This is a genomic window from Arenibacter certesii DSM 19833 (assembly GCF_000429545.1).
In the GTDB taxonomy this organism is placed as follows: Bacteria; Bacteroidota; Bacteroidia; order Flavobacteriales; family Flavobacteriaceae; genus Arenibacter; species Arenibacter certesii.
This window is the reverse complement of the sequence record NZ_AUCB01000016.1, coordinates 57,672-108,321: the sequence shown is the minus strand read 5'-3', so window position 1 is coordinate 108,321 and position 50,650 is coordinate 57,672. Positions and strand designations below refer to the sequence as shown.

Here is a 50,650-nt window from a genome sequence, read left to right as displayed (position 1 = left end):
CCGTCGGTACGGTCTTCTGCTAAGATCCATCCACCTAGGCCTGCATTTACAGTAGCATCCCATTTTAAAATTTGACCGTCGGCAGCTCCCATGTCGCTTAGGTGCTTTGTCTCAATCACTTCATCAGCAATTGTAAGAACTCCTGTGTTGTCTAGAGTAGCGTCTCCAGATATATCTATTTCTATAGGGTTGTTGTCATTGTCTCCAATTAGTATTTTTCCATTGTTTAAGTTTTGTATTCCGGAACCGTCGGTACGGTCTTCTGCTAAAATCCATCCACCTGTACCTGCATTTACAGTAGCATCCCATTTTAAGATCTGACCATCCGTAGCTCCCATATCACTCAGATGTTGTGTTTCTATTGCATTAGGAGCAATTTTTGCTGTAGTTACTGCCTCGTTTTCAATTGTAAGAACTCCTGTGTTGTTTAGAGTAGCGTCTCCAGATATATCAATTTCTATAGGGTTGTTGCCATTGTCTCCAATTAGAATTTTTCCATTGTTTAAGTTTTGTATTCCGGAACCGTCGGTACGGTCTTCTGCTAAAATCCATCCACCTATACCTGCATTTGCAGTAGCGTCCCATTTTAAGATTTGACCGTCGGTAGCTCCCATATTGTTGAAATGTTGCGCTAAGATGCTTTCATTAGCAATCTTATCTCCGGTTATGGAAGTTGGGGCTATATCCAAGTCTATATTATTGTTTACAGGATCTTCTGTTACGGTAACAATTCCGGTTCCCGAGTTGATGTTCCTGAATTGTAGTACCGAGCCAAGGTTGTCAACATAGGTGCCTATGCCTGCACTTCCAATATTAATTCCCGTATTGACTTCGCCGCCTCCACTTGCGTTAACAGGTGTCCATTCGACCTCGCCTGTTGCACTATTGGTTATTAACATTTGATTAGATGAAAGTGGCCCGTTCAATGGTTTTATTTTGGCCAATTCGATAGTCTTGTCCGAAATATCCTCACTTAAGATAGTCCCATCCAAGATTTGTAAAGTGGTGATTCCGCCAGTAGGTACGCTAAGGTCAATGTCCACACCATTTCCGTTTATTGTTTCTCCGTCAGTAATAACCGTATTCCCTGTTCCAGCAGGGAGATCGTCCCAAATAACATCACCATTAAGATCCGTTTTTAGTATTTGTCCTGGCGTAGAAGAGGGTGCAATTTTCAACGGATTTCCTTCAATTCCCTCTCCTGTAAGTATGCTTCCATCAACAATTAGAGAATTACTTCCTCCAAGCAATCCGCTAAGGTCAATCTCTTTACCTGCTGTAGCAGGGTTGGTTAACGTTAGAATATGATTTTCATTATCATAAGACAAATCAGTTAATTGTGTAGTGCTACTATCCACATAGTCCTTAGTAGCTGCGTCTTGGGCCTCTGATGGATTTAGTAAGTTTTTAATTTGCTTTTCACCAGCATCTGTTCCACCAGCTAAAACACTCGCCAAATCTTGATCAGCACCCCCTCCAGGAAGCGCTGATAAATCGATGGAACCTGTAAATCCGTTTCCACTTCCAGTAAAGTTTAAACTAGAATCGTTAAGTTCTACTAAAGTAATGGCGCCATCTGAACCTCCCTCTCCATTTAGAGACGATAGATCTACTGAACCTCCACGTTCAAGGGTTAATATGTTGCCCGCCTCCAAAGTTAATTGTTGATTGTCAGTACCACCACCTAGTCCACTTAAATCAATCTTATTACCCGCTGTTGCAGGATTAGTCAAGGTTAAAATACCACTAGTATTATCAAAAGCTAAATTGGTTAGCTGGCTTGTGCTACTATCCACATAGTCTTTTGTAGCAGCATCTTGTGGCTCTGTAGGATTAAGTAAATCTTTTATTTGTTTGCTGCCAGCACTTTGTCCAGTTGTTAAGATGCTTTCCAAATTTGGCGTATCGCCGCCGCCGCCAGACAGCGAGGTAAGGTCTGCTGTACCCGTGCTTCCTCCCGAGAGGCTTAGGGTTAGCTCATTAGTAGTCTCATTAAATGTAAAAGCGGAAATCGTCTGATTTTCGGTACCGCCTCCTTCACCTCCGTTCGGAGCGCTAATTACATAAGGCTTGGCTAGAGTTCCGTTTCCTTCAACTGTAACGTTTTCTCCTCCCTGTAAAACAAAATCTACCCAGTTTACAGCAGAACCATCAGCGTTCGTCCTTAATATTTGATTTGGATTTCCTGGTTTTACTCTTAACCGATTATCTACACTTCCATCCCCCATAATAGTAATTCCATCTGGATCTACCGTATTATTACCTCCACCACCGCCTCCTGTGCCTGGGGGTAAATCGGCCCATACTACCTCCCCACTAATGGGGTCTGTTGTTAAGAATCGGCCTGGGATATTGGGATTAATTCTAAATTCATTGCCTTCGGCACCTGTTCCAGTTATAGTTTTTCCATCCGCTTTTACAGTGCCACTACCGCCACCGGTAGCTTCAGGTATGGGCTCCCAACGTACTACTTGATTTTCATCGGTTATTAAATATTGCAAGGTCCCTGCGGCAGGTTTAATTCTTAAGGGGTCAGATTCGGTCCCTGCTCCAGAGAGCTCTCCTTCATCCAAATATAGCCCAGAACCACCTCCGCTGGGTAGTGGAATGGTGCCATTAAAGGCTTTGCCATTACCCGTGAATACTAAATTGTTCCCGTTTAATTCTACCTTAGAAATAGCCCCATAACCTGGCATATTAGCTAAATTTATTGCGCCAGAGAAACCACCATTAATTCCAGTAAATTGCAAGTTGGCGTTATTGAGCTCTACCTTGGTAATGGCTCCATCTACTCCGCCTTCACCGCCGCCACCGCCACCGCCGCCAAGATCACTTAGGTCAATGTTTCCTCCACCATTGGACAAAGAAATGGTATTGCCAGATCTAGTTAAGCTTTGTTGATATAGGCTTAAATCTACACTGTTACCTCGCTCAATCGCTAAAATGTTAGATTCATTTAAGGATAATTCCTGATTGTCATCTACGGCTCCGCCAATTTCATCAAACTTATTGTCTACATAAAGTTTTACCGCCCTTTGAGTAGGGTACTTTATGTCCGAAGTTCCTAAATTAGTATTATCAGATTTATTTATAAGGTTTTCCTTAAGGTTCAGGTCTTTTTCGTTTTTAGCGATGCGCTGCATTACCGTGTCTGCAACCTTTAAAGGATCTGCAGCAATACCTTTCCCTTTTATTGTTTGTTGGTCCGCAATGGTAGCTCCTATTTGTTCTCTACTTACCCACAACACCTGTCCCTTATCATTGGTAAAGAGCAATTGATTAAATCCCCCAGGTTGCATGTGCTTAGGTTGCACGGTGCCGTCTATAATATTTACGCCAGCTACAGAGAGTTCCGCTAGTTGGGTGTTGCCTACAGAATTTTCCCGTAATTGTGCCGGTCCAACGGAATTAAGTCCCAATTTAGCTTGCGTTATGGACCCGTTGGCTAAATCCTGACCAAAAATAGTGGCGTCTACAATCTGATCCCCCCTAATTTCGCCCACGGTTATTTCGTAAGCATTATTGTTGGGCGTGATTACGATAGTGGAGTCTCCGGCACTAATAGAGAGTGGTTCTGCCACGCTATCACATACATTTACCCATTCGGCATCTTTATAATAATGTAGACATCCTAAATCGGTATTATACACCAAAGCGCCAGAAGGTGGGGTAATGGCGTTCATTTGATCAGTGGTGACCCTGGTAATTACCAATACCTTAGAAGTGCTTTCCAATTCCAAGACAGCACTAGGATCTATATTCTGCGGATTATCCCCGATTTTTACTTGCGCCTGGACTCCTATCCCCAATAACAGGCAAACTATTAGCAATATATTTTTCATGTTCTCAATAATTCTCTAGATTGTGTTTTATCCTTTCACTAATCTTGTAACACCACAAGGTGATGCAAGACATTATAAACCACGGCATAGTGAGGTTACCTTAGCCACTATTTCCCATTATAGCTTATATAAGCTGTAATGGGTAAGTACAGAAAGCCACAATACTCCTTGCAGAAAAACAGGGAATACCGTTAGCTTAGGTCAAAAATAATAAAGGTTTGTTCTCGAGTTTAGGGAATAACAAAAGTAAAATTATATGCGCACAAAACGAGAATAATCGGACAAAATACGTTACTACTTGTTGAACAGGGGAGTCCTTTTAAAAGTTAGGAATTTGGCTACTTTCATACGGGGATTTTCCTGCTTCAAAGATGCGTGCAGTTCCCGTTCCCTTCAATGTAGACTGGTTTCCATTCACCAGGATATAGTTTCCCTCCCGAAGACCGATAACCGGAGTAGTATTGAGCTGATGGAACTCCCGTATCCGGGTTTCCCTAGTTTCTCCTTTATGGGTGCTATTAGGATCCGGATCCAAATAGTGAGGGTTTAGATTAAAGTTCACCACTCCCAGCGTCATAAAAGTAGGGGGATGTACAATGGGCATATCATTAGTAGTTTTCATGCTGGGACCAGCAATATTACTTCCGGCACTAGTGCCCAAATAAGGGGTTCCATGGTTGATCTTATCCCGTAAAGGTTGCATTAGTTCTAAATTGTGCAATTGCTGCACCAAAAGAAAGGTGTTTCCTCCTCCGGTAAAAAGCGCTTCGGCATGGGCAATCCCCTCCAAGGGGTCTTCAAAATCATGGAGTCCTACCACCTTTTTATCGATTTTAGAAAAAGCAGTAGCTACTAGCTCGGTATACGCATCATGGGAAATCCCCCCCGGCCGGGCATAGGGAATAAAAGTAATGGTAGTGGCATGGGAGAAGAAATCGTTTAATTGGGGAAGTAAATACTCCAAATAGGATTGTCCATAAAGAGTGGAAGTGCTGGCAAGCAATAGTTTTTTCATAAGGTTTCTAAAATTCGCCTTAAAAATACAATGAATCTCCGGAATTTATAGATAATCTTGTTTTAGCAATTTCAACATCCCCTCTAAGGGCTCTTATCAAAATAGGAGGGTATCTTTGCTAATGTCCCTACTAAGGATATTATCTTAACAAAAGTTTAGTGAAGAATTGTATTTGTATGCGGTAAACTTAGTATTTCTTTATATCTTAATTAAAATATTAAAGGACTGCCCCAATTAGTGGTGGGCAATCTAGCTAAAAAAATAATACACCTAATATCAATTAAAAATATGCGAATTAAACTCCTATTCTTACTTGCTTTATTTACAGTTTCATTGGGGTATTCCCAGGACGATGATCGGCAATATCTAAGAGGGCAAGTCCTCTATAGAAGTGTAAACGTGCCCAATCAGAATGTAATTAACGTTAATACTGAAATGGCTACTATTACCAATGAAAAGGGGGAATATGGCATTAGGGTGAAGGTTGGGGACCAATTGGTGTTTACTGCGGTCAACTATCAGTTAAAAGTGGTTGAGATTACTCCAGAAATACTCGCCAATAACCGTTTGGTAGTAGAAGTGACCGAAAAGGTTACAGAGTTAGATGAGGTGGTGGTAACGCCCGAAAATCAGGAAAAATTACTTCAGGTGAAGAGTAAAGAATTGCTCATAAATGAATATGAGTATGAAACGGACCGCTTAACAGAAGTAGAGAATATTTCTCTTTCCCAAACGGAAAGGGGTATGAAAGACGGAATTAATTTCGTCAATATTTTTAAAGCCTTGTTAATGGCTACTAAGGACGATAGTGATACCGTAGAACGGAAGCCCCTTAAAGTTAGTGAAGTACTAAGACAGGTGTACGACGATAGATTCTTTGTGGTAGATCTAAAGCTGCCACAGGATAAGATAGATGATTTTCTATTGTATTGTGATACGCAACTTCCTGGTAGGGAATTATTGCAGAAGCGAAACGAGTTTCAGTTGATAGATTTCTTGGTCACCCAGAGCAAAGACTATTTAAAAAATCTTGAAGAAAAATAAAAATCGACTTCGCATACTTAGGCGTCTTGGTTATTGTTTAAGAGTACGTCCATGAGGTATCTAACGATGAATACCGTTAACAAAAGGAAGCCCGCCTGAAAAAGTCGGGCAAGCCCGCGATGGAGTTTCTAATTTCACGTAATGAGTAAAACAGGACAATTGAGCTTATGGAAGTAGTGCCCATGGGAAGAGATCTAAACCACTCCAACCTTTTTATACACCTGTGTTTGCTCTGTTTTTTGATGTTGAACGGAGCTATTTTTGGTCAGACGTTTGGCGAAAAAAATCTAGAAGGAAGGGTATATAGTTCTGATGGGGACGTAGCTGCCACCCATGTCTTAAATACGACTACCAAAAGGGCAGCTATTACCAATATGGATGGTTTTTTTACTATTGGGGTCCATTTAAACGATACCCTTGTATTTTCGGCCGTTCAATACCGTAAAAAAACCATGGTGGTCACTGCCGCTATTTTGGAGAGTAAATTTATTTCTGTGGCCTTGGAAGAAACCAATATTGTTTTGGATGAGGTGGTGGTAACCCCATATAATCTTACCGGGGATTTAAATAGGGATATGAAACGGTTAAACGTGCCACCGCCGGTAACAGCTAGCGGCCTTGGTCTGCCCAATTCCAATGTAAAACCCTTAACGCAAAGCGAAAGGTTGTTACGGGAAGCCTCTATGGGACCCCTTACATTGGGAACCTTTACCAGCATTCCCTTTAATCCCCTTATCAATGCTATTACAGGTCGCACCAAGATGCTTAAAAAAAGGGTGGCCAGAGATGAAGATTATGCCCGTACAGAGCGAGTTAAACAGTTTTATCCCGATTCTGTTTTTGTGCAGGTACTAAAAATTCCAGAAAGCAAAGTGGATGATTTTCTGTACTTCTGTGAGGTAGATCCCGCTTTCGATCCAGTTGTTGACACCAAGGATAAACTTAAAATCTGGGATTATTTTAAGAGTAGGAGTGTGGAGTATCGCAGGGAGAATGAGGTTGAGTAGTATTTTAGTATTTAGTATTTAGTATTGAGTATTGAGTAGTTAGTATTGAGATGCCTACTCGGTCGGAGTTAGAGAACGATATATGAGGTCACCTGACGGTGACTGGGTTTCCCTGTCGGAGGTAGGCGGAGCGGAAGTCGCAAAATTTATGAGGCGAGGCTGTTGAATTATGATCCTTAATTAAACAGCCTCCCTCTCTGGAAAAATAACAAATCTGGAAATTCACCCAATTGTTACATTTTCATATTAACAAAATGCTACATCAATGCATTGTTTCATTAAACCCTAATTTTCAAATTAACCAATTGGTCATTGTTACATTAAATTCTCATTTTCAAATTGACACCTCTACAAATTTCCAAATTATCCCATTGTTCCACAAAATAAATGCTACTTTTGTTTAACCTCGGCAGCGTAAAAAAGTTAACCATATTTTTTATGTAGCTGAAAAACTTCTCATTATATTTGTCCTATGTTTAGCACAATAATTCTATTTATTAGCGGCGCCGAAATTTTCTTTATCATGTTTATCGTGGTAATGGTTTTTGGTGCAGATAAGATTCCCGGAATAGCCAAAGGCTTGGGGAAGGGGATGAGGCAGTTAAAAGATGCCACAGAAGACATTAAACAAGAGATCCAGAAAAGTGCTGAAAAGCAAGGTATAGATACTAGTATCGCTGATGATATAAAAGGCGAAATCAACAAGGTTAAAGAAAATGTTGATGACGTAACCGGTGTTATCAGGAGAAAGTAATATGCTGGAGAAGGTATTGAACTGGGACCGGGACACCTTTATTTACTTAAATAGCCTGGGTCTGGAAGATTATGATATATTTTGGTCTATAGTGACCAATTTTTCTACTTGGATTCCCTTATTTCTGCTATTTATTTATCTTGTTATTAAAGAATACTCCAAAAAAGAAGCCCTTTGGGTAATTGGTACAGTAATCCTTACTTTGGCAGTTGTTGCCATGCTTACTGGTATTACCAAGGAGTTTGTGGCCCGATTAAGGCCTAATAATACAGAGGAAATAAATACGCTTATCCGAATTTTAAAAAGTCCCACTAGTTACAGTTTCTTTTCCGGACATGCCTCCAGCTCATTTAGTGTAACTACCTCGGTATTCCTTTTTCTAAGACACCGATTTAAGTGGAGTTGGCTATTCTATATTTGGCCCCTTACTTTTGTGCTGAGTAGAATCTATGTGGGGGTACACTATCCCTTAGACCTTATAGTAGGAGCCGTTGTAGGAATTTTTTTTGCTATCCTTTTTTATAAAACCTATCAAAGAAAGTTTTCAGTTTCGGTTTAATCATTATTTTGTGGTCAGTTAAATCAATAAACACTGAACAATAAACGATTAAGAGGGACGCAATTCTCATATCGCAATGTACTTCCCGGATTAGAGTTGACCGAAAAAAAATACAGCGAAAAGAGCGACCCGCCAGGGGAAAGACCAAAATAGCTTTAAAATTAAATCAATTATACAAGTAGATAAAAGTTAGAAGCACACTGATTATTGTCCACTATTTACTGAAAAATGCGTTAGCTATTGCAGCGGTATCTTTTTTGGTGGTTTTTTAACCGACAAAAAAATATAGCGGAAAGAGCGACCCGCTAGGGGAACGCCCAAAATAAAATTAATGCATAGGACAATACCATTAGATAAAGGATAGAAACACTAAGAATTCCTGATTACTGAGACCATCTCAATACTCAATTAACACATTAGCAAACTGTTACATTAGACTACCCTACTTAAGGTGAGTCCGTCCCTTACCGGTAGCAGCACGGTCTCTACCCTTATATCTTCCATTAATTTCCTATTATAGTCCACTAGGGTTTTAGTCGCCTTATCTTTGGGTTTCAGAGGTTCTATTACTTTTCCGGACCACAACACATTATCCGACAGAATAAGGCTTCCCGGTCTGCACTTTTTTATACAAGCTTCAAAATAAAGGTCGTAACTCACTTTCTCCGCGTCAATAAAAACCAAATCAAAAGTGACATCCAATGTGGGGATAATCTTTAAAGCATCTCCAGTATGCTGGGTAATTTGTTTGCCAAATCCACTTTCTTCGAAGTACCGCCGCTGCATTGCGTTTAACTCCTCATTTATATCTATGGTATGTAAGTGGCCATCACTTGTGAGACCTTCGGCCAAACAGATAGCGGAATACCCGGTATAGGTGCCAATTTCCAGGATGTTCTTGGGCGACTTAATTTTGGATATCATGCTTAGCACGCGCCCCTGAAAATGCCCTGTGATCATCCTAGGTTGTATCACTTTTAAGTGGGTTTCCCGGGTGAGTTTTTTAAGTATTTCCGGTTCCGGTTGGGAATGGTCGGTAATATAGTGTTCCAATTGGGCCGATAAAAAATGCATGGGCTTAACTTTGTATATTTAGAGCTCCAAATATAAGGATCATGGAACAATTTACGATAAGAATGGCCACAGTAGCCGATTTAAAAACCCTAAAAGATTTTGAACAACAAATTATTAAAGCAGAGAGGCCGTTTGACATTACCTTAGATACGGATCCTATTAGTTATTACGACCTAAAGGAGCTGATTTTGGCAGATAATGCTACCGTTTTGCTTGCAGAATCCGAAGGTGAAGTGGTGGGATCCGGTTTTGGAGTGATCAGAGATGCCAAACCGTTTTTAGACCATAGGAAATATACTTATTTAGGGTTTATGTATACTGCCGAGGCGTATCGTGGGAAAGGTGTAAATAAACGTATAGTAGATGCCTTGTTAGCCTGGTCTAAAACCAAGGGGATAAAGGAAGTGCGACTAACAGTTTATGAGGATAATAACCCTGCTATAAGGGCTTACGAAAAGGTGGGGTTTAAAAAACATCTGATTGAAATGAGATTAGGTCTAGATTGAAGAAATAGTAGGGAATACTTAGCATTAGTATAAAAGAAATGCCCTGGTAAATTGTATTTTTGAATAAAAAAATAGGATATGATATTTCAGAATTCACTGAAGTTTGCCCAACAACTGGATGCTGCGGATCCCTTAGGGAAATTCCGTAATGAGTTTTACTTTCCTAAGGTAAAGGGGAAGGAAGTCATCTATTTTACGGGAAATTCTTTGGGCCTACAACCAAAGAGGACGCAAGAATATGTGGATGAAATAATGACGGATTGGAGAGAATTGGCAGTGGAAGGCCATTTTCATGCAGATAAATCTTGGTGGGATTATCACGAACGCCTAGCAGCACCATTAGCAAAAGTGGTTGGGGCAAAGCCACAAGAAGTAACGGTGATGAATACGCTTACGGTAAACCTACACCTGTTGATGGTGTCTTTCTATAGGCCTACGCCAAAGCGATTTAAGATTATTTGTGAAGAGAAAGCGTTTCCTTCCGATCAATATATGTTTAATAGTCAGGTGAAATTCCATGGTCTGGATCCAAAAGAGGCTATCGTTACTTTAAATAAAAGGGAAGGGGAGCACTTTTGGCGAACAGAGGATATCCTAGAAAAAATTAAGGAGGTAGGTGATGAATTGGCCCTTGTGCTTATTGGTGGTGTAAATTACTATAATGGTCAGGTTTTTAACATGAAGGAAATCACCCAGGTGGCTAAAGAGCAAGGCGCTATGGTGGGATGGGACTTAGCTCATGGTGCAGGAAACATTGCGCTGCATCTCCATGATTGGGGGGTAGATTTTGCAGCTTGGTGTAGTTATAAGTATATGAATAGCGGCCCAGGAAATGCTTCAGGGGTATACATCCATGAACAGTATTTAGATAGGAGTGATATTCCTAGATTGGAAGGCTGGTGGGGAACAAAAAAAGAAACCCGATTCTTAATGGAACCGGAATTTCAACCCATGGCGAATGCAGATGCTTGGCAAATTAGCAATCCGCCCGTACTTGCCTTGGCACCTTATTTGGCTTCTTTGGAAATGTTTGAAGAAGTTGGAATGGAAGCACTGATACAAAAAAGAGAGACCATAGTACAGTATTTAGAGTTTATCCTTCAAGAGATAGGGAAGGAGGCAAATGCCAATTTTCAAATTATTACTCCAGAAGAAAGGGGTTGTCAGCTTTCCGTGCTGCTTCACGGTCAGGGAAAAGCGTTGTTCCAATATCTTATGGATAACGGGGTTATTGTAGATTGGAGGGAGCCCAATGTAATTCGTTTGGCACCCGCTCCGTTTTATTGTTCCTTTGAAGATATGTACCGCTTTGGTCAGGTATTGAAATCGGGTATTGGGGGATAAGAAGTGAGACGTGAGTATAGAGATAGGAGAGGCGAATAAGAAGTCCCTCTCTGGTTGAGGCCCGAGAAAAAGAACTTGAGCTAGTTCGCCTTATATATGGTGACTGCGCGTAGCCGAAGTCACAAAATTAATCTGATATAAATTCCGACGTTTTAAAAAATATCAAGGGAAAATGTAATTACGAGGAAGAAACCACAACTATTGGAAAACCAGCATATTGGGTGTTGATTTAGAGGATAGGCGTGAGATGTGAATACTCAGATAAGGGGACGATAGTCTTTTTGATAAACTTTAATTCTAGGCCTTTTATTGATCACTTGTAAAAAATGAATAACCAACAAAATATAGTATAATGAAGTCATTGCGCTTAATCCTCTCCAATCCAAGATATTTTGGTCCTTCTTGGGTATTTGCAAGTATTAATATTTTGTTTGGTACTTGGGCGATATATATTCCTACTGTCAAAGAAAAACTAGGGATTGACAAGGCAGATCTTGGAGTGGCCATTTTTTTTCTTGCTTTAGGGGTTTTTGTAATCTTTCCAATAGCCTCGCGAATTATAGATTGGTTGGGTGTGGGAAAGGCCACCTGGTACGGGGTTTTATTAAGCTGTGTTTCTGCACTCTTACCTTTGCTGGCGCCTAATTATTATTCTTTGATGGCTGCTCTTTTTTTGTTTGGGGCCAGTAATGGTTTAACAGATATAGCGATGAATACCTTGGTTACAGAGATAGAAAAAGAAGACCGTGAGAACTTTATGTCCGCCTCCCATGGTTTCTTTAGTCTAGGGGGTGTTCTGGCCGGGTTGGGTAGTTTCCTTATAATTGGGATCAATAATCCCGCATTGCACATGCTATATGCGGTATTGTTGGTGCTGGTAGTGAACATTATCTTTCAAAAACACTATAAACATATTGTTGCTGCCCCTATAGAAAGGGAAGCTTTTAGTTTTAAGCTATTTAGGCCCTTGCTCATTTTGGGGCTAGTATCTTTTATGGTGATGGGAGGGGAGGGTGCCGTGGTAGATTGGAGCGGTTTGTTTTTGCAGGAGATTACGATGGCACCAGAAGCACTTATAGGTTCTGGATTCTTGGCATTTTCAGTGATGATGACCTTGGGGAGGTTTCTAGGGGATGGTATTAGTGCAAAAATAGGTCCCATTAAAATTGTAGCTATAGGCGCCGCTATTTCTATAGTAGGTTACCTCTTGGTACTAACCGCTGAAGTTTATATGGCTATTGCCGGGTTTGCTCTGGTAGGCCTTGGTTTTTCCGTTATTATTCCAGAACTCTTTCGGATTGGGGGGACGGTGAAGGGGATAGATTCCGCCAAAGGGGTTTCTTTTATTGCAGGTACAGGCTATTCCGGATTTTTAATGGGGCCTGTGGCATTGGGTTTTGTGGCAGAGAAATATTCTCTAAACCTTACCTTCACTATCTTATTAATATGTTCTGTACTGGTATTGGCCGCTACTTATGCGCTTCACCGTAGAAGAAGGTAGTGACCCTTACTTATTCCCGGTCCCTGGAATTGACTTTCAAATCTGTGAAATAGAGTTTAAAAGATCCATCTTCATTTTTATGCATTTTCGCAATTTTTAGTCCGTTGGTATCTACATAATCTTCCCATGTGGTGATAGTGGAAGCTTCTTTTTGGTTCCCACGTCTAAATACCCATTCTTTGATTATAAAATCGGGACCAAAATAGAAGTCGTAGGCATCACCGGGAGTATATCCTCCTTCATTACCGTACACTATGGTTAAGCGCTGCATAGGTGCCTTACTAATTGGCGCTTGCATATTGTTTTGGTGGTCAAAGGAGAAATTATCCTTGTCCCATATTAAATTGAAAGGAGCCAATAACCAGTACTTGTCATTGATAAAACCGGCATCGACCTTTGCGGTAAGGCTGTCTACACTGTTGCGATGGTATGTAATTTTTTCTCCATTATTATCGGTCTCCACAGTGTTGGTTGCCGTATTCCAAAGCCAACTGCGCTGAAAATGAGTGGTGTCTCTATCTACATTAAAGGTGAAGGTTATTTCTTTTGCATTTTTAAAATTTTTAAAACCATGGGCATGGGCTACCTTCTCCAAAATGGATAGCTCTTTTTCCTGCTCCTTGGCTTCTTCTTTTTTTACTTCCTTACAACCTACAAAGGCAATTAGGCCAATTGCGAATATGATATGCTTTTTCATCTTTGATTTTTACCAAAGATAATAGGTTTTGGGCAGAATGTGGAAAATAGATTTTCTTTGGATTCTAGATCGAATTAACTCTTGGCAACACATTTTCAACTTTTTGAATGTTAATGGAAATGGAAAATTGGTAACGTTATTCTTTGCTAAGCCTACTTTTTACTTTTAATTGAAAATAAATATGGGATGATTGCAGGGAAAATTGAAGGTGAGGATTAATTTAGCGACTGTTTTTTATAATAAATTGATTATTTTTGAGACTTAACAAGAAATTTAAAAATGGGATCAAAAAAAGGTAAGATACAAGAAGCGATCGACGAGAAATTGCTTGAAGAGAGAAAGGTGTTTTTGTGGGGGATGGTAGATGATGATTCCGCCAAGCATGTAATTGATCGATTGTTATATTTAGATATGCAGAACAATAAGGAGATTCAGTTGTACATCAATAGTCCCGGAGGATATGTTACTTCCGGTTTTGCAATCTATGATACTATTAAAGGGTTAAAAAGTCCGGTTTCCACGATATGTTCTGGATTGGCGGCTTCAATGGGATCTATTCTGTTGTCTGTTGGTAAGAAGGGGAGACGATTTATTCAGCCACATGCGCAGGTAATGATTCATCAGCCTAGTGGAGGAGCAAGGGGACAGGCCTCAAATATTGAAATTCAGGCGAAGGAGATAATTAAGACTAGGGAGTTGAGTGCTAGAATTTTAGCAGAGAACTGCGGTCAGGATGCAGAAAAAGTGATGAAAGATTTTGATAGGGATTTTTGGATGAATGCCGAAGAGTCTATCGCCTACGGAATTGTAGATGGTATTTTGGAATAACTAGGAACCCTATATTGATATAAAAAGGAAAAGTCCTTCGCAAAATTAATGTGAAGGACTTTTTATATATATAGACGCCGAAGCGGAATGTAATGTATATACGTTACATTCCTTTGTTTTGGACGTCCTTACTCAGGATTTTATTAAAATAAGCTCTTAAATACCTATTTTTTAGTAAATACCGGCCTTTTAAGCCTCATTTGCCCAAGAGAGGACCTATATTATAGGTTTGTCTAATGTGGGTGCCTAGACGGATAACAGCGGGAATGGGACAGGCTATTCCGCTCTAATTGACATTAATTTATTATTTTTAATTTTTCAACCATTTCTATTCCCCTTATTTTAAAATATATGATACAAACTCCGAAAAATATTGCCATTGTCGGTTCAGGACTAGTAGGTTCTCTCCTGGCAATATATCTCAGGAAATTAGGACATCAGATAACAGTTTATGATAGACGCCCAGATATCAGAAAAGTAGCGTTCTCTGGTCGCTCGATCAATTTAGCGATGAGTGATCGTGGTTGGAACGCCTTGCGGGAAGTGGGGGTAGAAGAGGTTATTAAGGAATTGGGGATCCCTATGGACAAGCGTGCTATCCACTTAGTAGGGGAGCCAGAATATTACCAAAAGTACGGGAAAGAGAAGGAGGCCATATGGTCCATATCTAGAGGGGTGTTAAATAGAAGAATGATTGACCTAGCAGAGGAAGATGGTGCTATTTTTCGCTTTGAAGAAAAGGTATGGGATATCGATTTGGCAGAAGCTACAATATATACTGGTGAGAGTGACAAGGGGAAATGGGATGCGTATAAACACGATATAGTTTTTGGATGTGATGGTGCCTTTTCTAGGGTGCGCCATAAGATGCAACGAAGAAGTAGGTTTGATTATTCCCAAGATTTTATAGATGTAGGCTATAAGGAGCTAACTATACCTGCCAATGAGGATGGAACCCATAAATTGGATAAATACTCCTTTCATATTTGGCCAAGGGGAAAGTTTATGTTTATAGCTATGCCTAATTTGGATGGTAGTTTTACATGCACCTTGTTCCTCCCTTTTGAAGGTGAGATTTCTTTTGAGAACCTAACCACAAAAGATGAGGTCAAGGAATTTTTTAACACCTATTTTCCCAGTATTTCGCAAATAATAGAAGATGTAACCTTGGATTTCTTTAAAAATCCAACCAGTGCCATGGTAACCATGAAATGCTTTCCGTGGACGTATTGGAATAAGGTTGCTTTAGTGGGCGATTCTGCCCATGCAGTAGTGCCCTTTTACGGACAGGGAATGAATGCTGGTTTTGAGGACATCTATGAGCTTAACAAGATTATAGCCAAGCATGGGGATGATTGGGAGACTATTTTCCAAACCTATCAAACGGAACGTAAGCCCAATGCAGATGCTATTGCAGAGCTTAGCTACAGGAATTTTATGGAAATGAGCAGTAAAACTGCCGATGCCAATTTTATTCTACAAAAGAAGATAGAAAAGCATTTCTCTTTAAAGCATCCAGAAAAGTGGCTTCCAGTATACTCTAGGGTTACTTTTTCGGACCGGCCCTATGTAGAAGCTTTGGCCCTTGGTGATGCCCAGGAAGAAATAATGGCGCACATCATGAAAATGCCCAATATAGAGGAGATCTGGAACAGTGAAGTAGTGGAAAACAAAATACTGGACCTTATTTCTAAGTCAGAAAATCTATAAAATATTGCCGTACATTCTAGGCCTTATAAACAATATACAAAATGCAAAAAAGGCCATCTCGTTGGAGATGGCCTTCTTATATTAGTAAATAGTATCGCTATTACAATTTAGAGAAAAGTTTTCTCATTTTCTCTTGTTGCTCTTCAGCTAAGACAGGGTCTACTAAAATTCTCCCACTGTGCTCATCGCTAATAATCTTTTTACGAGATGCGATCTCTACCTGCACCTGTGGTGGGATGGTAAAGAAAGATCCTCCGGAAGCACCTCTTTCTATAGGAACGATCGCTAATCCGTTCTTAACATTGTTTCTGATTCTCTTGTAAGCCTTAACCAATCTTTCCTCGATCTGGGTTTGGTATTCTTCTGATTTGGCTAAAAGCGCTTTCTCTTCCTTTTCCGTTTCCGCTAAGATGGCATTCAATTCGCTCTTCTTATGCTTTAAGTGCGATTCCCTTTCGGCTAATCGTTCTTTGGTACTGGAAATAACTTCTTTCTTTTGCTCAATCTGAGCCTTAAACTCCTTAATATTCTTTTCGGCCAATTGTATTTCCAGCTCTTGGTACTCTACTTCCTTGGTAAGTGAGTTAAATTCCCTGCTGTTACGAACATTCTTTTGCTGCTCGGTATACTTTTTCATTAAAACCTTAGCTTCGTCAATAAGGTTCTTTTTGGCAGTAATTTCGTAGTTGATGGTCTCAACATCGGTCTTAAGCTTATCCATTCTTGTTTTAAGACCAAGAACCTCATCTTCTAAATCTTCTACTTCTAGAGGCAATTCGCCCCTTACATTTCTTATCTCATCAACTCTAGAATCTATTAATTGCAAATCGTATAATGCTCTTAACTTATCTTCTACTGTTGCTTCTTTCTTTTTTGCCATATTTAAAAATACTTGATGGGATTTGTTAAACTCTCCGATAAAGAGACTGCAAAATTAGGGATTTTTTTCGTAAGATAGTCAACTAAGAGATTTTTTGTAAACTGCTCTGTTTCATAGTGGCCAATATCGGCAAGAATAATTTTGTTTTCCGCTTCATAAAATTGATGGTATTTTAAATCGGCGGTAATGAAAACATCAGCATTTACAGCCTTTGCAGCCGATATAGCAAAAGATCCGCTGCCTCCTAAGACGGCTATTTTATGGACGTTTTTTCCTAAAAATTGGGAGTGTCGTATACAGGAAACATTCATTTTTTTCTTAACAATCTCGAAAAAGTCTTCCTCGGGCATCGGTTTTTCCAAATTCCCGTACATTCCCATGCCCATAAATTGGTTATTATTATCCAAGGTTTGGATCTCATATGCTACTTCCTCATAGGGGTGATTAGTAAAAAGTGCTGCTAATATTTTTGATTCCTTTTCCTTGGTGTAGGTAATATTTATCTGGGATTCCTGTTCGTAATGCGTCTCTCCAATTTCTCCTAAATGTGGATTGGAACCCTCATTGGGTTTGTAACTGCCCGTACCTTTTAGAGTAAAACTACAATTACTATAATTGCCAATGTGTCCTGCGCCAGCTTGGTAAAGTGCATGCCTAAGTTGCTCTGCATTGGCGTGGGGAATATAGGTGGTCAGTTTTTTAAGTGTGCCTTTTTTTGGGATTAGGATTCGGGGATCCTGAAGTCCCAATACGTCAATTATTTTTGCATTTACCCCTTGGATGCTATTGTCTAGGGCCGTATGCATGCTGTATATGGCAATGTGGTGTCTAATCGCCTTTAAAACTACACGTTCTACATAATTGGAGCCGGTAATTTTTTTTAGGCCACTAAATATTATGGGATGAAAACTTACAATAAGATTGCAATTTTTGCTTATGGCTTCGTCAACCACATTCTCCAACGTGTCTAGCGTTACCAAGATTCCCGTTACTGGGGTGTTGACGTCCCCCACCAATAGGCCCACATTGTCAAAATCTTCCGCTTGGCCCAAAGGAGCCAGCTCCTCTAAGTGCCCTATAACTTCTTTTATGATCATTTTATAATTTTATAGTCTTCCAAAGGTAAAAATATTATAATTTCGTTCCAATGCAACTATTACGAAGATTAGCTTTCCCCATTTCATTGATGTACGCTTTTATAGTGTATCTGCGTAACTTTTTATATGACCAAAACATATTTAAAGGCAAATCCTATGATACCAAAACCATTTGTGTAGGCAATCTAAGTGTAGGGGGAACAGGTAAGACTCCGATGATCGAATTTTTAATTAGGAGTTTAAAAGACGCTAAAAAGATAGCGGTCTTAAGTAGGGGTTATGGTAGAAAATCTAAAGGTTTTATGCTTGCCAATCCACAGGTAAAAGTGGAGGATTTGGGTGATGAACCCTATCAGATAGTCAAGAAATTTCCAGAAATTACGGTTGCTGTAGACGCGGATCGGCAAAATGGAATAACCACCTTGGAAGCCTCCTTGGCTCCAGATATTATTTTATTGGACGATGCCTTTCAACATAGAAAAGTAAAATGTGATTACTACGTTCTGCTTACCGCTTATGGTAAGTTATATGTGGATGATTGGTATTTGCCAACGGGGAACTTAAGGGATAGTAAAGGAGAGGCCAAACGTGCCAATATCATAGTGGTTACTAAATGCCCTAAAAATATATCGGAAAAAGAACAGATATCCATCCGTGAAAAGTTAAATCCAAAAAGCGGCCAAAAGGTGGTGTTTAGCTATCTGGAATACGATCCTAAGCTTAAAGGAGGTCCTGAGGAGATGTCCTTGGGCGAAATAAAAGGTAGAAAGGTAACCTTGGTAACCGGTATTGCAGATCCCGCTCCCTTAGTACGTTATTTAAGGGAAAATGGATTGGAGTTTGAGCATTTATCGTATTCGGACCATCACTTTTTTAGTGATAGGGAGATTGAAATGTTTTTAACAAAAGAACTTATCCTAACTACCGAGAAAGATTATGTAAGGTTGTCCGGAAAAATAGGGGAGTTGTATTATATAGGTATAAAACATGTGTTCCTAAGTAATGGAAAAACCGAGTTAATAAAGAGTCTAAATTTAGATTAAGAGCACCCTAAGCTTTTGCTTTAGGTCTATTTGTTCCTATTATGTGTTGACCAATTTTTCGGTAAAACACTTCTGGTTTAAAAGGCTTGGTTACTACATCATTGCAACCTGCGGCATAAAAACTTTCCATACTATCATCTAAAGAAATTGCAGTAAGTGCGATGATAGGAATAAATCGGTTGAATTTTCTAATTTCTATAGTAGCTTCTTCCCCACTTATTCCGGGCATATGGATATCCATAAGGATTCCGTCATATTCGGTTTTCCTTACCATTGCTACAGCTTCTAGACCATTGCTAGCAATATCACAGGTAATCTCCTTTTTGTCTAACATTTTCTTGGTGATTACCTGGTTGATTTTATTGTCTTCTACCACTAATAAATGCAGGCCAGATAAGTCATATTCTTCGTCAGTGACTTCAAATAAAAGGTCGTCCTCAATATCATCCTTGCTTTTTAATGCTAGATTAAAGAAGAAGGAACTGCCCTTGCCCAATTCACTTTTTAATTCAATGGTACTGCCAAACAGGCCCAATAGACTTTTTACAATGGTAAGTCCCAATCCGGTTCCGCCATATTCTCTGTTGATCTGAATAGATCCTTGTTCAAAGCTATCGAAGATGTCTCGCTGCTGATCCAAATCGATGCCTATTCCGGTATCTTTTACCTCAAAGTAGATATTGATATTTTCATTTACCATTTCGGTCATCTTAGCAATGACGGTTACCTCTCCGTTTTTGGTGAATTTTATAGCATTGCCGATAAGGTTGATAAATATTTGGGATAATTTTAGAGGATCACCCAGTAGATGTTGAGGAATAGATTCGTCATACTGCAGTATGACCCTTGTTTTGTTTTGCTTAGCGCTTTGTTGTAATGAGTTGATGACCTCCGACAGAATTTTTTTAAGGCTGAAACTAATTTGATGGATTTCTAATTTCTCTGCATCGATCTTATTAATCTGCAGAATATCATTGATGAAATTCAATAGATATTCTCCAGAGAACTTTAAAGAATTTAAATGTTCTTTTTGGTTTTCACTGGGATTTTCTTCCAGTAATAAATGGGTTAATCCAGTAACCGCATAGAGCGGTGTTCTAAGCTCATGGCTCACTGTAGAAAGAAAGTTGGTCTTTGCTTCCATGGCCAATACTGCTGCATCTCGTGCGGCTTTTAATTCTTCGTTTTTAACTTGTAAAAGATCGTTGGTCCGTAGTTTTATTTGATTGTTCCTATATAGGGCAACCGCAAGGATAGAAATAATGGTTAAAAATGCCGAAGTTAGGATAGCAGTAATCTCAGACCTGCTTTTAGATTCGCTTAATTCCGTTATTCTGGTATCTTGCCGTGCTATTTCATCCTTCATAAAATCGGTCTGGACCCTATCGGAGGTCTGGCTTTCAATAAGGATTTTCTCTATAGTAAAAATAGAATCTTTTATCTGAAGTATATTCTGGTTATAGGTAAGGGCAGGTTCATAAAGACCAAGTGCCGCATTGGAACTGGAAAGCAATTGATTGGCAATTAACTCTTCCTTAACAAAACCGTTGGCCTTGGCTATTCTCAATGCAATTTCTGCATCGGCAACAGCACTTTCCAAATCTGAAGTGATGATATGTAGTTCTGCTAATTTGAGATGTGCGTTGACTGCTAGGTAAGCCTGTTCAAAAATGTCCGTATTAACTATTAGGGAGTTGAAGTTTTTCTCTGCGCTTGCCAGTTTCTCCAGCTTTAAAAAAATTTCGCCCTCAACAAATAAAATGTTGTTCAGTAAATTTCGATCGTTGTTTAATTGTTTGGCTTCGTTTAACATAGAGATGGCCAAGAAATTTTTTTGGTCATGGAAAGCGATTATAGCCTCTATGTATTTTTGCATGGCTTTGCCATAGGGATAGGAGGTGCTTTTTAAGAGAGATTTGGCTCTGTCCCAATAGAATTCTGCAGTATCTTCCCTTTCCATTTTTAGATAAATAATGGAAAATTTATGGTAACAATCTATAAGGGCCTTATTGTTCTTTTCTTTTGCCGCTATGTCCATTGCGGCATTGAGATATTCTAACGACAGGTTTATTTTATTTTTATTGCGGGAATCCCTTGCTTTCTCAAAGAGAATATCCACATTGGATTCGGGTGGAGCGATTTCTTGAGAGTAGCCATAACTAAATAACATTAACATTGCTAAAACACAACCTATGCTAAATTTTGTTATTTCTTTATGTGATAAAATGACTCTCAAACGTATTTTTTAGCTGTTAAATAATTAATTAGATCTACAATCCTGGAGCTGTATCCAGTCTCATTATCGTACCATCCAATAATCTTGACCATTTTTCCAATTACCGAAGTCATCAAAGAATCAAACGTACAAGAATAACAACTATTGTTGATGTCAATAGAAACTATTGGATCATTTGTGTAATATAGGATATTTTTAAATTGTTTTTGTGAAACATCTTTAAATGCACTGTTAATTTCCTCAATACTTGTGTCTTTTCTTACATTGAAAGTGATATCTGTAAGGGATCCATTAGGAACCGGTACCCGTATACCACAACCTCCAATAACATCTGCAAGTTCTGGAAATATTCTGGTAAGCGCCTTGGCTGCACCGGTGGTAGTGGGTACAATGGACTGGGCGGCCGCTCTTGCCCGTCTCAAGTCTTTATGAGGTTGGTCATGCAGACTTTGGTCCGAGGTGTAAGAATGAATGGTGGTGATGTACGCTTGTTCTATACCACATAAATCTTGGATAACCTTTATCATTGGCGCCGCATTATTGGTAGTGCAAGAAGCATTCGAAATAATATGGTCCTCAGAGGTCAAGGTCTCGTGATTTATTCCAAAAACGATCATCTTTATATCATCATCAGCAGGTGGTACCGATAAAATCACCTTCTTTGCTCCGTTTTTTAAATGATAGTTTAAATTGAGGGCGTCTTTAAACTTGCCAGTAGCTTCCACGACAATATCTACCCCGTAGTCCGACCATGGAATGTTTTCTGGTGATCTGTGGTTTAAAAGTGCTACCTCATTGTCCTCCACTAAAATACTGTTCTTGGTATGGGAGATCTTTAATGGCGATACCCCGTGAATACTATCGTATTTTAATAAGTGGGCCAAGGTAGTTGCATCGGCTAAATCATTTATTGCAACCACCTTTAAATGAGGCTGTTGGCTAAGAAGCCTAAAAAGGGTTCGACCAATTCTTCCGAAGCCGTTTATGCCTATCGTTGTCTGTGTCATAAAATTGGTAAGCCATTATATCCGGTTCATATGCGGATAACGTCCATTAAATATATATAGGAGATTGGGGGCTATCTTTCTATAAAATGTGTTTGTGGGCTTTGTACGATGAACGTACCAACGCTCCACTTTCTACATGTCTAAATCCTAATTCTAAACCTATTTCCTCATATTTTTTGAATTGGTCCGGTAATATATATTCCTTTACAGGTAAATGCCTTTTGGACGGTTGTAGATACTGTCCTATAGTTACTACATCAACATCGGCGGCCCTAAGGTCTTTCATGGTGGTAATTACCTCCTCTTCCATTTCACCCAATCCTAACATAATCCCGGATTTGGTTCGGTGGGCACCATTTTTCTTTAGGTAGGAAAGCACTCCTAGGCTGCGTTCATATTTTGCTTGGATACGGACTTCCCTAGTTAACCTTTTAACGGTTTCCATGTTGTGGGAGATAACTTCGGGCCGTACCGCTAAGATACGATCTAAGTGGGTTTCAATCCCTTGAAAATCAGGAATAAGTGTTTCTAGGGTAGTGGTAGGATTCATCCTCCTAATCGCTTTAACCGTCTCGCCCCAGATAATGGATCCCATGTCCTTTATGTCGTCCCGGTCTACAGAGGTAATAACGGCATGCTTAATCCCCATAATTTTAATGGATCTAGCAACTTTTTCCGGTTCTTCCCAATCAATATCTTCCGGTCTACCAGTTTTAACACCACAAAATCCGCAGGATCGGGTGCAGATATTACCTAATATCATAAAAGTGGCGGTGCCTTCTCCCCAGCATTCTCCCATATTTGGGCAGCTACCGGAGGTGCAAATTGTGTTTAGGTTGTATTTGTCTACCAATCCTCTTAATTGGGTATATTTCTTTCCTGTGGGTAGTTTAACCCTTAACCATTTGGGTTTGCCTTTTGGAGGGATTACGCTATCTATAGTTTCTGTGCTCATTATATCCTAATATGCTAAGTTGTAAATATACGAAATGAAGGGGTTTAAAAGACAGTTTGTTGGTAAAGTACCTAATCGGATTTCTGGTTTTTTATGATTTCCGCCAAAAGCTTTTTAGCCCTTAAAAGCTTAACTTTTACATTGTTGATCGGTTCTCCCAATCTTTCCGCTATTTCGGCGTAGGCAAGTTCCTGAAAGTACCTAAGATTTATTACCTCTTGATAATGAGGTTTTAATTTTTTTATATACCCTAATAGTGCAGCTAAGTTTTGTTCTGTAATAAGACTGTCCTCAATAGAAGGAGCATCGTCCAAAACTTTTTTTATTGCTTCCGTGTTACCGCTTTCACTTCCTTGTAGAACGTTTCTCTTTCTCTTTCGGATTAGATCTACGTGTAAATTTTTGGAAATGGCGATGAGCCAAGTCTTAAACTTATAAGAGTTGTCAAAGGTATGGATCTTGTCAAATGCTTGGGAAAAGGTCTGAATAGTGATATCCTCAGCGTCATTTTCATTCTGGGTTCTAATGAGCTGAAAACCATATACATCGTTCCAAAAATGATTCAATAGTGCACTAAATGCAATCTGGTTTCCTAATTTGGCCTTTTCGATAAGATTAGTTAGGGATTCGTCTGTCTTTTCCAAAATATGGGGTAAAAAATTGGGGGTTAAAAGAAGTAAACTATGAAGCTATGTCTTCTTTTTTGCAATCCTGTTCCGTTGGTAGCTTTCCGCAATAGCCACAAGCTTCCCCTTCTTTGTTTAAAAATGGACTTTGACTTGCGCAGGTTCCTGCAAATTTACCGTCTTTTTTTGACCATATTTTTAATGCGATGCCGGCAAATGCAAGTGCCAGTAAGCCAATGGTTAAAAGTGCTAATTTCATATCCTTGCGTTAAATTTCTACAAAGATATGAAATTAATAAGCTACCCAAGAAAGATTGGGATTAGTTTAAAGATTGTTTTAGTAGCGGATATTGGCTACTATATTCTCTATAGTGGGAGAACTGTTGCCACCCTTGCTCTCTATGGTGATGTATCCCATTGCATTTTCACCATAAGGTAGCGCCATTAGCTTTTCGCTATCAGTGGCTTCTTTTATGATCCCCAAGTTTATCATTTCCCCATTTACTTCTGCCCACATTTGGTAACATTGATCCTCTGGTAGATTTGGCAGCTTGCTGACATTGATGTAGGACAGTTTTTTTACTGGATTGATATAGGCTACCGCTTTTAGTTCCTTGGCTTTGTTATTGCCCTTTACGGTGAGCTTTTTTGTTTTAGGATTGTGGAGTACAATAAACTGGTTGCGTACATCCTCTAATTGTATGCGCATATTTTCTTCCAGGGATTCTATTTTGTTATTTACCATAACATTCTCTTCCTGTAGGCTCTGGTTTTGATTCCAAAAAGTAAAGGAGGCTCCTGCGAAGATTAAAGCCGTAAAGCTTGCTGCAACCGCATACATATAAAACTTTCTGCGGCCTTTTTTCTCTTTTTTAACCTCATTTAATATTCGATCTTTTAGCCCATCTGGCGTTTTTATAGCATGTTGTTTGGCATACATCTCCAGGTTCTCTTGAAGTTCCATATACGTTTTTCTCACTTCGGGATAAATCGCAATATAACGCTCTACCTGTAGTGTTTCCTCCTGGGAGGTGGTTCCCACAAGATATTGTTCTAGTAGGTCCGTGTCTAAAAAGTTTTTTATTTTATCATTCATCGCTTTGTACTTTACAGTGCTTCTCAACTGAATAGGTTGTTGCAATTGTCAACCATAAGAATATGGCCTAATCTGATAAGATGCTTTGGTTTAAAAAATATATAACATACTGGTAAGCAGTAGAACTGATCCGTATATTTTCCTTAGTTCCCTTAATCCAATTTTTAATCTGGATTTAATGGTGCCTAAAGGTATATTCAATTCATCACTAGCTTCCTGTTGGGTCATCCCCTGAAAAAATAAGGCATCTAAAACTATTTGGTATTTATCATCAAGCTTATCCAAATTGTCCTGAACATCCATCAATTCTGGATTAACTCCTTCAGTTCCTAATTTATATACGTCCGAAACATCTATTTGGATCTCCTTATCGGATTTGGTATTTACACTTCGTAATTTATCAATGGACGTATTGCGCACGATCCGAAATAGCCATGTAAATAATTTAGCTTTGTTGGGGTCGTAACGATCTGAGTTTTTCCATATTTTCATGAAACTTTCTTGAAGTACATCTTGGGCTAATTCCTCATTTCTGACAACTTTAAAGGCAACACCAAGCAAGGTATCTCCGTAATGTTCATACAGCAATGACATGGCTTTGTCATTCCGTTCCAAAAGAAGCTCTACAATATGATTTTCTAATAAGATGCTCATATTATGCAAAGATTAAAAAAAATGAAGTATAAATCATCCAAGACGATATTTTCCCCGTATATAAAGAAACGCTAAAATATTTAATTGATTGTTAAAGATGGCGTTTATAAAATAGTTATAGGAAAAATGTACAGCTGGTAACTGTACATTTTAATTTGGTTAGTTTGGTTTGGTATGGCCCCTGTTTTTTTGCAGGGGCTATTTTATTATATTAACTTCTGGGTTGATAACGATTTTAAAGTTCTTGTAAACCGTGGCCATTATGTGCTCTGCCATAACCATGATCTCAGTGCCTGTAGCATTGCCATAGTTGACCAAGACTAAGGCTTGATTTTTGTGAATTCCAGCATCTCCATATCTTTTGCCCTTAAAGCCGCTTTTTTCTATTAACCAACCTGCAGGTACCTTAAATTCTGTTTCTGATACTTTGTAAAAGGGAGCCTCCGGATGGTTGCTGATGAATGATTGAAAATCTTTTGTGTTTAATACGGGATTTTTAAAGAAACTCCCGCTATTGCCAAGCTCTTCTGGGTTTGGAAGTTTGCTTTGCCTTATAGCGACCACAGCATTGGAGATGTCCTGGATGCTGGGATCTATAATTCCCTGTTTGTCTAATTCCGATGCAATGGCTCCGTAATCCATATGCTTCCGGTGATTTCTTTTTGTGAGTTTAAGCTGTATGGAAGTAATAATATACTTGCCTTTACCTTCATTTTTAAAAAAGGATTCCCTATATCCAAATTTACAATCGTCCTTACTAAACTGATGAAGTTTTTGAGTAGCTATTTCTATTGCTTTACAACTAACGAAGGTATCTTTTAGCTCCACGCCATAAGCGCCAATATTTTGTATAGGGGCGGTACCAGAATTACCAGGAATTAAGGAGAGGTTTTCCAAACCGCCATAGTTGTGCTTTAGGGTCCATAATACCAAACCGTGCCAATTCTCACCTGCATTTACCGCTATGCAGATATGGTCCTCATCTTCCCATACAGTAGTAATTCCCTTTATATTTATATAGAGCACTAGGTAATTTAGGTCTTGGGTAATTAGCATGTTACTGCCGCCACCTAGAATAAATAAATCAGGATAGCCATCTAAGGTCAATGCCGCTCTTAAATCACTGACCGATTTAATTTCACAAAAATATTTTGCTTTCGCCTCAATCCCGAAAGTATTATATTTTTTTAAAGAAATGTTCTCTTGGATGATCATTAATCGTTGTACACCTTTAAAGCCTCACCTAGAATATGTACGGCTTTTTTAATCTCTTCTTTTTCCAGAACATAAGCAATCCTTACTTGATTAAGCCCTAGGCCTTCTGTGGCATAAAAGCCTGCTGCGGGAGCCACCATTACGGTTGCACCATTGGTATTAAAGCTTTCCAAAAGCCATTGGGCAAATTTATCAGCGTTTTTAATAGGTAATTCAACAATACAATAAAATGCGCCTTGTGGATTACCCACTTTTATTCCCTCTATTTTGTTTAGTTCGGTTATCAGCAGATCCCTTCGGGAAACGTACTCTTCCTTTACAGCATCAAAATAGCGCTGGGGAGTCTCCAATGCAGCCTCACTCGCTATCTGTGCGTAAGTAGGGGGAGATAACCGTGCTTGTGCAAATTTAAGGGCGGTTTGTATCACTTCTTTATTTTTGGATACCAAACATCCTATTCTTGCACCACACATGCTATATCTTTTGGATACGGAATCTACTACTATGGCATGCTTTTCCAATCCTGCCTCCTGTAATATGGAATAATGCTCCCGCCCTTCATACGTAAATTCACGGTAAACTTCATCGGCTACTAGGAAAAGGTCGTGCTTTTTTACAATGGCCGCTAATTTTTTTATTTCTTCCTTACTGTATAGGTATCCTGTGGGATTTCCAGGATTGCAAATAAGGATGGCGCGTGTGCGAGTTGTAATTAATTTTTCGAACTCCTCTATGGGCGGAAGGGCAAAATTATCTTCTATATATGACGTTACCGGTACCACGTTAAGACCAGAAGCGGTTGCAAAACCATTGTAGTTGGCATAAAATGGTTCGGGGATAATAATCTCATCTCCCATATCCGCAATAGTGTTCATGGCAAAAGCCAGCGCTTCGGAGCCACCAGTTGTCACTATAATTTGTGATGCCGTAACATCAATATCGTTCTTGGCATAATACTTTGCTATCTTTTGACGATACGCCTCGGAGCCTTCTGTTCGGCTATAAGCCAATATTTCTAGATCGTTATTTTTTACAGCGTCTAAGGCAATTTGAGGGGTTTTAATGTCTGGTTGTCCAATGTTGAGGTGTATTACCTCTATCCCTCTCTCCTTTGCCGCCTCGGCATAGGGGACTAATTTTCTTATAGGGGACTCGGGCATGGATAGACCTTTGTTCGAAATTGATGGCATATGTATTATATTTTACACAAAAATGAGAAATAGGGGTGGAGAAAACAATAGAATCATATAAATTTTAATCTAAATTGTTTTTAAAATAACTGTCATTAAAGCTTTCTCATTACGTGCTCACTTAAATAGGCTCATCAGTATAACATAATGAGTTTCTAATAGAAAGGTTGCATCGGAAAAACTGATCTGGAAATATGCACTGTGCCTATAGTTTAGCGTTGCAAGTTGTTTTCTGTCCTTTAGAACTGTTAAATAAGGAGGAAAACTGCTGATAAAATCGTAAATTTAATAGAATGGATTAAAACGAAAAGACATGAACCCCTTCATTAAACGTTCTTGGTTTTTGCTTTTTTGTTTACCAGTTTTCTTATGTGCCCAACAATACACTTTGCCTCACGGTAAAAAATATGAAAAGGTAAAATTTAAACTCGTAAACAACCTCATTCTTATTCCCGTGGATGTAAATGGGGCAAAACTTTCCTTTATATTGGATTCCGGAGTAAATAATCCCATTCTTTTTAATATCTCCGATCAAGATTCCATACAGATTAATGATGTAACAGAGGTGACCATTAGGGGGCTGGGGAACGGAGATCCGATAAAGGCATTAAAATCTTCCAATAATACCTTTCAAATTGGGAACACTAGGAACAATAAGCAATTATTGTACGTGGTGATGGATAGAGCACTTAACTTTTCCCCCAGATTAGGGGTAGTGGTGCACGGAATTATAGGTTATGACTTGTTCCGTGATTTTGTGGTGTCCATTAATTACGCTTCACAAATAATTAAACTATACGACCCGCATCAATATAAGCCTAAGAAATCTACCAAAATACAAACTTTGCCACTGCTCATTGAAAAAAATAAAGCCTATTTGGAAGGAAAGGTGGTTATGGATGACAATCAAAATATTCCCGTTAGACTATTGGTAGATTCTGGTAGTTCTGATGCGCTTTGGTTGTTTTCAGATGAGGAAAGAGGGCTGAACGTACCACTAAATCATTACGAAGATTTTTTAGGGCAAGGATTAAGCGGAGCGGTTTATGGAAAAAGGACTAAGATAAAAGGACTTGTTCTGGGCAACTTCCAATTGAACGAGGCCAAGACCGCCTTTCCAGATATGGAATATTTTAGTGCCATTAGTAGTTTAGGGGAGAGAAACGGTAGCTTGGGAGGGGAAGTCCTAAAAAGGTTTACAGCTATATATAACTACGGTGCCGGTACAATTAGTCTCCGTAAGAACCGTATGTTCAACGATCCCTTTAATTATAATCTTAGTGGAATAGATCTGCAACATAACGGTATGCGCTTTATTTCTGAGCGTATTGCCGATGCTAGAGGCGTTGCTATAGAAAAGGGCGATTCTTTTGGCACTGTTCAAATTCTTTTCGAAGATAAGACCCGACTAACTGTAGTTCCAGAAATAATTGTATCCGGAATACGTGCGGGAAGTCCCGGACATGAAGCTGGGTTGCGTGAAGGGGATATTATTTTGGCTGTTAACGGTAAAAAAATCCATAATTATGAACTACAGGAAATCCTAAAAATGCTGAATGAAAAGGAGGGGAAGTGGGTTAAGGTTCAAGTAGGTCGTTTAGGAAGCGATGTAACGGTATCCTACGTGCTTAAAAAGATGTTTAAATAAAAAAAAACTTGTTCTGTGGATTAAATTATCCAAAGAACAAGTTTTAGGAAAGTTATTGTAGGTTTTTTTACTTGCCTGGTTCCGCCTTAATCTCCCCTTTTAATTTTAATACTACTGTTGGGGTGTCTGCATTGGAAATGACCGTAATGGCTTTTCTAATGGGACCAACTCTATTAGTGTCATATTTCACTTGGATCTCTCCTGTTTTTCCAGGTAAGATAGGTGCTTCGGGCTTTTTTGGAATTGTACATCCACAAGTAGAGCTTACCTTGCTTATTATTAGAGGTGCGTTTCCGGTATTGGTGAATTCAAAAACTCTTAAGCCATCACTGCCTTTTGCAATTTCTCCGTAATCTACGGTGTCTGACTTAAATTTAATCTTTGCTCCATTTTCTTGAGCGGTTAGGCCAAATCCTAATAGACCAATAAATAAAACTAGTAGTAATTTTTTCATCATTTTTAGTTTTGGGTGAATTTCAAAAGTAAATGTTTTTAATGAACCTCAGAAATTCTTTTGTTATGTAATAACGTTACTTATTTTTGTTTCGTATTTCTAACTCGGCAAAAAACCATAGGACTACCTCAAGTAACATTAAAATAGTAATCATTTAGTAATCGCCCTATTAGGGTAACAAAAACTGTTCCAAAAAATGGGAATACCTTCAAAATACGACCCGCAGACCATAGAAGGTCAGTGGTACGACTATTGGATCAAGCATAATTACTTTCATTCCGAGCCGGATGAAAGAGAGCCGTACACCATAGTTATTCCGCCTCCAAATGTTACAGGGGTATTACATATGGGGCATATGCTTAACAATACTATTCAGGATGTCTTGATACGTAGAGCCCGTTTAATGGGGAAGAACGCCTGCTGGGTGCCGGGAACAGACCATGCCTCCATTGCTACCGAAGCTAAAGTAGTAGCGAAACTAAAAGAACAAGGGATAGAGAAAAAAGACCTTAGTAGGGAAGAGTTCCTTGGGCATGCCTGGGACTGGACCCACGAATACGGAGGTGTTATCTTGGAACAACTAAAAAAGCTAGGCTGTTCCTGTGACTGGGATCGAACTAAGTTTACAATGGATGCCAATATGTCAGCCTCCGTGATCAAGGTTTTTGTAGATTTATTTAATAAAGGTCTTATTTATAGGGGTTACCGAATGGTTAACTGGGATCCTGAAGCAAAGACCACTTTGTCCGATGAAGAAGTAATCTATGAAGAAAGACAAGGCTTATTGTATTATCTGTCTTACAAGATACAGGGTTCGGAGGATACTTTAACCATTGCGACCACCAGGCCCGAAACCATTCTAGGGGATACTGCAATTTGTATTAACCCTAACGATGAGCGCTATGCCCATTTAAGAGGGAAAAAGGCAATAGTACCAATCTGCAATAGGGTAATTCCTATTATAGAGGATGAATATGTAGATGTTGAATTTGGTACGGGCTGTCTTAAAGTGACACCGGCACATGATGTAAATGATAAGGAATTAGGGGATAAGCACAATCTAGAGACTATAGATATTTTTAACGAGGATGCCACTTTAAATAGTTATGGCCTACACTATGAAGGTCAGGATCGTTTTGTAGTGCGCAAAGCCATTACCAAGGAATTGGAAGAGAAGGGCTTTTTAGTTAAAACGGAGAATCACCTAAATAAGGTAGGAACCTCGGAGAGGACCAAAGCGGTGATAGAACCAAGATTATCTGATCAGTGGTTTCTGCGTATGGAAGATTTGGCCAAGCCTGCTATAAAAGCGGTATTGGAGGATAAAGAGGTGAAGTTGTTCCCTAAGAAATTTGAGAATACCTATCGCCATTGGATGGAAAATATCCGGGACTGGAATATTTCTAGACAGTTATGGTGGGGACAGCAGATTCCGGCTTACTATTTTGGAGATGGGCAGGACGATTTTGTGGTAGCGGAAAGTAAAGAGCTAGCGTTAGCATTGGCAAAGAAAAAATCTGGAAATCCAAATTTAACCGTAGAAGCGTTAAGACAGGATGAAGATGCTTTGGATACTTGGTTTTCCTCATGGATATGGCCAATTAGTGTGTTTAATGGTATTTTAGAACCAGATAATGAGGAGGTAAATTATTACTATCCTACCAATGACTTGGTGACCGGTCCAGATATTTTATTCTTTTGGGTGGCCAGAATGATTGTATCCGGATATGAATATCGGGATGAGAGGCCATTCCAAAATGTATACCTTACTGGTTTGGTGCGTGATAAACAACGCCGTAAAATGTCTAAATCCCTAGGGAATTCACCAGATGCCTTACAGTTGATTAAGGATTATGGTGCCGATGGAGTGCGCGTGGGGCTCTTGTTGAGCTCGGCAGCTGGAAACGATCTTATGTTTGATGAGGCGCTTTGCCAGCAAGGAAAAAACTTTGCCAATAAAATATGGAATGGTTTCCGATTACTAAAGGGTTGGGAGGTTGCTGATCTGCCGCAACCAGAAGCGTCAAAGCTTGGTATTGAATGGTATACCGCTAAGTTTAATAAAGCATTGGTGGAAATTGAAGACCACTTTAGTAAATATCGTATTTCCGATGCCTTAATGGCGATATATAAATTAATTTGGGACGACTATAGTTCTTGGTTGTTAGAAATTATTAAGCCGGCGTACCAACAACCGATAGATCGCACCACCTTTGATGCCGTAATCCAGATTTTTGAAGGTAACCTTAAATTGTTACACCCGTTTATGCCTTTCCTTACAGAAGAGGTATGGCAACATATTACCAAGCGTAGCCCAGAAGAGGCACTTGTAGTTGCAAAATGGCCAGAAGTGCAGGCTGTTGACGAAGATCTGATTGCGGGCTTTGATTTTGCTTCTGAAGTGGTTTCGGGTATTAGAACTATTCGTAAGGAAAAGAATATTCCTATGAAGGAATCTTTGGAGCTTTCTGTATTAAACGAAGGAAATATTAGCAAGGAATGGGATGTGGTAATTGCAAAACTCACCAATGTCTCCCAAATAGCTTATGTAGACTCCTCTGTGGATGGTGCACTTACCTTTAGGGTGAAATCCAACGAATACTTCATTCCTATGTCCGGGGCAATAGATGTAGAAGCAGAGATCGTTAAGCTGCAAGATGAACTAAAGTATACCAAGGGCTTTTTGGTTTCCGTGCAAAAGAAACTATCCAATGAAAGGTTTGTTAACAATGCTCCAGAACAGGTAATATCCATTGAACGTAAAAAAGAGGCAGATGCTATTGCCAAAATTGAAACACTGACGAAGAGTTTGGAAAATCTGCAGTAAAAATTGCTGTAGGATAAAGATCATGGTAAAAGAGCCTTAATTAAATAATAATTAAGGCTCTTTATTTATGTCAGTATTTTAACTTCCTTGTCCTCCTATTGTTGTCGCCCATGAGTAATAAATGTGGTTTTGTACTACTAATATTATGGATAGCGTCCACAGGTAATAGACTGAAAATCTATATTTGAGAATTATAAAAATACAGTTTGCAACATACATATAATCTCGTGCTAACACCTGTGAGGATTTATTTAAAAAAAGTTGGAGCTTAGAAGCAAAGCGCACGTATTTTAATTTTGGTTTTTCGGTGCTGTTATTACGGCACCGGGCTTAAAGTAATCCTGAATAACTGGGCCAATATCTTTAGAGAATTATCCTTGATATTGAAAGTGTAATAATATATAGTAACTTGGCCTTCATATTAAACTTCAAAATGAATGCAATTTTAATTCTTCCTTTCACTGTGGGTTTATAATCAACCATGGGTATCTGTATAAGCTAACAATATAATAGGCGCAGTATATGTTGGTTGTATAATATTTAATTCTAATCCTTAATTAATCGATTAAAATGTATATTTTAATCGATTAATTAAGGATACTATAAACATAAATTTCTTTTTTAATGATTCATGATCAAATCAAAGTGTTCCCTAAAACATCTACAGGAATAAGTGGATTGGACGAAATTACAAATGGGGGCTTCCCTAAGAACAGACCTGTTCTAATATGCGGTAGCGCCGGCTGTGGCAAAACCTTGTTTGCCATGCAGTTTTTGGTAAAAGGTATTCTAGAGGAAAATGAACCGGGAGTTTTTATGAGTTTTGAAGAAACCTCTGCTGATCTGTCCCAGAATGTACGGTCTTTAGGTTTTGATTTGGAAGAGCTAAAGAAGCAAAAAAAGTTAAAAGTAGATCATGTTCGGATAGAACGTTCAGAAATAGAAGAAACGGGAGAATATGATCTAGAAGCTCTATTTATTAGACTGAATTATGCCATAGATTCCATTGGTGCCAAAAGGGTAGTACTAGATACGGTAGAATCCCTTTTTACGGGCATGGAAAACAGTGTGTGGTTGCGCTCTGAAATAAGACGATTATTTCAATGGTTAAAAGATAAAGGAGTAACTGCCATTATAACTGGGGAAAGGGGTGAAGGATCCCTTACCAGGCACGGACTGGAAGAATATGTATCAGACTGTGTTATTTTATTGGATTTTAGGATAATCGATCAAATTGCGACTAGAAGATTACGGATAGTGAAATATAGGGGCTCTACCCATGGTACAAATGAATATCCCTTTTTAATAGACGAGGATGGGATTTCTGTACTTCCTGTTACTTCCCTAAAATTAGATTATAAATCTCCATCAGAGCTTATTTCCTTCAATTTGCCGGCCATTGATAATTTATTTGCCAAAAGAGGAATTTATAAAGGTAGTAGTACACTAATAACCGGAACGGCGGGAACCGCCAAAACAATTTTGGCTTCCTATTTTGCGCTTGCCAGTTGCCATAGAAAGGAACCAGTGCTTTATTTTTCTTTTGAGGAATCTCCGGAGCAACTTATTCGGAATTTGTTGACCATTGGGTTGGATTTAAGATCTCAGGTCAATGATAATCTATTGCATATCCATTCTTCAAGGCCATCGTTGCAAGGTCTGGAAATGCACTTACTTACATTACATAAACTTATGGCAGAATTTAAACCAAAAACCGTTATAATCGATCCAATAAGCAGTCTTATAACTGTAGGCAATTCTAGCGAAGTGAGGGCCATGCTTGTTCGGTTAATGGATATGTTAAAAGTTAATGAGGTCAATGCATTGTTTACCTCCCTAACCCAAAATAAGGAAAATTTTTATTCAGACACTACAGTGGAAGCAGTTTCCTCCCTCGCGGATAATTGGATTGATTTAAGCAATGTAAATGAACAGAATAAATGGCAAAGGAATATTTTAATCATTAAGGCTAGAGGAATGGGACATTTTAATGGTCAAAAAAAATTTTTAATAGCTGACTCTGGCTTTCAATTAGTCGAAAAATAGACGTATTTAATAATCTCGAAGAGAAATGGTAAAAACTGAAAAATTTGAATTACGATTATATATAGCCGGACAGACGCCAAAGTCTGTTACTGCATTACAAAATATCACGAAATATTGTAAGGAACACTTAAATGACAACTATACTATAGAGGTTATAGATTTATTAAAACAACCACAACTAGCGGAAGGCGATCAAATATTTGCCATTCCCACATTGGTTCGTAAATTCCCGGAACCCCTTAGAAAGATTATTGGTGACCTTTCTAACGAGGAAAGAGTATTGGTAGGATTAAATATTCGTCCTTTAGGTAATAAAAAAGGTGTTTATTAATGAACAAAGATGAAAACATAAAGATGGTTGCAGAGGGCAAATTGGTGCTTCAGCTTTACGTATCCGGTATGTCGGCCAACTCTATGGTGGCCATAGAAAACATAAAACATCTTTGTGACGAACATCTTGAGGGCGCATTTCAGTTGGAAATAATTGATATTTATAAAAATCCCGATTTGGCAGCGGAAGAGCATATCGTTTTTAGCCCTTCCTTAATTAAACATTTTCCCTTGCCAAGAAAAACGTTGATTGGTAATTTGTCCGACACGGATAAAGTGGTAAAAGCTTTAGGGCTTAAAATTAAAGGAGCTTCATGAGAGAACTATCCCGCGAAGAACTGTTAACTAGGATTGAGGAGTTGGAACAACAATTAATAGACTCCGAACAAATGGTGGAAGCCATTAAAATGGGGGAAGTAGATGCCTTCGCCATTAATAAGGACAACCAGTCTCAAGTCTATACATTGCAGAGTGGAGATTATGCGTATAGGGTATTGATAGAGGAATTTAGTGAAGGTGCTATAAATGTAACCGAAGATGGACTGATTGTCTATACCAACCCCTATTTTTGTGAATTAATGGAATCTTCCTACAATCAAATGATAGGTTCTTCCATTACGGATTTTATTGGTGAGGATTCTAAATTAAAATTCGATAAATTATTCCAGGGATCTCTGCAAAAGAAAACAAAAGGGGAGATTAATTTAACGGTAAATGGGAAGATAATCCCTGTATTTGTGTATTTAACCTCCTTAAGGCCTCATATAGCTACCGTTGGTATAATTTTCACGGACCTTACTGAGAAGAAAAGGAATGAAGAGGTAATTTTAGAGTATCAGGATAATTTAGAGAAAAAAAATAATGAGCTAAATCAAAACAATAAAGAGTTGGCCTCATTTGCTTATGTTGCTTCACACGACTTGCAAGAACCTTTACGAAAAATACAGCTGTACTCTTCCCGTATAATGGAGAGGGAGCTGAATGATGTCTCGGATACCGGGAAGGATTATTTTAATAGAATTATAGGGTCTGCAAAAAGAATGCAAGACCTAATCCAAGATTTGTTGGCGTATTCACGAACAGATACCGTAAAAGGTGTATTCGAAATGGTTGAACTATCGTCTGTTTTGGAGGATGTTAAGTTGGAGTTGATGGAGGAAATAGAGCTAAATGATGCCTCAATTAATTTAATTTCATCATGTAAAGTAAATGTAATTACTTTTCAATTTCGCCAACTATTAAATAACCTAATTAGTAACGCCTTAAAATTCAGCAGGCCTGGTCAAAGTCCCCAAATAAAGATAGAAAGTGATATAATCACGGATTTAGATATTGATGAGGTTCCTAAAAAAAGGGATAAAAGCTACTGCCGCATTGTAATTACTGATAACGGAATTGGTTTTGCGCAAGAGTACAGTGAAAAAATATTCCAATTATTTCAAAGATTGCACGGTAAGAGCGAATATAGTGGAACTGGAATAGGTTTGGCCATAGTGAAAAAAATAGTAGAGAACCACAATGGATATATCTCGGCTTCTTCGGGGGTAGGGCAGGGGGCAGTTTTTACCATTTATATACCAGAAATTTAAATTTGGCCAATTGTTAGCCGTGCCTTTTCTGTGTTTAGTTTTAGCAGGTATTTTGGTGCTATAATTAGCGTTGGTTTCTATTCGGATAATTTTTGGACACTCCATTGCCCTTTTAAGTAGGGTAAAAACCAATGATTATTAGGAGTACAGTTTTAATTTCGGTTAATTTGGTTGTAAATTACCTTAACATGAAACTAGAGACAAAATGGTAGAGAAAATAATTAATACAGGCATATTATCCTTCGGGATGTCTGGAAAACTCTTTCAGGCGCCCTTCTTACAGGTGCATTCAGGTTTTGAGCTTACGGCTGTTGTAGAAAGAACTACCAAAAAAGCAAAACAAATATATCCCCATATAAAAAGTTACGATAGCGTAGAGGCGCTTTTATTGGATCCAGAAATTGAATTGGTGGTAGTGAATACCCCCAATTTCACGCATTTCGATTTTGCTAAAAAGGCCTTACATGCAAATAAACATGTATTGATAGAAAAGCCATTTTGTGTAACTACCCAAGAAGCCAACGAACTCTTTACTCTTGCTCGAAAAAAGGGAAAGCATGTTCTCCCCTATCAAAATAGGCGTTATGATAGCGATTTTCTTTCTGTAAAGAAGGTATTGGAATCGGGTAAGTTAGGTACTCTTGTAGAAGCACATTTCAGATATGATCGGTATAGGCATCATATTGGACCAAAAGTTGCCAAAGAATCGCCAGTTCCCGGTAGCGGACTGCTTTACGATCTAGGGCCCCATCTACTGGATGCGGCTATAGCACTCTTTGGATATCCAATTGAATGGAGAAAGAATACCGGACAATTTCGCCCTAATACCCAAGTAGATGATTATGCACATATCCACCTATTGTATCCAGAAGGTTTTCAGGTGTTTATTACTATGAGTATGTTGGTGGTAGAACCACAGGCTTCGTTTGTATTAAATGGGTCTAAAGGTTCTTATATTAAGCAACGGACAGATATTCAGGAAACTCAACTCTTGGATGGAATGTCACCTGACCATCCCAATTTTGGAGTAGAGGATACCCACAAAAATGGGATACTGTATACCATGAATGAAAAGGGAGAAAAGCAGCAAGAGGAAACTGATTCTATAACTTCCAATTACTTGCATCTTTTCGATGCTGTTTACAAGACTTTAGTGGAGAACATACCCTATCCCGTTAGTGAGGAAGACATCCTTCAGCAACTAGAAATTTTGGAAGCCTAAGCTGCAGGATTGCCTTTAATAAAGCTTATCTAGTATAATACTAGGGAATGTTGGTTAGAAGCCGCATTTTTAATAGAATACAATACTATAATTTCTATGCATATCTCTGGAATGTCAAAAATGCCAAATAGCCATAGGTTTTTAGATCTTTCGGATTATGGCAGACCAGTAGGAAGAGCAATTGCCATGGGGCTCAGAAATACAATTGTCTCCCCCTTGCACGTTACCACCTTATTTATTGTATCGGGTTTGCTGGGGATAGGATGTATTTTAAACGGCTCTTTCTGGGGAGTGGTATTCTTTTTAGTGTTAAAATCTATTTTGGATGCAGCAGACGGGGAATTGGCAAGAATTAAAAAAACGCCTTCCTATACAGGGCGCTATTATGATTCCATAGCCGATATCATTTTAAATCTATTGATTCTTCTAGCGATTGGGTACGTTACAGATACTGGTCTTCACTGGACATTATTGGCATTCTTTGGAATGCAATTGCAGGGAACCCTGTATAATTATTACTATGTAATATTAAGAAATAGATATCACGGAGATACTACCAGTAGGGTATTTGAAAAAGGTACCCCCGTGGCAATGGAAGGGGAGAGCCAAAGAAATGTGGACGTTCTTTTTGGATGTTACAGATTACTATACGGAGGATTCGACCAAATTATTTATTATCTGGATAGCAGCGCCCCTCATGATGGAAAGCTACCTAGCTGGTTAATGACCGCGGTCTCAATATACGGACTAGGCTTCCAATTGCTGATGATTGGTATTATGTTAGTTGTGGGCTGGGCCAATTTTATAATCCCATTTTTTATATTATCTTCAGTGTTTATCCTTTTATTTATTGGAATACGCAAGACATTATAGGAGTAAAGCTATATCCATTTGTTAAAACATAAGAAGCACAGTATTATCACTTTATGTTTAAGGCTTCCTTATTGAAAACTATTCCCTCCCATCCTGTCTTCATAAAGTTTCGAATGTTCTGATGGTCGTCTCCATCAGGATTGTTCAGTACATCATTGCGGTAGTAGCTGCCAAAACAGGCCAAAGTTTCCTCCTTATTTAACTTATGGTGCTGTGCAAATGAAAATACTTTGCAAGACCCGGTATTCTGCCCTGGATCATTAAAAAGATCACCATTTTTAAAAGCAGTAGGCTCAAAATTATAATAAGAGTCAATAATTTGAATGGTATCTCCAAAAGAAATTTCCTCTGGACTGGTTCTTAGTTGTATTAAAAATTCACGGACCGTCATCGCTGAATAAGATTATTATTATTTGGACAAATGTAAGGGATACTTTTTAATGAATGTTTAGTTAATTCTGTTAGGTGGACTAATGGGAGTAATAATTTTATAGCTCATGCAATTATCTTTATCTTTGATAGGAACATACTGGTTAATTTGGCTGAAATATCGCTAAGTTGACCCATTATCATCAAAGACTCATTGTAAATAGTTATATTGGGTAATTGTGGAGATGAATAATTAAAAACGAATTCAAACGAAAAAATAAAAATATGAGAACACTATTGTTGTATTGTTTGTTGATATTGGCAGTACCTACTATGGCACAAGATTCAAAATCCAAAGTGCTCCCGAGTGATGTCCAAATAAAAACGGCTATTTTGCCATTATCCGAGGAGGATAAAAAAGGCGCGAAGGTATATGGATATGACCCCAATGGAGAATTGACGGTGTTGAGGGAAGGAAGCAATAATTTGGTATGTATTGCAGATGATCCAGCGAAAGACGGGATTAGTGTATCATGTTATTATTCTAAATTAGACCCTTTTATGGCACGTGGTAGGGAGTTGTCTGCGCAAGGTAAATCAGTTGCTGAGATTAGGGAAATTAGAGCGAACGAGGTTGCTTCGGGAGAATTAAAAATGCCAGGGGAACCCAGTATGCTATATGTGTATTATGGGAAATCTGATGATTATAATCCTCAAACGGGAGATTTAAATAACGGCAAGTTTAGATATGTGATATATACCCCATTTGCAACGGTAGAATCTACAGGTTTGCCAGATAAGCCTCATGCACCGGGAATGCCATGGTTAATGGATCCGGGTACCCATAGAGCGCATATAATGGTAGGCCCTTTCAATTAGAAAAGGACTATTTTACAGATTCTGGTTTGTTAAGGGAGGTAACCTTAGTTTAGTGAAGTCGGGTAGGTGTATACAACTTGCCAAGCTTCACTAATTTTTTTAACTTGTTTTGCTGTAGGAGAAAAAAGATTACTGTAAAAAAAAAGAAGGGTATTTCGTTAGCATTCTAGCGCTAAGGATTTCTTTTTCATATTGGTTCCGATATAGTGATTCAGAATAATTTTAGATGTATAATTGCACAATTTTTAATTGAGGTGAAATAGTGTTAATATGGAAAGTCGATCTATTGAGATTATGGACAAACAGGAGAATGTGGTTACTTCGGAAGAATTAGACCAGTGTATCGCCATCTTGAATAGGTTAGTGGAAAATGGGCATACCATCTTAGAGCTTCAAGAGGAAAAAAGAATTGCCCTGTTAAAGGCTGCAGGAAAGGTTTCTAGACCAAGCAGAGATCAATTTAAGCAGCGTAAAAAAGACGCGGCCAAGGCAGCAAAACGAAAGATAATTGAACGAGATAGGCATGCCCGAAAAGAAACGGGGATCCGAAGTGCACGGGAGGCTGCTGTTTTTGTAGCGCCTAAACTTTTAAATGCGCCCTTGCCAAAAACAATGGAGGAGTTGGAATTAGAATCGCCTAGAAATTGTTATGTCTGTAAGGCGGTTTATACTAAACTTCACCACTTCTATGATTCCATGTGTCCGGAATGTGCGGAATTTAATTACGCCAAGCGTTTTCAAACTGCAGATCTTACAGGTCAGGTTGCTATTGTAACGGGGTCTAGATTGAAAATTGGATATCATATTACCCTTATGCTACTAAGGGCAGGTGCTACAGTAGTTGCCACCACGCGTTTTCCTGTGGATTCTGCACTGCGATTCTCTAGGGAAGATGATTTTCATGAATGGGGGCACCGTTTAAAGATTCACGGGTTAGATCTTAGGCATATTCCCAGCGTGGAGATATTTTGCAATTTTATTGAACAACAGTATTCTAGGTTGGATATACTAATTAATAACGCCGCCCAAACGGTAAGAAGGCCGGCAGGATTTTACCAACACCTGATGAAAAATGAGGATATCCCCTATCAAGATTTACCTTCTTTTGCAAGAGAAGTATTGGAGGACCATAATTATTGCATAAAAGAATTAAATTCTTTGACGCCAGGAACGGTGAGCGCCCAAAATAATGCATTGCCAGTGACTTGGCACGCTCCAGAACCAGGAATAGGAATAAGGGCTTCTGCAAAGCTTTCCCAGATTCCCTATAGCTTTGACAGTTCTCTTTCGGCCAAGGAAGTGTTTCCCGAAGGCGAATTGGATGCAGACCTGCAACAGGTAGATTTACGAAAAACAAATAGCTGGCGCCTAAAATTGGGAGAAATAGAAACCCCGGAATTGATAGAAGTACAATTGGTAAATGCAATTGCTCCATTTGTTCTTTGTAACCGACTCTCCAAATTGATGCGTCAAGAAAATACGGGTAAAAAACATATTATAAATGTTTCTGCCATGGAAGGAAAATTCCATAGATTTTTTAAAGAAGATAGACACCCGCACACTAATATGGCCAAGGCAGCACTGAATATGATGACGCATACGGCTGCCCTGGATTTTGCTAAAGATGGCATATATATGAACGCGGTAGATACCGGATGGGTTACTGATGAGGATCCGGTAGAATTGGCGAAACGAAAAGAAGAAATCCACGATTTTCAGCCTCCTCTAGATATTGTGGACGGTGCCGCAAGGGTATTAGATCCCTTATATGATGGTATCAATACCGGAAAACATTGGTGTGGAAAGTTTTTGAAAGATTATATGCCTATTGACTGGTAAATTAACTGTGGGACTTTACAACCCCCTTATTCTCATTTTAATAATAGCAGAGGAAAGTAATTTTGCTTTCTTCTGCTATTCTTTTTCAGCTCCAATAAGTTGAAGGAATTTGTTAAAATGGTGTTGGGCGATATTTCTACCCAATTCCAATCCCGCAACATTATCTGCCTGTATATGATACCCTCCCATAACTCTTGATATTCCTGCCATATCAGCGGTTTCGGTAAATGTGGGAAACTTAATAATAACTGGGGCATCTGTATTTTTTGGTTCTGTAAGTGCCCCTGGGATCAATGCTACTTCAACCCCAAAATAATCGCTCCCCGTGAATAGCTTAAGAGCTTCTGCGCATCCACCACTTATAGTACTATGACCTGAAACATAACTTGGGAAGGAAGGACACAAAAATTCAGCAGGAGAGTAGGGTCGCCAATCCTGTCCTTTTAATTTGATCATTCCTTCGTCTGGGCCTCCCCATGCTGTAATCATTTTGTCTTGGTAGTAATCATGTACCAATGCATATGGGCGTGCGTAATCGTAATGCATTTTAGAATCCCAACAGGAAATGAACGCATCCATGGCTACTGATTGAACTAAAAAGTACATTTGTACATCCTTATCCAAGGTGTTATGGTCTCTTAAAGATACATCCAAAGCAAATTTTAACCAATGCCCTGCTTGTTGTACGGATTTGGGTCCATCTCTCATAAACTCCACTAAGGCCTTGTTTTCTGGAGTTAAATTTGCTTGTAGTTCTATTACTTCCTTAACTTCCTCTTCCAATTGTTTGGAGCCGACCAATGGGGGAGGTCCTGGCCTAAATTGATCGGCAGTTTCCAATAATAAAGGTTGTACCTTTTGCCAATACGGAGTAAGGCATCCAGGGTTGTATTTTTCACCTTTCTTATTAATAAAATATTTTGGTTGCCACCTGTTGAGGTCACTATTTTTATCAATATCATTTACAGGTTGATAGTTGGTATAATCAAAATAAGGCAGACCATTGGAACCATTCATCGCTCCGTACTGGTTAGATCCATCATTTTTCCTAGCCTGTATAACCATATCTGCTGCCAAATTTCCAATTCCTTCAGGGGTGTTAGCATCCCTAGAACCATTATTTGGATCAAGACCCAATTGAAGCATTTTACTCTTGAACAATGTGCTATCGGAATAGTAATATTCACTAAGAGTCCTAAACGCAGCATAACTCACTGCTATTTCTTTATTTAACAATGTTCTCTTGTCTTCTGGTAACCTATTTATGTTTTTTAAGTATACGGTATGCGCTTTTTCATCAAAGCGAGACCAAGCATCAAACATAGCCGTGAATATTAATCCTAAATACCTAGAAGTTACGGTTGGTCTTGGTTCAAATCGGTCGGTATCGTTGGCGGTTCCTTCTAATGCCATTATAGCCCATTGGTGTGCAATATTGTCATTTCCAAGTGGTTCATGGCCCATAGCAATCTCATTATCCACTAATGTTTTAGTGGATTTCATTTGACCGTAACTACGAATCATTCCAATAATAATAAGGAAGAATAGGGACAGGAAAAGCATTTTACAATTCATGTTGGTTGGTTTTATCTTTAAAATTAAAATTTAAAGTGGTTTTATTAATTTTTTGTGCAATGAAATTTATTAAATTCAATATTAAACCAGTGGATTAGAAAGATTCTTAACGATGTAGTGTTTAAATTTAATACAAATCGCTTTATGGTTAGCATATGTTATGACTGTAGGGTTTGGTGAAAAAATATTTTGTAAGTAGGGAGGCGTGCTGTTCCTAGCTCTTAGGTTAGTAAAGGTTCCTATTATAGGCAACGCTGAATTTTATTATATTTGATAGGACTATTTGTTTTAGTATGGAAACTTATGCAACTGCATTATTATATGCCATCCCATTCTTTGTGGTACTTTTAACCCTAGAAGTAGGGTATGGATTTTTTGTGAAAAATCAGATGCATGAGGTTATGGATACGGTTTCCAGTATCAGTTCTGGCCTTACCAATATTATTAAAGACACTTTAGGGCTTGCACTAATAGTGGTTTCCTATCCTTTACTATTGGAGCATTTAGCCCTTACGGAAATTAAAACAACTTGGTTAGTATGGCTGATTGCATTTGTAGTACTGGATTTTGCTGGGTATTGGAATCACAGGTTGAGCCATAAAGTAAATATTTTTTGGAATCAACATGTTATACATCACAGTAGTGAAGAATTTAATTTGGCTTGCGCACTTAGGCAGCCTATTTCCAATTTAATAGGTTATTTTTCCTTGTTGTTGATTCCTGCTGCAATCTTGGGGGTTCCTCATGTAGTTATTGCTGTATTGGCGCCCATTCACCTATTTGCTCAATTTTGGTATCATACTAGGCACATTAATAAAATGGGATGGTTAGAGTATGTTTTAGTTACCCCTTCCCAGCACAGGGTGCACCACGCAATTAATCCTGAGTATATAGATAAAAATTTGGGACAGGTTCTTTGTATATGGGATAGAATGTTTGGTACTTTCCAAGAGGAATTAAAAGACGTGCCCCCACAGTATGGAGTTTTAAAGCCGGCAGCTACATGGAACCCTATTCTAATAAACTTTCAGCATTTATGGCGGATGTTAAAAGATGCCTGGTATACCACAAATTATTGGGATAAGATGCGCATCTGGTTTATGCCTACAGGATGGAGGCCTCAAGATGTTATAGAAGCACATCCTATAGATATTATAACAGACGTATATCATTTTGAGCGCTACGCTCCCAAAGCTACATTGGGAATAAAATTATATTCTATTCTGCAGATGGTATTTAGTTTGCTGTTGATGATGTTTATGTTCTATAATTATGTAGAAATTGGTTTTGATGGACTGCTCTGGTTCAGTGGCTTTATTTTTGTGGGAATCTATGGTTATACTACACTTATGGATAGAAAGAAGTATGCCGTTTGGATAGAGCTGGGTAGGGGGTTGGTAGGTGTTTGTTGGATTTTGTTCTATGGGGATTGGTTTGGACTTGGCACCTATTTGCCCAATGGTAATATAATGATGATAGCTTATTTTTTGGTCACCATGATTGGCGGGGTATATTTCACCTATCTAGAGACAGGGAGAATGGATATGATGGGGCGTACAGCCAATGAGCCGCTTTCTAAGAGCGAAAGTGTTGGAATAGGATAATATATACGTTTATCCAAATAATTGGGCATGTGAAGCTCTTTTAGCTTATAAAAATATGATGTATCTAAGGGTATTAAACCGGTAATGCAATATTAGAGGTTTTGTTTGATCTCTTTATTTACCAATGCAATATATTTTTCCATTGCCTCTTTTGTGCTTACATTCTTAGCTTGTATTAATGCGTTGGCCTTAAATGCATTTATTAAAGGGGTTCTGCTTCCTGGATGGCTAAAACTGCGGTTGGCAATTTTGAAATAGGCGTATAGCTTTAGCAATAGATCTGCAGGTAAAGGGTCGGTATAGTCATTAACAAAGTTGACGGCCTCGGTAAATTCCTTATGTAGTTTCTGATCAGTATTCATTTTCTTTTTCAACCTTTTTGGTTGCTATACAGGTTTGGGCTCCAACAACCTTCTGGCCCAATTTAACACAAATGGCACTGTTCAAAGGCAGGAACAAATCTACTCGAGAACCAAATTTTATGAAACCGGCATCTTCTCCCTGGTGAACGCTCTCTCCAACTTCTGCGTAGTTTACAATTCTACGAGCCAAAGCACCAGCTATTTGTCGGTATAGGATATCACCAAACTTTGGTGTATTTAGTACTACTGTTGTTCTTTCATTCTCTTCACTGGCCTTTGGGTGCCAAGCTACCAAATATTTTCCAGGATGGTATTTGGAGAACTTAATAACTCCCGTAGCTGGGTAACGGGTTACATGAACATTTATAGGGGACATAAAAATAGACACCTGTATGCGCTTATCCTTAAAGTATTCATTTTCATCAACCTCTTCTATAACTACTACTTTACCATCAACAGGTGCTAATATATCGTCAAAATTTTTAGTGCCCTTGCGAGAAGGATTCCTAAAGAATTGAAGAATCAGGATAAGAATTAGTAAGGCACCAATTTGTAGGGTAAGTTTTAGCCATGAAATATCTATGAGGTAATGGCTCAACAAAACCACTGAACATACAAGGATAAATGTGGTGACAATAATTTTCTGTCCTTCTTTATGAAACATGTTTAAAAATTGTTAAAGTTAAATATGCAAAAGGTGCGGCAAAAACTAAACTATCTAATCGATCTAACATCCCTCCGTGGCCTGGCAAAATGGCCCCGCTATCTTTTACTCCAGCTGCCCTTTTGAACTTCGATTCAACAAGGTCCCCTAGGCTGCCCGCAGAAACAATAACCGTTGCGAGGATCAGCCATTGGACAAGCGAGACATTGGTTTCATATTTGGACATGAAATAGGCGGCTCCCAATGCAAATACGTAGCCTCCTAAGGTTCCTTCTACAGTCTTTTTAGGCGAAACCGATGGAAACAATTTTGTTTTCCCTATGGTCTTGCCAACTAAATAAGCAAAAGAATCGTTTACCCAGATCAGGATGAATATCCCCATAATCAGGAATTGCGCAAAATCACTGTCCTTATATGGAATCATGGTTAGAAAAATACATCCTCCCCCTATATAAAATAAGCCGATAAGGAATTTTTGTAAATTGTTGAATAATTTTTCCTTTCCAGAAAACAAATAAAATAACAGCGCAAAATTAACTGTTATTGTTGCAAACATCAAAATATTAATGAGAATCTTATCTTGAACTAAATAGATGTAGGCCCACCACAAGCCCAAATAGGCTATAAATACATGATAGCCCCTAAGCTTCACCATTCGTTTGTATTCATAGAGACAAATAAGGCCAAAGGTCATGAAAAGGAAGTCGAATGCATCGGAACTTAGAAAAATGGCCGACAATAATAATATGACAAATACAGCCCCTGTTAATAACCGCCTTAAAATTTCTTTCATACTACAAGTCTTCCAGAAGTAAAAGATAAAGATTTTTAGAACTACTTCCGTAAGTTAAGAAATCATCTGAATTCTCATCGGTAGGCAAGAAATGTTTAATGGTGGTGATGTTGGCCGGAATTTGCTTTTTGTACTTCTTATTGATCGTTTTTAAACCCTCCCCAATGGACTCTACTAATTGACTTGTAGTTGCAAAAACAATTAAGTTAGAGGGAAGTTCATTTAACTTCCTTTCTTTTAATTGATTTGAGCAAACCAATATAGAGCCATTTTGTGCAATTAAATGCTCACATGTAGTAAAGAATACCTCGCTTTGACTTGGAATAGGGGTAAAACTGATATCTCGTTTGGAGAATTTTTCCTCCAAGCGTTCGTCCATAGTGAAAAAGGTTTGATCCTGCCATTTATTCTCAATAATGATATTGTCTAAATTGACATAGACTTCTTCAAAGGAATCACAATACAAAAATTTACCCCCATTGCGTTTAAAGTTAATAGTGAACTTTTCATCCACAGGGATTTGGAGATCGGGCATATGTTGCCCTGTGGTTTCCATTTGTTCTTTAGGAACCTTTTTCTTGCCTCCCCCAAAAAGCTTATCAAACAATCCCATTAAAATATAAACGCTTCATTTAGCTCTCAATTCAAAGAAAACAACGGATTAATTCAGATTTTATTTTTCAGTCTTCGGCTCAATCTTGTTTTCACCTTCTTCTTCCGCAGAATCATTTACTTTAGACAATTTTTCTTTATTCGCAGCTTCCTCTGCATCAAGTAATTGATCTTTTTCAAAAGGTCGCCGTCCAAATATCTTCTCTAAATCGTCCTTAAATATAACTTCTTTTTCCAATAAACGCTCAGCTAACTCTTTAAGTTTATCCTTATTTTCAGATAAAAGATCAATAGCTCTTTGGTATTGCTCTTCTACAAGCTTGGAAATTTCCGTATCAATGGTATGTGCCGTTTGTTCGCTATACGGCTTGGTGAAACCATACTCGTTTTGTCCTGAGGAATCGTAATAGGTTAAATTCCCTATTTTATCATTAAGTCCGTAAACTGTTACCATGGCTCTAGCTTGCTTAGTAATTTTTTCCAAATCACTAAGGGCACCCGTGGAGATTTCTCCGAATATTACTTTTTCTGCAGCTCTACCTCCTAAGGCGGCACACATCTCATCCTTCATTTGATCTGGTCTAACGATCAGGCGTTCTTCTGGTAGGTACCAGGCAGCTCCTAGAGACTGGCCCCTTGGTACAATAGTAACTTTAACTAAAGGTGCTGCGTGTTCCAGCATCCAGCTAACAGTAGCATGACCAGCCTCGTGATAGGCAATGGTTTCTTTTTCCCTTGGAGTGATTATTTTGTTCTTTTTCTCTAGTCCGCCCACTATTCTATCCACAGCGTCCAAAAAGTCTTGTTTGGTAACTGCTTTTTTCTCTTTTCTTGCTGCAATTAATGCTGCTTCGTTACATACGTTGGCAATATCTGCACCAGAAAAACCGGGTGTTTGCTTGGCTAGAAAATCAACATCTAGGGTCTCGGCCGTTTTAATGGGTCTTAAATGGACCTCAAATATTTCTTTACGTTCCCTAATGTCTGGAAGGTCTACATAAATTTGCCTGTCAAAACGTCCAGCTCTCATTAATGCCTTGTCTAAAACATCTGCACGGTTTGTGGCAGCAAGTACAATTACGTTGGTATTGGTGCCAAAACCATCCATCTCCGTCAACAACTGGTTAAGGGTGTTTTCCCTTTCATCATTAGAGCCGGTTAGACTATTTTTTCCTCTAGCCCTACCAATGGCGTCTATCTCGTCTATAAATATTATAGAGGGCGATTTGTCTTTTGCTTGCTTAAATAGGTCTCTAACTCTAGAAGCACCTACCCCAACGAACATTTCAACGAAATCTGAACCTGAAAGTGAGAAGAAGGGTACTTTGGCTTCCCCTGCAACTGCCTTGGCAAGAAGGGTTTTGCCTGTTCCTGGAGGTCCTACTAAGAGCGCTCCTTTTGGTATTTTCCCTCCTAAAGAGGTGTATTTATCTGGGTTTCTTAAAAACTCTACAATCTCCTCTACTTCTTCTTTTGCACCTTCTAGTCCGGCAACATCTTTAAAAGAGGTTCTGGTATCTGTTTTTTCGTCAAAGAGTTTTGCCTTGGATTTTCCTATGTTAAATATCTGTCCGCCTGCACCGCCTCCGGCACCTCCAGACATACGTCGCATAAGGTATATCCAAATTCCAATAATAAGTATAAAAGGGAGCAACGTAAATACAAGGTCCATGAAAACATTGTTCTCAGTGTCGAAAACAACTTCTGTATCCAAGCTGGTATTCTGATCTTTGATAGCGTAAATTGTTTTCTCAAAGTTCTGTTGGTCCCCGTAGTTAACCACATATTGGGGCGTGGCTGTAGCGCTCATTGAGAAGGCCTGGTCGGCAACATCTTTATGAACGTCTTTCTTTAGCGCCTCCTCATTAAGGAATACTTTGGCTTGTTTGGTATTGGTGATAATCAGTATTTTCTTGATATCACCATTTCTCAGGAAATCTTGAAGTTCTGACGTGTTTGCTTTTTTGGTGCTCGCAAAATTTCCACTACCGAAAAATTGAAACCCAATTAGCATTACTGCTATAATTCCGTATATCCACCAAGTATTAAATTTTGGTTTTTTAGGACTTGTATTATTTTCTTTTGCCATTATTATTTTTTACTGATTGAAGCTACTTTCAACTAAGGTTACTTTGGCATCGCCCCAAAGACCTTCAATATCATAATGTTCTCTCGCCTGTTTCTGAAACACATGCACCACTACGTTGACATAGTCCATTAGCACCCATTCGGCATAATCAGAGCCTTCTACGTGCCATGGTTTGTCTTTTATGGCTTTGCTTACAGTTTTTTGGATAGAGCCTACTATGGCATTTACGTGGGTGTTGGAAGTACCATTGCAAATTATAAAGTAGTCACAAACAGTATTCTCAATATCTCTAAGATCTAGTAATTTTATATCGTGCCCTTTAACTTCTTCTATACCACTTATAATTAAAGCGATTAACTCATCTGCGCTACTTTTCCTATTCTGCATTCAAAAAATTTAATTTTTACAAAGTTATTATAATTTTGTTTTTTAAAGCATTGTTTTTAACAATACATTATATTATAAACATACAATTGTAAATGCAGTTAATCAAACTTAGTGCCACGGACTCTACAAATGCATATTTAAAACACCTAATGCAAGAGAGCAATATAGCAGATTTTACGGTAGTTTCTACTAAATCCCAGACACATGGAAGAGGTCAGATGGGAACCAAGTGGATTTCGGAGCCTGGTAAGAACCTGACCTTTAGCGTGTTAAAGCGATACGAGGAAATGTCGGTAATAAATCAATTCCGCATAAATATTTGTGTTTCTTTAGCAATTTTTTCGGCGTTAGAACAATTGAATGTGCCAGATTTGAAAATAAAATGGCCCAACGACATTATGTCAGGTCGGTTCAAAATTGGTGGTGTTTTGATAGAAAATGTTCTTTCAGGACGGTTTATACATACTTCTGTAATTGGAATTGGCCTTAATGTGAATCAATTCAACTTTTTAAACTTGCCAAAGGTGTCCTCTTTAAAGCTTTTATTGGGTACTAATTTTGATTTAGATGAGCTACTTTTCTCAATAGTTAATCAATTAAAAGTCTTT

General features: G+C 38.7%; 46 protein-coding genes (1 of these 46 running past the window's edge). 22 read left to right on the top strand and 24 right to left on the bottom strand.

Annotation, left to right across the window (positions count from 1 at the left end; all coding sequences use genetic code 11):
* On the bottom strand, positions 1–3,842 hold a 3,842-nt coding region (locus tag G466_RS0110165; RefSeq protein WP_026813567.1), incomplete at its 3' end, for a beta strand repeat-containing protein.
* A gap of 319 nt (positions 3,843–4,161) precedes the next feature.
* Complete coding sequence (pepE, locus tag G466_RS0110160; protein ID WP_026813566.1) at positions 4,162–4,857, bottom strand: dipeptidase PepE; 696 nt, start codon at positions 4,855–4,857, stop codon at positions 4,162–4,164.
* A gap of 288 nt (positions 4,858–5,145) precedes the next feature.
* Here pepE and G466_RS0110155 point away from each other — a divergent pair, with 288 nt between their 5' ends.
* From G466_RS0110155 to G466_RS0110140, 4 genes are all read left to right on the top strand, one after another.
* Positions 5,146–5,901, top strand: a complete 756-nt coding sequence (locus G466_RS0110155) for a hypothetical protein (protein WP_026813565.1) — start codon at positions 5,146–5,148, stop codon at positions 5,899–5,901.
* Between the two features lie 167 nt (positions 5,902–6,068).
* Positions 6,069–6,908 (top strand): carboxypeptidase-like regulatory domain-containing protein, encoded by an 840-nt coding sequence (locus tag G466_RS0110150; RefSeq protein ID WP_229797134.1) that lies wholly within the window; start codon positions 6,069–6,071, stop codon positions 6,906–6,908.
* 472 nt (positions 6,909–7,380) lie between these two features.
* Positions 7,381–7,662, top strand: coding sequence for a Sec-independent protein translocase subunit TatA/TatB (locus G466_RS0110145; RefSeq protein WP_026813563.1), 282 nt, complete (start codon positions 7,381–7,383; stop codon positions 7,660–7,662).
* 1 nt (position 7,663) lies between these two features.
* The gene (locus G466_RS0110140) at positions 7,664–8,221 is read left to right on the top strand and encodes a phosphatase PAP2 family protein (RefSeq protein WP_026813562.1); all 558 of its coding nucleotides are present in this window, start codon (positions 7,664–7,666) and stop codon (positions 8,219–8,221) included.
* A gap of 432 nt (positions 8,222–8,653) precedes the next feature.
* Here the strand turns inward: G466_RS0110140 and G466_RS0110135 are convergent, their stop codons facing one another.
* Positions 8,654–9,295 (bottom strand): O-methyltransferase, encoded by a 642-nt coding sequence (locus G466_RS0110135; RefSeq protein ID WP_026813561.1) that lies wholly within the window; start codon positions 9,293–9,295, stop codon positions 8,654–8,656.
* Positions 9,296–9,336: 41 nt separating this feature from the next.
* Between G466_RS0110135 and G466_RS0110130 the strand changes: the two genes are divergently transcribed.
* The 3 genes from G466_RS0110130 (at position 9,337) to G466_RS0110120 (ending at position 12,646) form a co-directional block, all read left to right on the top strand.
* Entirely contained in the window at positions 9,337–9,801 is a 465-nt protein-coding gene (locus G466_RS0110130) for a GNAT family N-acetyltransferase (RefSeq protein WP_026813560.1), read from the top strand.
* A gap of 78 nt (positions 9,802–9,879) precedes the next feature.
* Positions 9,880–11,145 (top strand): kynureninase, encoded by a 1,266-nt coding sequence (kynU, locus tag G466_RS0110125; protein WP_026813559.1) that lies wholly within the window; start codon positions 9,880–9,882, stop codon positions 11,143–11,145.
* Positions 11,146–11,497: 352 nt separating this feature from the next.
* The gene (locus G466_RS0110120) at positions 11,498–12,646 is read left to right on the top strand and encodes an MFS transporter (protein WP_026813558.1); all 1,149 of its coding nucleotides are present in this window, start codon (positions 11,498–11,500) and stop codon (positions 12,644–12,646) included.
* A gap of 10 nt (positions 12,647–12,656) precedes the next feature.
* On the opposite strand, the gene G466_RS0110115 is transcribed toward G466_RS0110120, so the two are convergent.
* Positions 12,657–13,343, bottom strand: a complete 687-nt coding sequence (locus G466_RS0110115; protein WP_026813557.1) for a hypothetical protein — start codon at positions 13,341–13,343, stop codon at positions 12,657–12,659.
* A 279-nt stretch (positions 13,344–13,622) separates the two neighbouring features.
* On the opposite strand from G466_RS0110115, the gene G466_RS0110105 reads away from it, so the two are divergent.
* Together G466_RS0110105 and G466_RS0110100 are read left to right on the top strand one after the other, a co-directional pair.
* Positions 13,623–14,171, top strand: coding sequence for a ClpP family protease (locus G466_RS0110105; RefSeq protein WP_026813556.1), 549 nt, complete (start codon positions 13,623–13,625; stop codon positions 14,169–14,171).
* Between the two features lie 351 nt (positions 14,172–14,522).
* On the top strand, positions 14,523–15,881 hold the full coding sequence (locus G466_RS0110100; RefSeq protein WP_026813555.1) for an FAD-dependent oxidoreductase: 1,359 nt from the start codon (positions 14,523–14,525) through the stop codon (positions 15,879–15,881).
* Positions 15,882–15,981: 100 nt separating this feature from the next.
* Here the strand turns inward: G466_RS0110100 and G466_RS0110095 are convergent, their stop codons facing one another.
* Together G466_RS0110095 and G466_RS0110090 are read right to left on the bottom strand one after the other, a co-directional pair.
* Positions 15,982–16,761, bottom strand: coding sequence for a zinc ribbon domain-containing protein (locus tag G466_RS0110095; RefSeq protein WP_026813554.1), 780 nt, complete (start codon positions 16,759–16,761; stop codon positions 15,982–15,984).
* 2 nt (positions 16,762–16,763) lie between these two features.
* Entirely contained in the window at positions 16,764–17,858 is a 1,095-nt protein-coding gene (locus G466_RS0110090) for a Nif3-like dinuclear metal center hexameric protein (RefSeq protein WP_026813553.1), read from the bottom strand.
* Between the two features lie 50 nt (positions 17,859–17,908).
* Between G466_RS0110090 and lpxK the strand changes: the two genes are divergently transcribed.
* The gene (gene lpxK / locus G466_RS0110085) at positions 17,909–18,901 is read left to right on the top strand and encodes a tetraacyldisaccharide 4'-kinase (RefSeq protein WP_026813552.1); all 993 of its coding nucleotides are present in this window, start codon (positions 17,909–17,911) and stop codon (positions 18,899–18,901) included.
* 7 nt (positions 18,902–18,908) lie between these two features.
* Here the strand turns inward: lpxK and G466_RS0110080 are convergent, their stop codons facing one another.
* The 9 genes from G466_RS0110080 to G466_RS0110040 form a co-directional block, all read right to left on the bottom strand.
* Positions 18,909–21,137 (bottom strand): ATP-binding protein, encoded by a 2,229-nt coding sequence (locus tag G466_RS0110080; protein WP_308427452.1) that lies wholly within the window; start codon positions 21,135–21,137, stop codon positions 18,909–18,911.
* Positions 21,134–22,144, bottom strand: a complete 1,011-nt coding sequence (gene gap / locus G466_RS0110075) for a type I glyceraldehyde-3-phosphate dehydrogenase (RefSeq protein ID WP_026813550.1) — start codon at positions 22,142–22,144, stop codon at positions 21,134–21,136. The genes G466_RS0110080 and gap overlap by 4 nt, the downstream gene beginning before the upstream one ends.
* Positions 22,145–22,223: 79 nt before the next feature.
* Positions 22,224–23,099 carry a lipoyl synthase gene (gene lipA / locus G466_RS0110070; RefSeq protein WP_026813549.1) on the bottom strand — a complete coding sequence of 292 codons (876 nt, stop codon included), beginning with the start codon at positions 23,097–23,099 and terminating at the stop codon, positions 22,224–22,226.
* 71 nt (positions 23,100–23,170) lie between these two features.
* Entirely contained in the window at positions 23,171–23,743 is a 573-nt protein-coding gene (locus G466_RS0110065; protein WP_026813548.1) for an RNA polymerase sigma factor, read from the bottom strand.
* A gap of 37 nt (positions 23,744–23,780) precedes the next feature.
* Positions 23,781–23,984 carry a hypothetical protein gene (locus tag G466_RS0110060; protein ID WP_026813547.1) on the bottom strand — a complete coding sequence of 68 codons (204 nt, stop codon included), beginning with the start codon at positions 23,982–23,984 and terminating at the stop codon, positions 23,781–23,783.
* A 78-nt stretch (positions 23,985–24,062) separates the two neighbouring features.
* Positions 24,063–24,821, bottom strand: coding sequence for an anti-sigma factor (locus G466_RS0110055; RefSeq protein WP_026813546.1), 759 nt, complete (start codon positions 24,819–24,821; stop codon positions 24,063–24,065).
* Between the two features lie 90 nt (positions 24,822–24,911).
* Positions 24,912–25,475 (bottom strand): RNA polymerase sigma factor, encoded by a 564-nt coding sequence (locus tag G466_RS0110050; protein ID WP_026813545.1) that lies wholly within the window; start codon positions 25,473–25,475, stop codon positions 24,912–24,914.
* A gap of 198 nt (positions 25,476–25,673) precedes the next feature.
* Positions 25,674–26,690, bottom strand: coding sequence for a UDP-N-acetylmuramate dehydrogenase (gene murB / locus G466_RS0110045; RefSeq protein ID WP_026813544.1), 1,017 nt, complete (start codon positions 26,688–26,690; stop codon positions 25,674–25,676).
* On the bottom strand, positions 26,690–27,880 hold the full coding sequence (locus G466_RS0110040; RefSeq protein WP_026813543.1) for a pyridoxal phosphate-dependent aminotransferase: 1,191 nt from the start codon (positions 27,878–27,880) through the stop codon (positions 26,690–26,692). The genes murB and G466_RS0110040 overlap by 1 nt, the downstream gene beginning before the upstream one ends.
* 313 nt (positions 27,881–28,193) lie before the next feature.
* Here G466_RS0110040 and G466_RS0110035 point away from each other — a divergent pair, with 313 nt between their 5' ends.
* Positions 28,194–29,528 carry an aspartyl protease family protein gene (locus tag G466_RS0110035; protein ID WP_026813542.1) on the top strand — a complete coding sequence of 445 codons (1,335 nt, stop codon included), beginning with the start codon at positions 28,194–28,196 and terminating at the stop codon, positions 29,526–29,528.
* A 67-nt stretch (positions 29,529–29,595) separates the two neighbouring features.
* On the opposite strand, the gene G466_RS0110030 is transcribed toward G466_RS0110035, so the two are convergent.
* The gene (locus tag G466_RS0110030) at positions 29,596–29,982 is read right to left on the bottom strand and encodes a DUF1573 domain-containing protein (RefSeq protein ID WP_026813541.1); all 387 of its coding nucleotides are present in this window, start codon (positions 29,980–29,982) and stop codon (positions 29,596–29,598) included.
* Between the two features lie 196 nt (positions 29,983–30,178).
* Here G466_RS0110030 and G466_RS0110025 point away from each other — a divergent pair, with 196 nt between their 5' ends.
* The 7 genes from G466_RS0110025 (at position 30,179) to G466_RS0109995 (ending at position 38,869) form a co-directional block, all read left to right on the top strand.
* Positions 30,179–32,809, top strand: coding sequence for a valine--tRNA ligase (locus G466_RS0110025; RefSeq protein ID WP_026813540.1), 2,631 nt, complete (start codon positions 30,179–30,181; stop codon positions 32,807–32,809).
* Between the two features lie 624 nt (positions 32,810–33,433).
* On the top strand, positions 33,434–34,855 hold the full coding sequence (gene kaiC, locus G466_RS21755; RefSeq protein ID WP_034235276.1) for a circadian clock protein KaiC: 1,422 nt from the start codon (positions 33,434–33,436) through the stop codon (positions 34,853–34,855).
* A 25-nt stretch (positions 34,856–34,880) separates the two neighbouring features.
* On the top strand, positions 34,881–35,186 hold the full coding sequence (locus G466_RS21750) for a circadian clock KaiB family protein (protein ID WP_034235252.1): 306 nt from the start codon (positions 34,881–34,883) through the stop codon (positions 35,184–35,186).
* Complete coding sequence (locus G466_RS0110010) at positions 35,186–35,503, top strand: circadian clock KaiB family protein (protein WP_026813539.1); 318 nt, start codon at positions 35,186–35,188, stop codon at positions 35,501–35,503. Before G466_RS21750 ends, G466_RS0110010 begins: the two co-directional genes overlap by 1 nt.
* Positions 35,500–36,774: a sensor histidine kinase gene (locus G466_RS23115; RefSeq protein WP_051315598.1), complete on the top strand. Its 1,275-nt coding sequence runs from the start codon at positions 35,500–35,502 to the stop codon at positions 36,772–36,774. The genes G466_RS0110010 and G466_RS23115 overlap by 4 nt, the downstream gene beginning before the upstream one ends.
* A 205-nt stretch (positions 36,775–36,979) precedes the next feature.
* A complete protein-coding gene (locus tag G466_RS0110000; protein WP_026813538.1) occupies positions 36,980–37,996 on the top strand; it encodes a Gfo/Idh/MocA family oxidoreductase in 1,017 nt (338 codons plus the stop codon).
* Between the two features lie 111 nt (positions 37,997–38,107).
* Entirely contained in the window at positions 38,108–38,869 is a 762-nt protein-coding gene (locus G466_RS0109995) for a CDP-alcohol phosphatidyltransferase family protein (RefSeq protein WP_026813537.1), read from the top strand.
* Between the two features lie 46 nt (positions 38,870–38,915).
* Here the strand turns inward: G466_RS0109995 and G466_RS0109990 are convergent, their stop codons facing one another.
* Complete coding sequence (locus G466_RS0109990) at positions 38,916–39,260, bottom strand: HopJ type III effector protein (RefSeq protein WP_026813536.1); 345 nt, start codon at positions 39,258–39,260, stop codon at positions 38,916–38,918.
* Between the two features lie 263 nt (positions 39,261–39,523).
* Here G466_RS0109990 and G466_RS0109985 point away from each other — a divergent pair, with 263 nt between their 5' ends.
* Both G466_RS0109985 and G466_RS0109980 read left to right on the top strand, forming a co-directional pair.
* Positions 39,524–40,117: a hypothetical protein gene (locus G466_RS0109985; protein WP_026813535.1), complete on the top strand. Its 594-nt coding sequence runs from the start codon at positions 39,524–39,526 to the stop codon at positions 40,115–40,117.
* Between the two features lie 270 nt (positions 40,118–40,387).
* The gene (locus tag G466_RS0109980; protein WP_229797133.1) at positions 40,388–41,956 is read left to right on the top strand and encodes an SDR family NAD(P)-dependent oxidoreductase; all 1,569 of its coding nucleotides are present in this window, start codon (positions 40,388–40,390) and stop codon (positions 41,954–41,956) included.
* A gap of 75 nt (positions 41,957–42,031) precedes the next feature.
* Here the strand turns inward: G466_RS0109980 and G466_RS0109975 are convergent, their stop codons facing one another.
* Complete coding sequence (locus G466_RS0109975) at positions 42,032–43,531, bottom strand: vanadium-dependent haloperoxidase (protein WP_229797132.1); 1,500 nt, start codon at positions 43,529–43,531, stop codon at positions 42,032–42,034.
* A gap of 293 nt (positions 43,532–43,824) precedes the next feature.
* Between G466_RS0109975 and G466_RS21740 the strand changes: the two genes are divergently transcribed.
* A complete protein-coding gene (locus G466_RS21740) occupies positions 43,825–45,135 on the top strand; it encodes a sterol desaturase family protein (protein ID WP_051315597.1) in 1,311 nt (436 codons plus the stop codon).
* A gap of 92 nt (positions 45,136–45,227) precedes the next feature.
* Here the strand turns inward: G466_RS21740 and G466_RS0109965 are convergent, their stop codons facing one another.
* The 6 genes from G466_RS0109965 to rsfS are packed head-to-tail and all read right to left on the bottom strand — an operon-like array spanning position 45,228 to position 50,042.
* On the bottom strand, positions 45,228–45,497 hold the full coding sequence (locus tag G466_RS0109965) for an acyl-CoA-binding protein (RefSeq protein WP_026813532.1): 270 nt from the start codon (positions 45,495–45,497) through the stop codon (positions 45,228–45,230).
* The gene (locus G466_RS0109960; protein WP_026813531.1) at positions 45,487–46,161 is read right to left on the bottom strand and encodes a phosphatidylserine decarboxylase family protein; all 675 of its coding nucleotides are present in this window, start codon (positions 46,159–46,161) and stop codon (positions 45,487–45,489) included. Before G466_RS0109960 ends, G466_RS0109965 begins: the two co-directional genes overlap by 11 nt.
* Positions 46,151–46,954 (bottom strand): phosphatidate cytidylyltransferase, encoded by an 804-nt coding sequence (locus G466_RS0109955; protein ID WP_026813530.1) that lies wholly within the window; start codon positions 46,952–46,954, stop codon positions 46,151–46,153. The genes G466_RS0109960 and G466_RS0109955 overlap by 11 nt, the downstream gene beginning before the upstream one ends.
* 1 nt (position 46,955) lies before the next feature.
* Positions 46,956–47,567, bottom strand: coding sequence for an LUD domain-containing protein (locus tag G466_RS0109950; protein WP_026813529.1), 612 nt, complete (start codon positions 47,565–47,567; stop codon positions 46,956–46,958).
* A gap of 60 nt (positions 47,568–47,627) precedes the next feature.
* Positions 47,628–49,655, bottom strand: coding sequence for an ATP-dependent zinc metalloprotease FtsH (gene ftsH, locus G466_RS21735; protein ID WP_034235248.1), 2,028 nt, complete (start codon positions 49,653–49,655; stop codon positions 47,628–47,630).
* Positions 49,656–49,664: 9 nt separating this feature from the next.
* Positions 49,665–50,042: a ribosome silencing factor gene (gene rsfS, locus G466_RS0109940; protein ID WP_026813528.1), complete on the bottom strand. Its 378-nt coding sequence runs from the start codon at positions 50,040–50,042 to the stop codon at positions 49,665–49,667.
* Positions 50,043–50,134: 92 nt separating this feature from the next.
* Here rsfS and G466_RS0109935 point away from each other — a divergent pair, with 92 nt between their 5' ends.
* Positions 50,135–50,650 carry the 5' portion of a biotin--[acetyl-CoA-carboxylase] ligase gene (locus G466_RS0109935; RefSeq protein WP_026813527.1) on the top strand. The gene runs 216 nt beyond the window's last position, so 516 of the gene's 732 nt are visible here — the first part of the coding sequence; it begins with the start codon at positions 50,135–50,137; the stop codon falls past the right edge of the window.

Bases quoted from the DNA above. Each gene is read 5' to 3' on its own strand.
- pepE (WP_026813566.1), bottom strand. From the start codon at position 4,857: ATGAAAAAACTATTGCTTGCCAGCACTTCCACTCTTTATGGACAATCC.
- G466_RS0110155 (WP_026813565.1), top strand. From the start codon at position 5,146: ATGCGAATTAAACTCCTATTCTTACTTGCTTTATTTACAGTTTCATTG.
- G466_RS0110150 (WP_229797134.1), top strand. From the start codon at position 6,069: ATGGAAGTAGTGCCCATGGGAAGAGATCTAAACCACTCCAACCTTTTT.
- G466_RS0110145 (WP_026813563.1), top strand. From the start codon at position 7,381: ATGTTTAGCACAATAATTCTATTTATTAGCGGCGCCGAAATTTTCTTT.
- G466_RS0110140 (WP_026813562.1), top strand. From the start codon at position 7,664: ATGCTGGAGAAGGTATTGAACTGGGACCGGGACACCTTTATTTACTTA.
- G466_RS0110135 (WP_026813561.1), bottom strand. From the start codon at position 9,295: ATGCATTTTTTATCGGCCCAATTGGAACACTATATTACCGACCATTCC.
- G466_RS0110130 (WP_026813560.1), top strand. From the start codon at position 9,337: ATGGAACAATTTACGATAAGAATGGCCACAGTAGCCGATTTAAAAACC.
- kynU (WP_026813559.1), top strand. From the start codon at position 9,880: ATGATATTTCAGAATTCACTGAAGTTTGCCCAACAACTGGATGCTGCG.
- G466_RS0110120 (WP_026813558.1), top strand. From the start codon at position 11,498: ATGAAGTCATTGCGCTTAATCCTCTCCAATCCAAGATATTTTGGTCCT.
- G466_RS0110115 (WP_026813557.1), bottom strand. From the start codon at position 13,343: ATGAAAAAGCATATCATATTCGCAATTGGCCTAATTGCCTTTGTAGGT.
- G466_RS0110105 (WP_026813556.1), top strand. From the start codon at position 13,623: ATGGGATCAAAAAAAGGTAAGATACAAGAAGCGATCGACGAGAAATTG.
- G466_RS0110100 (WP_026813555.1), top strand. From the start codon at position 14,523: ATGATACAAACTCCGAAAAATATTGCCATTGTCGGTTCAGGACTAGTA.
- G466_RS0110095 (WP_026813554.1), bottom strand. From the start codon at position 16,761: ATGGCAAAAAAGAAAGAAGCAACAGTAGAAGATAAGTTAAGAGCATTA.
- G466_RS0110090 (WP_026813553.1), bottom strand. From the start codon at position 17,858: ATGATCATAAAAGAAGTTATAGGGCACTTAGAGGAGCTGGCTCCTTTG.
- lpxK (WP_026813552.1), top strand. From the start codon at position 17,909: ATGCAACTATTACGAAGATTAGCTTTCCCCATTTCATTGATGTACGCT.
- gap (WP_026813550.1), bottom strand. From the start codon at position 22,144: ATGACACAGACAACGATAGGCATAAACGGCTTCGGAAGAATTGGTCGA.
- lipA (WP_026813549.1), bottom strand. From the start codon at position 23,099: ATGAGCACAGAAACTATAGATAGCGTAATCCCTCCAAAAGGCAAACCC.
- G466_RS0110060 (WP_026813547.1), bottom strand. From the start codon at position 23,984: ATGAAATTAGCACTTTTAACCATTGGCTTACTGGCACTTGCATTTGCC.
- G466_RS0110055 (WP_026813546.1), bottom strand. From the start codon at position 24,821: ATGAATGATAAAATAAAAAACTTTTTAGACACGGACCTACTAGAACAA.
- G466_RS0110050 (WP_026813545.1), bottom strand. From the start codon at position 25,475: ATGAGCATCTTATTAGAAAATCATATTGTAGAGCTTCTTTTGGAACGG.
- murB (WP_026813544.1), bottom strand. From the start codon at position 26,690: ATGATCATCCAAGAGAACATTTCTTTAAAAAAATATAATACTTTCGGG.
- G466_RS0110040 (WP_026813543.1), bottom strand. From the start codon at position 27,880: ATGCCATCAATTTCGAACAAAGGTCTATCCATGCCCGAGTCCCCTATA.
- G466_RS0110035 (WP_026813542.1), top strand. From the start codon at position 28,194: ATGAACCCCTTCATTAAACGTTCTTGGTTTTTGCTTTTTTGTTTACCA.
- G466_RS0110030 (WP_026813541.1), bottom strand. From the start codon at position 29,982: ATGAAAAAATTACTACTAGTTTTATTTATTGGTCTATTAGGATTTGGC.
- G466_RS0110025 (WP_026813540.1), top strand. From the start codon at position 30,179: ATGGGAATACCTTCAAAATACGACCCGCAGACCATAGAAGGTCAGTGG.
- kaiC (WP_034235276.1), top strand. From the start codon at position 33,434: ATGATTCATGATCAAATCAAAGTGTTCCCTAAAACATCTACAGGAATA.
- G466_RS21750 (WP_034235252.1), top strand. From the start codon at position 34,881: ATGGTAAAAACTGAAAAATTTGAATTACGATTATATATAGCCGGACAG.
- G466_RS0110010 (WP_026813539.1), top strand. From the start codon at position 35,186: ATGAACAAAGATGAAAACATAAAGATGGTTGCAGAGGGCAAATTGGTG.
- G466_RS23115 (WP_051315598.1), top strand. From the start codon at position 35,500: ATGAGAGAACTATCCCGCGAAGAACTGTTAACTAGGATTGAGGAGTTG.
- G466_RS0110000 (WP_026813538.1), top strand. From the start codon at position 36,980: ATGGTAGAGAAAATAATTAATACAGGCATATTATCCTTCGGGATGTCT.
- G466_RS0109995 (WP_026813537.1), top strand. From the start codon at position 38,108: ATGTCAAAAATGCCAAATAGCCATAGGTTTTTAGATCTTTCGGATTAT.
- G466_RS0109990 (WP_026813536.1), bottom strand. From the start codon at position 39,260: ATGACGGTCCGTGAATTTTTAATACAACTAAGAACCAGTCCAGAGGAA.
- G466_RS0109985 (WP_026813535.1), top strand. From the start codon at position 39,524: ATGAGAACACTATTGTTGTATTGTTTGTTGATATTGGCAGTACCTACT.
- G466_RS0109980 (WP_229797133.1), top strand. From the start codon at position 40,388: ATGGAAAGTCGATCTATTGAGATTATGGACAAACAGGAGAATGTGGTT.
- G466_RS0109975 (WP_229797132.1), bottom strand. From the start codon at position 43,531: ATGAATTGTAAAATGCTTTTCCTGTCCCTATTCTTCCTTATTATTATT.
- G466_RS21740 (WP_051315597.1), top strand. From the start codon at position 43,825: ATGGAAACTTATGCAACTGCATTATTATATGCCATCCCATTCTTTGTG.
- G466_RS0109965 (WP_026813532.1), bottom strand. From the start codon at position 45,497: ATGAATACTGATCAGAAACTACATAAGGAATTTACCGAGGCCGTCAAC.
- G466_RS0109960 (WP_026813531.1), bottom strand. From the start codon at position 46,161: ATGTTTCATAAAGAAGGACAGAAAATTATTGTCACCACATTTATCCTT.
- G466_RS0109955 (WP_026813530.1), bottom strand. From the start codon at position 46,954: ATGAAAGAAATTTTAAGGCGGTTATTAACAGGGGCTGTATTTGTCATA.
- G466_RS0109950 (WP_026813529.1), bottom strand. From the start codon at position 47,567: ATGGGATTGTTTGATAAGCTTTTTGGGGGAGGCAAGAAAAAGGTTCCT.
- ftsH (WP_034235248.1), bottom strand. From the start codon at position 49,655: ATGGCAAAAGAAAATAATACAAGTCCTAAAAAACCAAAATTTAATACT.
- rsfS (WP_026813528.1), bottom strand. From the start codon at position 50,042: ATGCAGAATAGGAAAAGTAGCGCAGATGAGTTAATCGCTTTAATTATA.